This is a genomic window from Longicatena sp., from assembly GCF_982403165.1.
The window spans coordinates 1-57,671 of record NZ_CEVYEL010000001.1 but is presented as its reverse complement, the minus strand read 5'-3'; the positions used below and the strand labels follow the sequence as shown (position 1 = coordinate 57,671).

Genomic DNA, 57,671 nt, shown 5'->3' with positions numbered 1-57,671 from the left:
CTTATGTTATCCTACCACATGCCAGACCGGAACAAGGAGTAATAAGAAATGCTGTTTCGATTGTCTTGGCACAAAAACCATTTTATTTTGATGAACAAAAGGTGCCGGTAAAGCTACTGCTGATCTTAGCACCGACAGATTCTCGCTCACATTTACAAATGTTGCAAAAGTTAGCGTATATCGTGAGTGACAATCAGACTGTCAAGCAGGTGATGGAATGTACAACACCAGAAGCGTTGTATGACATTTTCCTGCAGTATGAAGCTAAGGTGTAGAAAGATGGGGTGAGAATATATGAAATTTCAATTTGTTCCAGAACTGGTTAAAACGGATTTGGAGGCTGTTAATCAAAAAGAAGCCATCACATCACTTGTGACACTATTGAGGAAAGAAGGTTGTGTGCAGGATGATTACGCCGGGCTGGTACTGGAAAGGGAACAGCAGTATCCAACAGGTCTACAGACAAAAGGTGCGGCGATTGCTATGCCCCATGCGTTTGATGAGCGTATCAAAGATTCACATGTGGCAATCGGCATTCTGAAAGATGCTGTCAGTTTTCACAACATGGAAGATATGGAAGAAAGTCTAAATGTCCATATTATCTTTCTGTTAGCTGTTGGGCAAGCGCATGAACAGTTGGAAATGCTGAAGATCTTAATGGGATTGTTTCAAGAAGAAACGATGTTGCAAAAGATGCTGGCAACACATTCTTCGCAGGCAATCTGTGATATGTTGAATGGGTATGTGCAGCAACAAGCTTAAGAAGCAGAAAAGAGGATATAGAGATGAAAAAAATCGTAATTGCTTGTGGTGCAGGCTTGGCAACCTCAAGCATGGTAAAAGATAAGGTGGAAGCAATCTTAAAACAAAAAGGCATTGCTTTTCAAACAATGCAATGTACGTTAACAGAAGTTGATAATTACGATGGCAGCGTGGATTTGATTATAACGACCATGCGTGTCAGAAAGAAATATCATTCACCTGTACTTTCCGGCAGTGCTTATTTATCAGGTGTAAATGAAGATGAAGTAACCGCAAAAATGCTGGAAATCTTGCAAGGATAGAAAGGAGTTACGTATGCAAGTTGTAATGGATGTCATCAGTTACATTGTAGATCTGGGAAGCTATATCTTTGTCCCTATGCTCATGTGTCTGATTGGTTTATTGTTTGGTTTGAAGTTTCCCAAAGCTCTGCGTGCCGGGGCAACGGTTGGTGTTGGCTTGGTCGGTGTCAGTATCGTATCTACGCTAACATCACAATCTTTAGGCCCAGTCATTAATGAGATGGTAAAGGTCTTAAATCTAAATTTGACGGCAATCGATGTCGGTGGTTCACCGGCAGCAGCCGTAGGCTTTGGTGGGTTGTTAGGAGCATCACTGATCGTTATTATCATATTCGTAAATATCGTAATGGTTGCCTTAAAGCTTACCAATACGGTAAATGTCGATGTATATAACTTCTGGTACTTTGCCATAACAGCAGGTTTTGTACAGATTTTAACAGGTAGCTTCTGGTTAGCTATTTTAGCCGGTGTCACTCATGCCATCTTAGGCTTAAAGGTTGCGGATATCATGGCGCATCGTACCCAGCAAATCATCGGTATTGAAGCAATTGCCATTCCACATGGCTTTGCGGCAGCTAGTGCGCCTTTGTTCCTGCTGTTAGATAAAGTTTATGATCATATTCCTTTCTTAGCACATCGCAAGATGGAAGAAGAGTATGAAGAAGAAACCAAAAAAGGAATTGGCCATTATATCGGAGCTATCTTTGGAGAACGTATTTATTTGGGATTGATCATGGGTATGTTCTTTGGTATCGTAGCCGGCTATGATTTTAAGGGAATTGCCGATGTAACGATTAAAACAGCAGCCTTGATGGAATTATTCCCAACGATGGTTAAAATGCTGGTAAATGGTTTAATACCGATTTCCAATCAAGCAAAGCAATTCTTCACCAAGCATTTTGCGGACCGTGAATTGTATATCGGCTTAGATTCTGCTGTTACCATCGGACATCCGGTGACAATATCTGTTGGTTTCTTAATGATTCCTGTCTTTATGATCGTAGCGGCGGTGTTACCGGGAAATACGACATTGCCACTAGGAGAAGTACCGTTTGCGGCTTTCTATGTTTGCTTTGCGACGATTGTACATCGCGCAAATCGCAGAAGAACGATTGTATCCAGCTTGATCTTTATTCCAATCGTGTTATGGATTTCCAGTTGGGCTGCCCCTATGTTTACAGAGCTGGCACACAATGCAAATCTGACACTGGTAGCACAAAATCAGCAGGCAACTACGATGGCTTTAGGAAATCTGTTTATTTTAATTCCAACCTTATTAGCGGAAATACCGGTGGTTGGCGCTATTGCCTTGATTGTCATTGATGTAGCAGTCATCTTCGGTGGTAAGGCCTTGGAAAAATATTATGCGAAAGAAGACGCAAAATTTGAAGAAACAATTGGGATAGAATCCTTATAAGGAGTGTTAAAAAAATGAAAAAATTAACGATTGGTGTAGTAGGTGCAGGTATTTATGGAAATTATCATATCCATACCTATTGCTGTGATAAAAATGTTGAACGTGTGGTATTTTGTGATTTGAATGAAGAACGCAGAATAGCCACGGCTGATAAATATCAGATAACCGGTTATAAAACCGTAAAAGAAATGATTGCGCAGGAGCAGTTAGATGCAATCAGTATCGCAACACCGGATCCATATCATTTTGAACCAGCCAAAGATGCCATGGAAGCCGGAATCAAGTATTTGTTTATTGAAAAACCACTGGCTACCAGTGTAAAAGAATGTGAAGAATTAATTGCCTTAGCTGAAAAACACGGAGTTAAGATTTCGGTAGATTTTCATAAGCGTTGGGATCCTGCCTATAATGCCATCCGTGATGAAATCAAAAAAGATGAGGATACCTTTATCCGTGGCTATATGGCGCTGGATGATATCATTGATGTGCCTAGAAAGTGGTTTACTTGGACAGATAAATCGTCTCCTGCCTGGTTTCTAGGGGTACATTGTTATGATTTAATTCGTTATATAACAGACAGTGAAGTAGAAAAAGTATATGCAGTCGGTAATAAGGAAGTATTGAAAAAGGAAGGTTATCAGACATATGATAACATACAGGCAATCTTGACGATGAAAGATGGCAGCAACTGGACGGTAGAAAACAACTGGATCCTGCCTGTGACTTTTCCTAAATCCAATGATGGACAGCTTGTTGTCGTAACTGAAAAGAAATATTTTAAGAATGAATCCTATCGCGGTGTTAAGAGCTTTACGGATAAGAAAGAGTCGATTCCTAATTATATCTTCATGAATTTTACCCAAGACAGTGCCAGTGGCTTTGGTTTAGAACCAATGCAGGAATTTGTGGCTGATATTTTATCAGACCGTCCATTTAGAACTTCTATTTATGATGGTTTACAGGCAACGCGCATTGCACAGGCGGTACATGATTCTTGTGAAAGCGGAAAGGTCGTGTATTTATAACCATGGTGTGCATCGCCTCTAAACAATTACGGGTAGAAATTGATGAACTGGGTGCACAAATGCGTTCCTTGTATAGCATCCCACAGCAAATGGAATATTTATGGCAAAGAGATGCGGCGATATGGGGCAGCAGTGCTCCTGTCGTCTTTCCTGTCATAGGAAAGCTACACAATTTATCCTATCAGCTGGATGGAAAAACCTATTCCATGCGTTCTAATGGCATCCTGCGGTATGAAACGTTGCCCATTCTTGCGCAGGGAGAATCGTATGTGGAGTTTTTGTTCACCAGTACACAAGAAACAATGAAACAATATCCGTATCAATGCCGCGTGCGTCTGCGTTATGAAGTGATCGATAATAAGCTCATTGTAACAGCAGCGATTTCTAATGATGATACACGTACTCTATATTATAATTATGCCGGACATCCGGGGTTCCGCATTCCTTTAGATGAGAATGAATCCTGTGATGATTATTATGTAGAATTTGAGAAACCGGAAACAATGAATATTTATGAGGTATGTGAAAGTGGGCAGCTGCTACAGAAACAACAACCCTTCTTTCATGAAGAACGACGTTTCTTCATACGCAAAAATCTGTTTCAAAAAGAGGCATTGGCATTTATCCATCCTGCATCAACGAAATTGCATATTCGCTCATTGACAAAGCAAACAAAAATAACTGTTGATTTTACCGGCTTTGATCATGTGGGAATCTGGTCACCATATCATAAGGAGAAAAAGCTTTCCTTCCTATGTGTGGAGCCATGGATCGGTCATACGGACTTTTATGGCTATGAAGGCGATTTTAGTAAACGAGATGGCATTGCTTCTTTAGCACCGAAAAAAACAAGCGTACATCAATATAGTATTACCATATCTTAAAGGCGGATTGTTAAAATCGTAAACCCTTCTTACATAACTTACAGATAACAACTTTCGCTTTGGATGTATCATGAGATGAGCATGGTACATCTTTTTACTATGGAAGATAAAGAGGAGTATCCCTAAGAAAGAAAATTGTGCACTTTTCATAGCCGTGTTATACTGATAATATGTATATGGGAGGTATGATCATGGGATTCTTTAAAAAACATAAAGCAAAGCAGGAACAGCTTGTTCCTTTGGAGGTATATGAAGAAAATGAAATCCAAGAGCTGGAAGCATATATTCAGAAAACCTTCGGCCCTTTTGAAAATGTTTTTCACGAAATCTTTTCGCCGGATATTCATGTGGATATTGCCATAATAGCTCCTAATGAAACAGATCCTTATTATAAACTTGTCACCATGGGTATGGGTGCGCATGATATGGAGGTACCATCGCAATTTGCTGCGTATGAATTACGCAATGCCGAATTGCTAATCTATCTTCCAGCAGATTGGAACATCGAAAGTAATGATGAAAATGATTATTGGCCACTTCGTTGGCTGAAAATAATCGCTCGGATGCCGATAGATTATCATACATGGGTCGGTTATGGTCATACCATTGCAGCTGGATCCGATCGTGCAACGCTATCTGATAATAATCAATTTGAGGGGATTGGGCTGATTGAAGCATTAGAAGCCGAAAAGAAACCGGCGTGTGTGCGCTTAAGCAGCGGAAAACTCATCCGTTTTTATCAATTGTTACCTTTATATGGGGAAGAAATGGAGTATAAGCTACACTGTCAGGATATGGAGGCATTGTTAGCTAAATTTGATGATGATTTCTCACTTGTCGTCGATATTCATCGTAAAAATTATGGAAAGCTTTGAGTTTATAAAAGTCGGTTAACAATGATAGGATCACTCCTTTCGTAAACAACGTTTTCTTTATTTACGTTGTATACATAGAAGTATTCATATCACAATAAGACTGACTTTTTTTGTTTAAAATGAGCATTTCATATTGACAAGATAAGTACCTGGTATTATATTTAGCTTGCTAACAATTAGCAAGCTAATGATTGGGGGTGAAGAAATGAAAACGCCATTTTATCTTATGGTATTTAAAACTTTTCATGCACAGCGCAACCAAATTCGCAAAGATATGGAAAGTTATGAGCTTTCTCCGGGACAACCGAAGGTTTTACGCTATGTTTTAGGAAATGAGAATTGCATGCTGAAAGATATTGCCGAAGCGTGTGATGTAGAATGTGCTACAGTTTCCCGTATTTTAACTTCGTTAGAAGAGAAAAAAATGTTGATACGTACAATTGATGCGAAAAATAAACGCGCATTGAAATTATGCATTACCGAAAAGGGCAAGCATGCTTTACAAGAATGGAATGCCCATTGTAAAGAAGTGGAAGCATTGTCATTGAAAGGTTTTAGTGAGGAAGAGCAGGAGCAATTTAAACAGTTTCTTAACCGTATGTATCACAATCTTAGCAATAAAACGTTAGATTAGGAGGTAAGATTATGCTGAAACGTATGTTTCCTTATATGCATAAGTATCGCAAATATCTATGGCTAAGCTGTTTCTGTGTGGTTGCGGAAACCGTATTTGAGTTGGTCATTCCTTTATTAATGGCGGATATCATAGATGTTGGGGTTGCCAATCAAGATAAGACATATATTTTGTTACAAGGCTCTAAGATGATTGCATGTGCATTGCTGGCACTGATTTTAGGGGTGCTGTATGCACGCTTTGCGGCAACGGCAGGGCAAGGATTTGGAGCAGAATTGCGAAAAGATGAGTTTAGGAAAGTTCAGGAATTTTCTTTTGCGAATACCGACCATTTTTCTACAAGTTCTTTGATAACCCGTTTAACTAGTGATGTTACCATTTTGCAGACAGCCATTTCCAATGGAATACGGCCCTTTGTTCGCTCACCGGTCATGTTGCTGACAGCTTTAATTTTAACCTTTACGATTAATAAAGATCTAGCCATCGTATTCTTGATAGCAATCCCGATATTGGGCCTTGGTTTATTTCTGATCATTCATAAGGTAGGTCCTTTATATCGTTTGATGCAGGCATCCATCGACAAGGTAAATACCATCGTTCAAGAGAATCTGATTGCCATACGTGTGGTGAAATCCTATGTGCGAGGCACGTATGAGAAGGCCAAATTCCAAAAGGTCAATGAGCAATTACGCTATGCAAGTGAAAAAGCATTCCGGACTTCTGTATGGAATCTGCCATTGTTTCAGGTGGTTATGTATACGACCATTTTATGTATTCTCTGGTTTGGGGGAAATATGATTTTCGTTGGTACGATGAAAGTCGGGGAATTGACCGGGTTTTTAAGTTATGTTTTACAGATACTGAATTCTTTGATGATGATTTCCAATGTCTTTTTGATGTTGACACGATCACTTGCCAGCTGTGAACGTATTATTGAAGTGCTGGATGAACCATTGGATATCCATGATGAAGCAGGAGCTGATGCTTATATTGAACATGGAACGATTGATTTTTCTCATGTGTATTTCAAATATAAGAAAGATGCTGAAGAATATGTGCTGCGTGATATCAATCTGCATATTCCAGCCGGTTCTACCATCGGTATTCTGGGAGGTACCGGTTCGGCAAAAACAACCTTGGTACAGTTGATACCACGTTTATATGATGTGGAAGATGGCATCGTATCCATTGATGGACGCAATGTGAAAGCATATCCTTTACAGCATTTACGTGATGCCATTGGTATGGTATTGCAAAAGAATACTTTATTTTCCGGAACGATTCGTGAAAATCTGTTATGGGGAAATGCGCAGGCGGATGATGAAGAGCTAGACTGGGCGTGTGAGGTTGCTTGTGTAAATGAGTTCTTACCTAATTTCCCTAAGGGATATGAAAGTGATTTAGGGCAAGGCGGTGTTAATGTATCTGGTGGACAAAAGCAGCGTCTTTGCATAGCAAGAGCATTGCTGAAACATCCTAAAGTCTTAATTTTTGATGATTCCACGTCAGCTGTGGATACCGCAACCGAAGCGCATATTCGAGAAGGCTTAGCAGCTTTAAAAGACACAACAAAAATTATCATTGCGCAACGGGTCACCAGTGTAATGCATGCGGATCAGATCATCATCTTAGAGGATGGAGGTATTCATGCCATCGGCACGCATGAAGAGTTGTTGGCAAAGGATGCCATTTATCAGGAAATTTATACTTCACAACAGGAAGGAGCTGGTTTCCATGGCTAAACAGATTACGGGAAAGAAACCCCAAAATATGCGGAAAACCTTAAAAACCTTTCTGCATTATTTAGGAAATCATAGCTTTGCTTTGTTGTTTGTTGGGGTATTGGTAATTGCCAGTGCAGGAGCGAATCTATATGGCACCTATATGTTACAACCCATCATAGATAATTATATTGTTCCTCATGATTACGATGGTTTAATCATGGCCATTCTGTTTATGGCTTTGATGTATGGCAGCGGTGCTGTATGTACGGCTATTTACAAACAGCTGATGACGCATACCTCACAAAAGATCGTTATGGAAATCCGTCAGGATTTATTTGCGAAAATGCAGAAATTACCATTACGCTTCTTTGATTCAAATACGCATGGGGATATTATGAGCCATTTTACAAACGATTTGGATACGGTACAGGATGCAATGAATAACTGCTTTGATAATCTTATCCAAAGCTTTACCATGATAATCGGTACATTGATTGCCATCTTTATTTTAAACTGGCAGCTTTCATGTATTGTTATGATTTTTATGATTATTATGTATTTGCTGATTCAGTATTACAGTAAAAAGTCTAAGTATTATTTTTCGCATCAGCAAGCAGCGATGGGAAAATTAAATGGGTTTATCGAGGAAATGGTTGATGGTGTTAAGGTCGTTAAAGTATTTAATCATGAAGAACCAAACTTTGAAGAATTTGAACGCCGTAATGAAGCATTGCGCAGTGCAGCTACCGAAGCACTGACTTATTCTGGAAGAACTATACCAACGGTTGTGTCATTGTCATATTTCAACTACGCAATTGTCGCATGTATTGGAGGTTTCTTCGCAATCGCTGGAAATCTTGGCCTTGGGGCATTATCCGCATATTTGGTATATGTACGTCAAACAGCTTTGCCAATCAACCAATTCACGCAACAGTTAAACTTTATGTTAGCCGCAATGGCAGGTGCTGAGCGTATTTTTGATATGATGGAAGAATGTGAAGAGGTAGATAATGGAGAAGTAACCCTTACACGGGTCCGTCTGTTAGCCGATGGCAGTATGCAGGAATGTCAGGAATATACAGGACATTGGGCATGGCGACATCCACATGATGGTGAAATTGAACTTGTATTGCTGCGTGGTGATGTCCGTTTCCATGATGTTGTTTTTGCCTATGAACCAGGGGTAACGATCTTAAAAGACATTAACCTATATGCCAAACCCGGACAGAAAATTGCCTTTGTGGGCAGTACCGGAGCCGGCAAGACAACCATCACCAATTTGATCAACCGCTTCTATGATATCGAAAGTGGCAGTATCACCTATGATGGGATAGATGTAAAGCTCATTGCCAAAGATGATTTACGTCGTTCGATGTCCATCGTATTACAGGATACGCATCTGTTTACGGGTACGATTGCGGATAATATTCGCTATGGAAATCTACATGCTACCATGGATCAGATTATTGAGGCAGCAAAACTGGCAAATGCTCATTCTTTTATTAAGCGTCTTCCTGATGGATATCATACGATGCTGAGTGGAGATGGAGCAAACTTATCACAAGGACAGCGTCAATTGCTTGCGATTGCCAGAGCAGCAATCGCTAATCCTCCAGTTCTGATCTTAGATGAAGCAACTAGCTCTATTGATACACGTACGGAAAAACTGATTGAACAAGGAATGGATAAATTAATGCAAAATCGTACCGTCTTTGTGATTGCCCACCGTTTATCTACGGTTCGCAATGCCGATGCCATCATGGTCTTAGATCATGGAGAAATTATCGAACGTGGAAGTCATGAAGAACTATTAAAACAAAAAGGACGTTATTATCAATTATATACCGGACAGTTTGAATTAGATTGATAAGATAGATTTCCATGTCTTTGTAACCTTTTTTAGAAGTATTAAGGGCAGCTACGTATAAATAACTGCTCTTTTTCATTAAGAATCAAAAAAATTACTGTCATGTGACATTATGGTATATAATAGATAGCATACAGTAGGGGTAATGGTCATGAAAAACAAAGATAAACTAAGGCATGTTTCGCATACCAATGAATGGTTAGAACATATTTATGAAACCATCATTCAGAAGGATGAAAAAGAATATGCTTTTGTGGAAATGAATATCAAACAATTTCGCTATATTAACATCGAATATGGTTGTGCCTTTGGTGATCATGTATTAGTCAGTATGCAACAGCTTTTAGAAACACAGTTAAAAGGACGTGGCTATGTCGCAAGACGATATGCAGATACCTTTGATTTCTTTGTTGAACATAATCATGAGACGCATGTCTTGGATTCTTTTCTGATGGATATCATAGATGCTGTATTTGAAAATGGAATAGAAGGATTACATAAAAATCTATATACCTCTTTTGGCATATATTTATTGCATGAGGAATGTCCACCTTTTGCGAAGTTACAGACATTGGCAGGCATTGCGCGAAAACAATTACATCACGACAGACGGACCTTCAGCTATGAATTGGCGCAGCAAGATGTCGTGCAAGAATATTTAAAGACCTATCGCTTATCGACAAAGCTTACTCAGGCGCGCTTTCTTAACCAGTTTCAGATTTATATTCAACCTAAGGTAGAACTGCAGACACACAAAATCTGTGGCGGTGAGCTGTTGATGCGGTGGATATTAGAGGATGGGACGATGGTTCCCTTAAATGAATTTATGTCTACCTTTACCAAAAATGGCGATTTATATATGATTGATTTACAGCACTTTGATAAGATGTGTGCTTTCCTTCAGCAGCGCATAAAGAAACATAAGGCAGTAGTGCCAATCAGTTTTAATGTGACCAATTTAACCGTTTTTGATGGTGATTTTCTACAAGATTATCTAGGGACGTTTCGCCAATATTCTTTACCGAAAGATCTGATTGAATTTGAATTTACCGAAGATATTCATTTTGAGAAAAAAGATCAGGTACAAGATATAATTGATATTTTCCGCAGTGAAGGATTCACTTGTACCTTAGATGATTTCGGTAATGGTTTTTCTTCCTTTGATTTGTTAATGAATGCTGCCATTGATATTATTAAGCTAGATCGTTTGTTTTTTCAGGGCATGTTGAGTGAACAGCGAAAACGGGTCATCCATAATATCATCGACATTGCGAAAATCAAGGGAATCAAGGTCTTGGCTGAAGGTGTGGAAACAAAAGAATATGCACGGTTTGTAGAAGCAGAAGGCTGTGACTATATACAAGGCTTTTATTATTATCGTCCAATGCCTTTGGGTGAATTTGAAAAGCTTTTAGACAGTGATAAGATCTTGCCCTATACGATGGATGATAAATAAAAGGATTGTGTTCAGCAGGTGGTTTTGACTATGTTATAAACATGGCGGATCCACCTTTTTTGGTAAATTTGTACCTTCATCATAAAACAGAAAAAGAAAACCGGTAATTTTATAAGGTTATTTTGCTTTTTCATAAGGTATGTAGTATATTAATATTGGAAAATTAAGGTTGTGCATATACAAAATGAAGGAAGGGTAAAGGAATGGTAAGAAAAATTGGAATCGACTTGGGGACAACCAATCTGTTGATTTGTTTAGACAATAAGGGTGTCATCGTAGATGAACCATCTGTCATAACGGTAGATGCCTCTAGCAAGAAATGTATTGCGGCAGGATTAGATGCCAGAGAGATGTTGGGACGTACACCTAAGAATATGCTTTGTATTCGCCCATTGAAGGATGGGGTGGTCGCTGATTTTGAAGCAACGGATATGATGTTAAATTATTTTCTTAAGAAATGTGAATTAAAAGGAATGTTTAAAAAGAACATTATTTTGATTTGTCATCCGACTAAGATAACATCCGTTGAAAAGAATGCGATTCGTGATTGTGCATATCGTGCAGGAGCAAAGAAAGTTTATTTAGAAGAGGAACCAAAGGTTGCGGCTGTGGGAGCTGGTTTAGATATTGGTAAAGCAAGTGGTAATATGGTACTAGATATTGGGGGAGGAACAAGTGATATCGCCGTATTGTCTTTGGGTGATATTGTATGTTCAACATCAATCAAAACAGCCGGAAATCGTATTACTCAGGATATCATTGAAAATGTTCGATCAAAACGTAAGATGTATATCGGTGAACAAACAGCAGAAGAAATCAAACAGAAGATCGGAAATGCGATGGTCGTAAAAGATGCGGAAACCATTTCCGTGAGTGGACGTGATGTGGAAACTGGACTTCCTCATGCTATAGAAATCAATAGCAATGAAGTAGAAAGCTATATTCGTGGTAGCCTTCAAGAAATTGTACATGCCACAAAGACCATTCTTGAGGTTACTCCTCCAGAATTGGCATCTGATATTGTTCAGCATGGATTGGTGCTGACAGGTGGAGGTGCCTTGTTGAGAAATCTGGATACCTTGATGCGCAATGAGTTGATGATTCCGGTATATGTTGCTGAAAATGCGCTGCACAGTGTTGTGGATGGCTGTAACATCATGCTGCAGAATTTATAATAAATGAATGTAAGTAAAGAATACCGATAAAGAATACCGAAAGAACCCCCTATGCTTTATGCATAGGGGGTATAGCATTATATAGGATATGGATGGATACCATTATACATCTTTGTCACAAGTATATCGCGGTAATCCAAGGCTATGTTTACCATATTCAATCGCTTCTTTAGGACAACGATTGATACATGCCATGCAATGCGTACAGTGCTTTCCCCATACCGGTTTTCCCTTTTTCAATTGAATATTGTTAAGTGGGCATACGTTAACACATTGACCACAAGATATGCAATGATCACTCGCATAAAATTTTTTTGCATGGACCATAACAGGATAAAACAGATAATTTACAATTCCACTCTTTATTCTATCCATGAAAGATATTGTTGTATGTGGCAACGGCATTCCTTTTTTAATAGTAAGAGCCGTATGATCGATGATACTTTCCGCCTGATCAATGATTTGCAAAGCTTTATCTTTTGTTGGGGTAGTAAATAATGCGATATAGTTTTCCGGCATGATGATCTTGATGCAGCCATAGTAATTCATGTTCTTTTCAGCACACAATCTTTTAAGATATTTCCCTGCGTTACCGATACTATCACCACAGGTCATTACAAAATAAATATTCTTATTTCCTGTGAACTTTGTTTCCCTGATCCACGTATGGACAATACGTGGTATTCTCCATGCATATGTTGGGACAACAATGACCCATGGGCGTTGTGAGGTTACTTTTGCATTGTCCTTTTCTTTACATTTATCAAAAAGATTCATTACCTCATCTTGAATCATTTTACTTATTCGTTTTGCTACATATTCACTATTTCCTGTACCTGAAAAATATAAAATCATAGGGCATTCTCCTTTGCGTTTGTTTTCGGCTTTATGCTGGCCGAAATTAAGTTCATTAACTTAGCAAGTTCTTTCCAATGCAATATCTCTTAACTTGTTCAATACATTCATTCATAAAATTTAGATGTCTTTTACGAATGCGTTCTCTTGTAACATTCTTTGACTATTGTATCTAACATACGCATGAAAATCAACTTTGGTAAAGCATGTCTTTCGCATAAGAGGGGTGTATGTTTTGCGTAATGAGCACAAGATGAAAGCCTTAGCGTAATAGCGAGAATGGATGTGAATGTTTCTATCACGTAATCAGGATGAACATTACCTAATGGGAATGCTAAAGAATATGAAAAATAGGCAATTGGAAAGATATTGATCATCCTCTGGATCCGAATCTTAAAACAATAAACTATTATAAGTTAATTCTTAGATAGTGGTATAATGAGTGTATCAAAAACAACGATAAGTTGTTAAAAAGAAAGGTGATTTTTATGTTGAAAGCTGCTTATATCGTGCCACATCCACCCATTCTGCTTCCCGAAATAGGAAAGAAAGAGGAAGAAAAAATCAGTCTCACAAGGCAAGGCTATGAAACGATTGCAAAAGATATCGCCCGTATTCGTCCACAAACAATCGTGATATGCTCACCGCATGCACCGGCCTATATGGATTATATTCATATTTCCGATGGAGAACAAGCGTATGGTGATATGCGTGCATTTGGCTGTGAACAGGTGCAATTTCATGAACATTATGATGTGGATTTCATCAATGTCCTTTGTTCCCTGGCCCAAAAGGCTCATTTGCCGGCTGGTACCCTGGGGAATCAGGAACCTGTATTAGATCATGGTACGATGGTACCACTTTACTTTATAGAACAAGCATATCGTGATTTTCAAATGGTCCGTATTGCTGTATCCGGTTTGGATAGAGATACGCATATACAATTTGGAGAATGCATATATAAAGCCGCAACATCCTGTGGGAAGGATGTAGTGCTCATAGCCAGTGGCGATCTGTCACATAAGCTCAAGAAAGATGGACCTTATGGCTATACCAAAGAAGGGCCTGCCTTTGATGAGGCCTTTGTAAAACTTTTAAAAGCAGATGCTTTGAACGATATTACCACTTTACCTAATGATATTTGTGAAAAAAGTGCTCAATGTGGTCTACCTGCTTTTCAGATGATGTTGGGGGCAGTTCAGCATCAATATGAGCATTGTCAATTTTTATCTTATGAAGGAGCATTTGGGGTAGGCTATGCAACGGCAATTATTCGGATGAAAATGCAAGATCCCTATGTAGCCCTGGCTCGTAAGGCACTGGAAACCTATGTCAAAGAAGGACGTATATTAAGAGACGATGAGGTAGAAGATAAAACGCTTTGCCAACAGCATGCGGCAGTATTTGTGAGCATACAAGAAAAAGGACAACTACGTGGATGCATCGGTACGCTGCAAGCAACAAAAGAACATATCGCACAGGAAATTATATCCAATGCGATTGCGGCCGGCAGTCGTGATCCGCGGTTTCCTCCTGTACAAAAAGAAGAACTTGCACACCTTGTGTATCATGTGGATGTGTTATGTGAGCCAGAGCAGATTACATCCTTTGCCCAATTGGATGTGAAACGTTATGGCATCATTGTAAGTGATGCCTATCATCAAGGCGTGTTGTTACCTGATCTGGAAGGTGTGGATACGATACAACAACAGGTAGCAATTGCTTTACATAAGGCAGGAATTGATGAAAACGCTTCTTACACCTTAGAGCGCTTTGAGGTGATACGTCATGAAGAATGTCGTTTGTGATCTTTGTTTTCATCATTGTGTACTGAAGGAAGGACAACGCGGATTCTGTCGAGCTCGTATCGTCAAACACGGTAAAATAATTTGTGAAAACTATGGAAAGATTACCTCATTGGCTTTAGATCCCATCGAAAAGAAACCGTTGCGAAGGTTTCATCCCGGCTCTAATATCTTATCCATAGGCAGCTATGGCTGTAATATGCGCTGCCCATTCTGTCAAAATCATGAAATCAGTATGAGCGAGACGATACCATATCATCCCATTTCACCTGCAACCCTTGTTGAATTGGCTTGTGCGAAACGAAAAGATGGAAACATTGGTATTGCCTTTACATATAATGAACCTTTGATTTCCTATGAATATGTTTTCGATTGCGCAGTTGCAGCAAAAGCTAAAGATCTAGCAGTTGTCATTGTCAGTAATGGCATGATCGAAACAACCAAATTATTAGCGCTATTGCCCTATGTTGACGCAATGAATATTGATCTGAAAGGATTTCAAGATAACATCTATGAGGAATTAGCCGGTAATTTGGAACAGGTGAAAGAAACGATTCGCTGTGCTGCAGCCCATACGCATGTGGAAATAACTTCGCTTATCGTTCCCCGGCGTAATGATGCAATCGCAGATATGCTGAAACAATGTGAATGGCTGGCCCAAATTGATACAAATATACCACTACATATCACACGCTATTTTCCACACTATCATCAATTGGATGCTACTACGGATATCCGGCTGCTAGAACGCTTACTTCAAGGAGCTAAGCAATATCTGACTTATGTCTATAAAGGCAATTGGTAGGTTTTTGTACACAGTCAAATACATGCAGAAGGAAGGGAAGTGCTGTTCGCAAAATAGCATTTCTTTTCTATTACATGAGAAGAAGTATAATAAAGCAAGCGGTCATAGCTATTAGAAAAACGTTAATTTTCGTAATAGTAACAGCAATATAAATGTTAAATCTTTGAAATAAGAATAAAAAAAGATTAAAAATCTGATCATCTGCATAAACACAGGGACTTTAAGCAATATGAATGAAAAGGCAAAAGAGATTTACCGTTAATTTACTACTATTGAAAGAATCTTGATATGACAAAGAAAATAGCATAAAGAAAAGTAAAATGGCATTTTATACAAGATATGAGATGTCTTTTCGTTGCTGTAACACAGCATAACTTGTCCTTTTTCTGCTTGATTGTCTATCATTTTTTAGAGCATGCATTGTCAAGAGCTTGTTGCGTAAGCAATGCTTGCACTCTTGAAAAAACATGGGATAAAAAAATATATATAACATATAGCAGAAAACGGATGACGGTCTATATTGCAAATGTTATAATATTGTCAATTACCTTATTTATACGGGAGAAGAATATTATGGATTTTGCTATATTTAGATTGTTTATACGGGTTTCATTATTTGTTATAGCTTTAATTGCTTGTATTATCTATCTTATCAAAAAGAGAAAGCTTGTTTATGCGATATTTTTTGATAAAGAAGCGATAAAAAAAGAATATACTGGAAAAAACGATATAATATTTCTTCGATTGGCGAATGCCGTCTTTATGATAATTGCCATTCTTTTAATCTTATATTTGAAAGATTTTGTTTTAGATATGCCTTATATCATAAACAAACAGTATAGCTATGCAGAAGGATATGTGACTGAACAAGCTCATGGTGGTGCGGATGTATCTTCTGAAAGAAGAAGTATTTTTCTATATGATGAAGTTACAAATGATGAAATCGAATTTACAGTATTTTCTGGGTATGTTGATAAACATACTTATTTAAAAATACAGTATCTTCCACATACGAAATATGGTGCTATTTTAGAAGATAAATAACATACAATTTTTTCTTTTTTGGTAATGTGATGCTATTAGTTGAACAGACGGAGTGAGCCTGCGGCGAGCGAAGATTAAGCCCCCGTTATCTAAAAAAGGGGGCAGAAAAAACAAAAGACAATGGACATTCACAAACGGAAAAAGCTGTATTTACAAGGTAAAACTGCATTTTATAAGGTGTGATATAAAAAGTATCTATTTCACACGGCAAATATATATAAACTTATTGAGGAGGATTATGTAAATGAATATTGCAATGATTTTAATAGGTGGTCTTATTTTTCTTTCTTTTCCAGTTATTGTTTTGCAAAAAATCAAAAAAATGAAACAAGAAAATACAGACGAGGCAAAGAAAAAATTAAATTTATTTCTTATTTGTATGATGCCCGTTCCAGTAATAGCTATTGTACTTATTTTACTTGGTCTTAAAGCATTTATATAGTAAACATCAAAGCTTTATAAGTGAAATGAGGGATTCTATGGATAAAAAGGAACTTATAAAACTTTATTTACAAAATGTGGATAAAATGTTCGGATATGCCAACATGGACGCATATATTGATGAGCGATTAAAGAAATATATGAAATACTTGTCAAAGTGAAGAACCACTATTGTTGTTGAATGATTTTGAAAAAATTGATTTACCGATTATGTATTTAACAGCAGGTAAAAAAAGAGTTTTGGATATTGAAAATTATAGGCAAGAAGTGGTAAAGAAAATACAAGCACTTCATTACGATCAGAGTAGTTGGTCTTAGGATAGACTGCTTTTTCTATACATCTTTTTATTGACAGGCAATTATCAAGATACGGTAGTTGCCTTTTTTGATTGGAGGAATTTTAGAATGAATGATAAAAACTTTATTGAAGAATTAAGGCAAAAACGTGCCACCCAAATAAATAAACGGTTTTATTACTTGTGGTGTTAACTGTCTAAGTAGAAAATGATACTACATCTGATAACATATGGATGTCAAAAGAGTAGGACTCACACGAAACGGTGAACTTGCTTTTTTCTATTCCTTTCGACAAATGATATGAGAACGGTTCCATTCTTTATGAATTCATACAAATGATGTGAATTGTCATGGAAATATAGCACGGACACTATAAAAATATGCAGAATTTTAGTATAATGAAAGATATTGCGCAGGAGGTAATCATATGGAACAAGAGCTGTTTGAGAAATATACGAAAACATATGGAAAACGCTTTACAAGAAAGCAAAAACATAAATTTGCAAAAGCTTTGCATGAAGACATGACGCAAGCCGGTTATGAAAAGACGATGATAAAAGGCAGCAAGCTCATCATTATGAAAGCTGAGGATTATTTTTATGGCAATCGCAAGCGTATGAAGACGGTCATCGTTGTGCCATATGATACACCGGAACGTAAATTCTGGCATAAGGTGTTTTACTTTCCTCTTGATGGAACGAAAACCATGAATAAAACCTTAATTGCTACTTATGTACCGATTATCTTATTATATGTATTTATTTTAGCGGGGCTGTATATTGGTGGAAATTTTCTAAGTGCGCCCACAATGGCAAATCTAATGTCCTTTCTGATGTTTGTACTGGTAATCTTTTTGATCTATCTGATGGTACATGGCATCGGTAACCGCCATAATGTGAATCGTAATTCCAGTGCAGTGGCGGCTGCGGTGGCATTAGCTAAAAGTTTGGATAAAGATGAACGTCAACGTATTGCGTTTCTATTTACGGATAAAAATAAAGGGAGCTTTTTAGGAGCGAGATGTGCCGATGAGGACTTTGTCAAGGATGGTAAGAATCCAAATGTGATTTGCTTAGACTGTATCGGTAAAGGGGATACAACAATGATCGGCTATAACCCTAGCAATCGTAAGCTGGCAATGGAAATTGCTAAGTGTTATCCAGAAAAAGGAAAACAAATAGAAACTATTAAGCTAGATGAATCTATGCGTGTACAAACTGCAATGTCTTATTTCCGTAAAGCCGTTGTGATTGCCAGTGGTACTCTTGATGAAGATCATCGTCTGTATGTGATGGGAACAGGGACCAGTAAAGATCGGGATGCTGATGCCACACAGATAACAAAAATTATCAACATGTTGCAGGCTTATATCAAAAGCCAAAAATAAGTAGAGAAGGAGGGAATGTATGTTAAGAAAAATCTTATCCCTTTTACATAACAAAATATTTATTGTCGCTGTCTTGATTCTGATACAGTTGGGAGTATTCTTTGGTATCGTTTTTCAGCTGAGCGAATACTTTGTCTGGATTTATTTTCTTTTAATTGCGTTAAGCTTTATCATCAGTGTGTATGTCATTAACCGCAATGATAATCCTACCTATAAGATGACGTGGGTCTTGTTGATTATGGCATTACCGGTGTTTGGTGGATTGATTTATTTATTGTTTGGCGGTCAAAAGGTGCCCAAAGAATTGCGTATTCGTGATAATCAGGCATTTAGTGAATATAAGGAAATCATATGGCAAAATGCTGAAATCATGGAAGAATTGCAAAATAGTGATACAGCAGCATTTAAACAAGCGAATTATTTATGGAAAAATGCCGGTTTTCCTATTTATAAACATACAGAAACAACCTTTTTTCCGATTGGCGAAGATAAATTCACTGTAATGGTAGAAGAATTGAAAAAAGCGGAGAAGTTCATTTTTTTAGAATACTTCATTATCGCTCCGGGTGTCATGTGGGATACGATTTTGGATATTCTGATTGAAAAGGTGAAACAAGGAGTAGAAGTACGTGTATTATATGATGATGCTGGGTGTATTACGACCTTAGCACCTGATTATTATAAGGTATTACAAGGCTTGGGGATGAAAGCGAAAGTATTCAATCCCATTAAACCAAGACTAGCCATTCAGATGAATAATCGCGATCATCGCAAAATCTTAGTTATTGACGGTAAGGTTGGGATGACCGGTGGTATTAATCTGGCTGATGAGTATATCAATGCGAAAGAACGTTTTGGACATTGGAAAGATTGCAGTGTCATGTTAAAAGGTGAGGCGGTCTGGAATCTGACATTAATGTTTTTGCAATTCTGGAATTATGATGAAAAGATCAAAGATAATGTATTTGATTTTAAACCGGATTTCAATGAGTTTATAGATATTGAAAATGATGGCTATGTGCAGCCATACAGTGATTCTCCGACGGACAATGAGAATGTAGGGGAATATACACATATCAATATGATCAATGGTGCCAATCGTTATGTTTATGCGACAACGCCTTATTTAGTGATTGACAATGAGATGAAAACAGCACTGACCTTAGCAGCCAAGAATGGTGTAGATGTACGTATTTTAGTACCTCACATTCCGGATAAATGGTATGTATTTGCGGTAACCAGAGCCAATTATCAGCCATTAATAGAAGCTGGTGTTAAAATCTATGAATATACGCCTGGTTTTGTCCATGGAAAGACTTTTGTCGTTGATGATGATATGGCCGTTGTGGGAACTGTTAATATGGATTATCGTTCTTATTATTTACATTATGAATGTGGTGTCTGGTTCTATCGCAGCAAGGTTGTTATGGATGTAAAACAGGATTATTTACATAGTTTGGCAAAATCACATGAAGTTACCTTGGAAGAATGTAAGAATGTGAAACTGCCAGTGCGTATCATGCGTTCCATCTTGAATTTATTTTCACCAATGATGTAACATCAGATGAGGCAAGTAGTCTCATCTTCTTTTCATTTGGTTAAAAAAGAAGTGAGAAAATGGGATGTTGATGATGTTTCTTTTACGTGAAAATCCCTAGAATACTTTACCTTTTATCAAGATAATAGTATAATATTTAACTATGAGGTGTATAGAATATGACGATAAAAACAGGTTTGATCTGCGAAGGCGGAGGCACAAAGGCTGCATATACTTGCGGTGTTCTACAATGTTTTTTAGATAATGATATTGACTTCCCTTATACGGTAGGCATCAGTGCAGGTGCAGAGGTATTATTACCTTTTGTATCAAAACAACGTGAGCGTTTGCGGATTTCAGGTGTAGATGCCGCAAGCGATCCTAAGGCGATTGGTGTATCACCATTGTTACATGAACGTGGTGTCTTTGGTATTGATCATGTATGTAAGTTTATTGAAGAGCATGCACCATTAGATTATGCGGCATTTATGAAAAACCCGACACAGTTGGATATTGGTGTGTATAATATGGATACTAACGAAGTTGAGTACTTTGGCAAAGAATACTTCGATCCGATCGAACAACGTTTGATGAAGGCATCTTGTTCTTTATTTCTATTAACGAGACCGGTGAAATTCCGCAATCATACGTATATGGATGCAGGATTGGTGGATATGATTCCAATTGAACAAAGTATTCGACAGGGCATGGATAAACACGTCTTTATTTCAACAAAAGAAGAAAATTATGTACGCAAACCAGCACCGGGGTGGCAGATACAGTTAGCTCGCTTGATGTATCCTGGAAATAAACAGATACGTGAATATTTGCGTATCCGTCATGAAAACTACAACCGCCAATGGGGTATTGTGAAAAAGCTGGAAGAAGAGGGAAAAGCAATCGTATTAAGACCAAGTGCCGATTATGGTGTCACGCGTTATACAAGTGATAAGGAATTATTGCAGCGTTGGTTTGACTTAGGTTATGAGGATACGGAAAAACGTTTGACCATGATACGTGAATTTATGGAATCGTAACAGATTCCTTTTTTTTATGTAAAGTGATAAAAACAATCGACGTTTTTATTGTTTATCGGTATTGAGGATCGTTTACTAGGGCACTCTTAGGAATATCAAATATGAAAGCCTTTTTGTGGCAGCTTTTGACAATCAAAATAATTGGTGTTTATGATTCTGCCATAGCTGTCATCCTTAAGGAACGTTTTTTGATAAGGATAAAAAAGATATTGCTAGTCAATCATTCTATCGTCGGAAACAAATTTGCTCTTTACAATTAATCCATAAGAAATGACAAGAGACAGATCTTGTGAAAAAGCAGGCATTCATCCTTCTGTGCTCTCTTTTATATTTCCGGCTTGTCACACAATGATTAGCTTTTTATAAGAAACTAAGAAAAGCTTGGATAGTTTCAACATCCTGTAGTATACTGAAACAAATGGAGGTATGTTATGAAACAGGTAACGTTTATGATGTTAAAACCAGATGCTTTTGCAAATCATCAGGAAGATGAGGTCGTGGCAATGTTGACTGCCCATGGATTGTGTATTGAGAAAAGCTGTCGTTTAGAAGTGACGATGGAAGTTATGAAAGTTCTTTTAGACCATTATCATGGTGTCATTGATGCCATGGATAAAGAATTTAATTTTCCCGGGAAATTATTTGCGTCTTTTTATTACAATGGTCCAAGATACATTCAGCCAATGCGTGTCAGTTATGATGGTGAAGAAGATATTATCACATTGACTAGACAGCTGGTTGGAAAGACAAATCCGGCAGAGGCAGGACCAGAAACGATACGCGGACGCTTTAGTGAAGATAATTATGAGAAAGCAAGTCGTGAAAAGCGATTGGTGAATAATGTGATTCATGCATCTGATGCTAAAGAAAGTGCCGAACGGGAATTACAAATTTGGCAAAATTATTTATAAGAAAATATGAAATGCTGATAAAGCTCTTGTGGATGAAAAAGCTATTGTTAAAACGAAGGTTCAAAATGGAAAGATGAGGAATTCATCTTTTCTTTTACGCTTCTTCATCTTTTAAACAAGCTATAGATTTTCTAATAGATATTACCAGAAAGTACCAATTGCATATGATGGATTCGCTTAATTTTTATTAGGAAATAAGAATTCTCTTTTTTTACATTGACAACGCTGAAAACCAATGCTAGAATGAAATTGTTAATTCAGACTGTTACTCTTTCGAGGCATCACTGAAAATTTTTCAGGGTGTTTTGGAAGAGTTTTTTATTTGTTGAGGTGAAGGATATGTTGAAAATATTTAAGAGAACAAAAGAAGACGAAGTGTATTCTCCGGTCGCAGGAACATGTATAAAAATTGAAGATGTAAAGGACCAAATGTTTGCCAATAAACTGTTGGGTGATGGAATTGCCATTCTTCCATCGAAGGAAACCATCTATGCGCCAATCGATGGCCAATTGATAATGTTGGCGAATACGAAACATGCCTTTGGTATTAAAAATAAACGGGGGTTAGAAATACTGGTGCATGTAGGCTTAGACAGTGTGAAACTAAAGGGGAAAGGTTTTACCGTATATAAAGAGCTACATGAACATGTTCGTAAAGGGGAAGCTATTTTAAGCTTTGATCAAGCATTATTTGAACAAGAGCAAATAGATATGACCGTTCTGATTATTATTACGAGCAAGTCTGTGATTACTCATAAAACTTATGGGCAGGTATCATCTGCACATAACATCATGAAGATTGCATCGTAATCATCCTATGTATGGAAAGAGGTGAAATGGTATGCGGGTCATTAAGAAATTAAATAATTGTGTTGCTTTATGCATCGATAAAGATCATAACGAATTAATTGCTGTAGGTACTGGCATCGGTTTTGGCAAGATTCCATATGAACTAAAAGACTTAAGCATCATACAAAGAACGTATTACAACGTTGATCAGAAATACTTCCAACTGTTGCAATGTATTGACTATGACGTTATCGATGTGGCTACGAAAATCGTGGATTATGCGAAACGACGTATCCCATACGAATTAAGTTCAAATGTTATCTTTTCATTAGCCGATCATATTCAATTTGCCTTACAAAGGCATCAACAAGGATATATGATGAATTTCATGCTTACGGATGATTTGAAACAATTGTATAAAAAGGAATGTGATATTGGTGCTTATGCATTAATCATTATCCAGAAACAATTAAAGGCTACCTTACCTGATGATGAAAAGTATGCCATTGCGTTACATTTTATAAATTATGAAACCACGAATACAAAAGGGCAGAAAGCTGATCATAAAATACTTGACGACATTACGCAAATCATCGAAAGCGAATTTCATATCGAAATTGATAAAGATGGTTTCAACTATGCACGTTTTATCACACATATCCGCTATTTAATGAAACGTATTGTGGAAAAAGAAACATTGAAAACGGAAAATTCCATTCTATATGAAGAAATGGTTGCTAATTTTCCTAAAACGAATGCTTGTGTCCAAAAGCTTTGTACATATTTAGAAAAGAAGATGAATTGTCAATTAGAAAGTGAAGAAATTTTATATTTGATGCTGCATGTAAATCGTTTATGCATGCGTGAGGGGAAAAGCGTATAACCGCTTGGGGAGAGTCTTTTGGTATTAAAACAATGTATCGGCCGTACCATTGTTTAATACATATAGAGGAGGAGCAAAATGTCTAAAAATAAATTTCAGAAATTATCTGAGAATATCGTAAATTACATAGGTTCAAAGGACAATGTTACGTATTTTGTACATTGTGTTACGAGATTGCGTTTTAATTTAAAAGATAAGAGTTTATCAAAGCCGGAAGAGATTGAAAAGCTTCCTGGGGTATTAGGATGTCAATGGCAGGGGGATGAGTTACAAATCATCATTGGACAAGATGTAGATGATGCTTATCGTTTGATATGTAAAGAGCATGGTTTTGTAATGGAAGATGCCATTGATGAAGATTTGGATGTATCAGTGAAAAAGGAAAAGAAAAAGTTAACGATGAAAGGAGCATTTTCCGCAATTGCGGATATTATTTCCGGTTCGCTGATACCTTTTATCCCGGTTTTGATCGGTGCCGGTATGATCAAGGTGCTATGTCTGTTACTATCGACCTTTGGTATACTTGATCCCGCTAGTTCTACATACAATATGTTATCCATTGTAGGAGATGCCGGTTTCTATTTCTTACCTGTTTTTATCGGTAAAGGTGCGGCAAAGAAATTCAATACGGATGAAGGTTTAGGAATGCTGATGGGTTTGATGCTAGTAGCACCATCATTTATAGCATTAGTTGATGAAGGAGCTTCTATCACGTTGTTTGGCTTACCTGTTTATGCAGGTACTTACAGCTATATGGTTTTCCCAGTCATTTTATGTGTTATGATCATGGCACCAGTAGAGCGTTTCTTTAAGAAGATATCGCCAAGCTTTTTAAGAGTGATTATGGAACCATTCGCTACTTTACTTGTGATGATTCCACTAGCCTTCTGTGTGCTGGCGCCCTTAGGTGCAATCTTAGGTACGTATATTACGGCATTTCTGATGTGGCTGTATGAGACAACGGGTTTTATCGGCATGGCAGTGCTAGGTGCACTATATCCATTCCTTGTTATTACCGGTATGCATAATGCGACAACACCGTACTGGTTGGAGTCTTTTACAAAATTTGGCTATGAACCCATCGTATCCCCGATAGACTGTCTGAATAATATTAATCAAGGATTAGCAGCAGCGGCAGTTGCTTGTAAAACAAAGAATAAAGAATTAAAATCAACAGGGTTATCATGTGGATTTACAGCAATTATTGCCGGCATTAGTGAACCATCCATGTTTGGTGTAAATTTAAAATATAAAACACCATTGATTTGTGTTTGTATCGGTAACTTCTTTGGCGCCGGATTATGTGGCTTGTTGCAAGTATATTGTTACAATGTTTATGGAACCGGGGGAATGTTTGCCATCCCTTGCTACATAGGACCGACCGCGACGAATATTATCTTTTATATTCTTGCGATGTTGTTAGGAGGAGCCATCACTTTTATCGCGACGTATATAACGTTTAAAGATTGTGCATAGAAAGGAGACAACTATGAGTCTACGAAATGATTTCTTTTGGGGTGGTTCTACTTCAGCGGATCAATGTGAAGGAGCATGGCAAGAAGGGGGAAAAGGGATAAATGCAGTTGATGTCATGACGGCAGGTGATGTAAATACCCCAAGAGCGATCACCCTGGATATTGATCCAAAGAAAAATTATCCTTCGCATAAGGCGATAGATCATTATCATCGCTATCAAGAAGATATTGCTTTATTTAAGGAGATGGGGTTTCGCATGTATCGCTTTTCCATTGATTGGTCCAGAATATATCCGAATGGTTATGATACAAAACCCAATGAGGAAGGGTTACAGCATTATGATGAAGTTATAGCATATTGCAGGAAGTGTGGGATAGAGCCGATGGTGACATTATGCCATTTTGAGACACCGATAGGAATGTTTAAAAAGTTTGGTTCTTGGCTTCATCGCGATGCCATTGATTGTTTTGTTCGCTATTGTGAAACAGTGTTCAAACGTTATAATGGAAAAGTTAAATATTGGCTGCCTATTAATGAAATCAATACGATGACCGATTGTCCATGGTGGGCAGGTGCTATAAGCGAAGATGCCAGCTATAAAGAGCGTATGATTGCCGCCTATCATCAATTGATAGCACATGCAAAGGTGGTGACCTTGGCTCATGAAATCAATAAGGAGAATCAAGTAGGCAGTATGTATGGGGGAATTTTCTCATACCCTGCTACATGCCATCCTGATGATATTATGGCAAATGAAACATTTATGAAGAACTATATGTTTTACGTAGATGTGCAAAATCGTGGATATTATCCATCTTATAAACGTAAAGAACTGGCAAGAAAGGGAATTGCTTTACCAGTACAAAAGGAAGATGATGACATTCTAAGAAAGGGAGTTGTAGATTTCATTTCCTATAGTTACTACAATACGGTAGTTGTTGGAAAAGATACGAAAGATTTTGATTTGATATCCTTTACGACAGGCTATACAAATCCCTATTTAGAAAAGACAAAATGGGGATGGGAAATTGATCCGGTTGGTCTTCGCTATTCTTTAAATTATATGTATGATCGTTATCAAAAACCTATCTTTATCGTTGAAAATGGAATCGCAGATTATGATATATTGGAAGATGGCAGCGTACAGGATACGTATCGAAAATATTATTTAAAAAATCATATAACGGAATTGAAGAAAGCGGTTGATTATGATGGAGTAGATGTCAGAGGATATTTATGGTGGGGACCGCTAGATATCGTAAGCTCAGGAACCGGTGAAATGAAAAAGCGGTATGGTTTCATTTATGTTGATGTAGACGATCAAGGGAATGGCAGTGGAACGCGTTATAAGAAGTGTTCGTTTGCTTATTATAAGAAAGTCATACAATCAAATGGAGAAGATCTGGAAATTACAGAGTAAAAAAGCAGAAAAGCAGAGTATAGGAAATGCACTTTCATAATTTATGTATCCCCCGTATGGGGTACACTTTATGATGATGTCATCAAGACTCTGCTTTTCATTCCTTGTGAAATGACTTAACATTTATTTGGAATTTGTGGATAAATTTACATTTGAATCTGTACATAGAAAAAAAATAATGCTATAATATCTGCGCACGATTTCATGTGCCGGCTTAGCTCAGTTGGTAGAGCAACGCACTCGTAACGCGTAGGTCGTAGGTTCAAGTCCTATAGCCGGCACCATATTTGTAATGAAGGCCACGATAAAAGTGGCGTTTTTTATGAAAGCAGAAAAGTATACACTGGTTCCTTACCTCCCAGTATAATAATAGGCAATTCATAACATAAAAATAAAAGCACATGTTTTTTTGTGTTTTATCTATTTTTACTTATGGCCTTGCTTATTATGTGAGGTCATTTTTTATTGGAGGATATGCAAATGAAAAGAAAAGTGATTATTGACTGTGATCCGGGAATTGACGATAGTTTAGCGTTGATGCTGGCATTATCATCTTTAGAGATTGAAGTGTTAGGCATTACCATTGTTTGTGGAAATGCTCCATTACAACTTGGCTTTGCGAATGCTAAGAAAGTATTGCGCCATATGAATCGCCTCGATGTTCCTATTTATCTGGGAGCAGATAAACCTTTACAAAAACCTTTCTGTGATGCTTTAGATACTCATGGCAGTGATGGCTTAGGTGAAAGTTATTTAGAAGAAGTAGCGGGCTATGAGCAAAACATAGATGCTGTTAGCTTTTTATGTGAAACATTAACAAAGGAAGCTTGTTCCATTATCGCGTTGGGGCCTTTGACAAATCTGGCGCATCTCATACAGCAGAATGCCGCAGCGTTTGCCAACATCGAACAACTTGTTTCCATGGGAGGCAGTTATAAAGCACATGGTAATTGTTCACCCGTTGCGGAATACAATTACTGGGAAGATCCTGAGGCAGCTGCGATTGTCTATCATGAAATGGAACGCCTACAAAAACAAATCCATATGGTTGGCTTAGATGTGACACGAAAGATCGTATTAACACCGAATTTGCTTTCTTATATCGAACGTCTTGATGCAAAACAAGGAAGTTTCATTCGCAAAATAACAAAATTTTATTATGACTTTCACTGGAAACAAGAACATTTGATTGGCTGTGTGATCAATGATCCACTCGCAGTGGCATATTTTCTAAATCCTGCTATTTGCAGCGGCTTCAGCTCAAATGTACAAGTTGCGTGTGATGGGCTATCCCGTGGACAAACAATTGTGGATGCTTATGACTTTTATCAGCGAAAAGCCAATGCACATATTCTCACACAAGTCGATGTGCATGCATTTTTCCGCTTATTTATCAGCCGTATCTTAGCAATCCCAACCGATGCCTTAGATATTTTGGATACCGTATGTTAAGGAAGGAAAGGGAAGACATGAAAACAAAATTTACCATTTATCATATTAGTATGATAGCACTGGCTGTGGTGCTCAATTTGATTGGTGGACAAATCGCACTTATGCTGAAACTGCCGATTTATTTAGATAGTATGGGTACTATGTTTATTGCGGCAGTCTATGGTCCTTTCTATGGGATGCTGCCAAGTTTGTTAAGTGGCGTAATTTTAGGAATAACCGTTGATATGTATTCTTTATACTATGCTCCTGTCGGTATCTTTCTGGGATTGCTTGCCGGCTTTGTTTGGCGTAAAAAGCAAGATAAGCGATGGTGGTTTTTCCTTGGTGCTTTGATGATCAGTGTGCCAACGTCCTTCTTGAGTGCATTGATTACAGCATATCTATTTGGTGGTATTACCTCGAGTGGCTCTACCTTTTTTGTGCAACTTTTAGCGAAAACACCTTTAGGATTGACAATGAGCTGCTTTGTGGTACAAGTGATCACCGATTATATTGATCGTATGATTACGCTGCTATTTGTCGCTGCCTTATTAAAAAAGCTGCCAACAAGCCTACTGCATAATCTAAAACGACATGCAGAACGTTAATTGGACAGCGAACATAAGTAAAATGGTATTAGGTTTTATAGATAAGCAAGAGCTTTAAGAAGCTGCTAGTATAAAAAGAATTAGAAATAAATGAATCACGCTTCATATGAGCTATGCGCATTCAGTAATTTTCCGAATGGCGTGGACAGGACAAAGCTCATAACAGAGTCCACAGTGAAGACAATGGGATTGTACGATATGGTAAGGCTTGCCTTGTTTGATGCACTGTTGTGGACAGCTGCTCAGACATTTATTACAACCAATGCAATTTGTTTGTATCTGATAGCCATCCTGAAGCAGTTGTACATCATCCTCCATGCGTAAACATTCGCGATTGATGGGTTCCTTACCTAAATCAAACCATTCCAACACACCCTTTGCTACTTTAAAGGCTTCTAGGATATAACGAGAATCTTTCGGATACACTTGCTTCATCTGTGGGTTCTCCATAAAGATTTTATCGATCCACATGACTTGCTTTGTTAAATGTTCAACTTCTCCCTGCAGGCGTATCATTTGCCAGGAGGCATTCATTCCGGTAATGGCAATGACTGGCTTCATCATTAACTCCTGATAAAAGGCTTTTCCTCTTGCTGTACAAAAGTAAATGGCATTTTCATCCGCTAGCATTACATCAATTATGCGATTCTTTGGATTTCCTTGGGCATCTACACTGGCCATGGCTACACTGCGGATGTTGCGCAATTCTTGTAAGAGATCTTGTTTTTTCATATGCATCCTTCTTTCTTGACAACTTAACTATAACCCAAGCATAACGGAAAAGAAAGTTTGCCGTTTGGAAAATACCATTAAGAAAGAAGAGGCTGTACATAGAGAATCTTTTCATCTTGTTGCTTATTATCTTTTATCATTCTTTATTAAAGACTTGTTGGCTTTTGACTTGTCTTTATTATCCAGAGGCAATGTTAAGTTCTTCTCATTGCATAAGCTTGATTGACATAGTGATCAGCATATAAAAGTTTGCTAGCTCATAACCATTAAAAGAGGCACTGGCCTCTTTTTTTGTTGGAATATTTAAAAGTTTGCTAGCTCATAATCATTGAAAGAGACACTGGCCTCTTTTTTTGTTGGAATGCTTATATCACTTGCATAATCCATTGGCTTGAAGTTGTGTATATAGCATTTCCTCTTCTTCCTTTGGCATATGACATTTCCCCATGGTGACACTTGGTTTTGTCTTGCCATGGAAATCACTGCCACAAGTAATCAATAAATTGTGTTGTAATGCGGCTTGTTTATAATAAGCAATTTGCTCTGGTGTATGATAACTGCTGTACACCTCAATGCCATTGAATGGCAGTTTCAGCAGAGCTTCTAATAAAGCCGCATCTTCCTTCACATTATTACCGGGATGGGCCAACACTGCCAGAGCATGTTGTGAATGATAGAGGGCAATAGCTTTTTCCATACTCATATAATGAATAGGCACATAAGCTACTTTTCCTTGCGAACAATAATCCCAATAGAAATTCACATAAGGGTTATCACTGCGTGCACCACCAAAATAATAAGGTTTCATATGGGGATTGTCTTTATTACGCGCATCCTCCATGGCGATTTCACAAATAGTTTCGGCCACATAAATACCGTGAAAGCTGCGTCGTTTTAATTCTTCTTCATCAATATAAATATGCAAATGTTCTCTTAATAAAGCCAATCGCTGAGCGCTTGCCTGTTGCTCCTGGGTTATAATATCTTTTTCAATTTCGGCATATTCTTTTGCCTCGGGATTTATTCCATAGCCTAATAAATGAAAGTCGTGGCCTTGAAACGTACAATCCAGTTCAATTGCCGGTATCAATTGTACTCCTTTGGTATCTGTAACATCGTGATAAGCTCTGGTCGAATTATGATCAGCGATTGCCATAACGCGCAAACCGTTATGGTTGGCTTGCTCACATAATTCTTTAACGCTAAATTCGCCATCAATGCTGTATTGGGAATGCATGTGTAAATCAATGGTATTCATAAAGTAGCTCCTTTCAAGTTTCAATAATATAAGGGATAGGCAGTCGTGCTTTTTCTTCTTTGCTTAGCTGTGTTGTGATAAAAACATCAAACTGAGAGAACTTGGCATATTGATAATGGGCATATCGCTCAAATTTAGAGGCATCGGATACCAAGATGGCTTTGTGTGAGCGTTCTAAGATCGCCTTGTTCATCATCAATTCATCTTCACGCATATTGGCAGGACCATCCAAATCTTTACAGCCATCCATGCCAAAGATACACACATCAAAGAAAAGTGATTGGATCAAAGGCATGCTAAAATCGCCCGATAAACGTTTACCTTCAGGTACATACGTGCCACCTGTCATAATAATCTTATGACCACTATCCTGCATGGAAGATACTAAGTCTAAAGAATTTGTCACGAAGGTCAGCTGCTTTTTCTGTTTCAAAAACATACCGAGATAAGCGGCTGTGCTGCAAGCGTCAATATAGATGATATCATCATCATGAAGAAAGGCCGGCACTTGTCTGGCAATGCGTCGTTTTTCCTGAATATATTCTTGTGAGCGAATATCGTAGGGAATATCAATGTTGCTGGAACGTTCTCGGGCTCCGCCATGAGTACGGTATAAGACACCTTTTTCTTCTAAAAAAGCCAAATCTTTGCGAATGGTTTCACACGATACCAGCAATTCTTTTGCTAGCGCTTGTACATGAACGATATGCCGTGTAGCTACGATCTGTTCAATTTGCTTGCGGCGCAGGGTTGTTGTTTTTGACATGTCATCCCTCCTTACTTTGATTTTATCAAAACAAAAGAAAATTACAAGAAAGAATGGAAAACAAAAGAATTTATGTTTACATTTCAGCAGATATATGTTTTATATTGTGGAAAACAAAAGAAAATACGATGGGTATCTAATGGTTTTATTCCTTTGCCTGCATGCTTGTTCCTGATTTCCAATGATTGCCAGTAGATAAAGGATCGATGGTATTGACATGATAAGTTATCCATGGTAAACTTCTATCGAAATTACAGTTAGATTAGACTAACTTATGGAGGACTTATGATTGATAAGAGGTTATTAAAAGAAATGCCACAAGCAAAAGTCATGGTATGGAAACAGGTATTCATGCAATGGCTAGGCATGTTGAGCAATATCGGAATGGTTTTTCTTTTCGCAAATATCTTTGTGGAAATGTTTCAGGATACCTTGACGCTACGCAATCTGATGCTATGTGCCATCGGTGTCATATTGATGATTATCGTTCGCATGCTTACCAGTATGCAGGCAAGCCGGTATTCCTATAGGGCAAGCTGTGATGTTAAAAATCATCTTCGTCAACGCATATATGAGAAGTTGCTGGAGCTAAAGAACAGTTATACGCAACATATTGCGACAAGTGAACTGGTACAGCTCAGCGTGGAAGGTGTTGATCAGCTAGAGACGTATTTTGGACGATATCTGCCACAGTTTTTCTATAGCATGTTAGCACCGTTGACTTTGTTTTTGATTCTTGTCTGGCTGGATTGGCGAAGCTCTTTGGTGTTGTTGGTATGTGTACCACTAATTCCACTCTCTATCATCGCCGTACAAAAGTTTGCGAAAAAGCTGTTATCAAAATATTGGACGAGCTATGCCAGTCTTGGAGATAGCTTCTTAGAAAATCTGCAAGGCTTAACTACCTTAAAAATCTATCAGGCCGATGGATATAAGCATGAAGAAATGAATAAAGAAGCAGAAACGTTTCGCCGTATTACGATGAAGGTGTTGACGATGCAGTTAAACAGTGTAAGTGTGATGGATCTGATAGCTTATGGTGGGGCAGCAATTGGCAGTATCGTAGCCATGATTGCATATCGAAATGGTTCTATTTCATTATTTGCTGTCATTAGTATCGTGTTGTTATCAAGTGAATTTTTCATTCCTTTACGTCTGTTGGGCTCATTTTTCCATATTGCGATGAATGGGATTGCCGCAAGTGCGAAAATCTTTCGTTTGTTAGATATACCACTTCAGGAAGAAGCCAAATGCACATTATCCGATGAACCGGTTGTCATGCAACTATCGCATGTTACCTTTGCTTATGATCAACAGCGTATTGTCTTACAGGATGTCAGTTTAAACGTTTTGGCAAACAGCTTTGTATCCATCGTAGGCGAAAGTGGCTCTGGTAAGAGCACGATTGCTAAGTTATGTTGTGGATTTGCATCGGATTATCAAGGGAGTATCACTGTACAGGGGATAGAGCGCTCTTCTTTAGCTGATGCATCCTTTTATAAAAAGGTGATGTATGTGACCCATAAGCCAACCATCATAAAAGGAAGTGTTCGTGAAAACTTACGAATGGGTAATCCTTTAGCAAGTGATGAGGCGTTATGGAAAGTTTTGCAAGATGTCTGTATCGCAGATTTCTTACAGGAACAAGATGGTCTTGATACGATGTTAGAGGAAGGCGGACAGAATTTATCTGGAGGGCAGCGGCAGCGTCTGGCAATGGCCAGAGCATTATTGGCGGATCGAGAAGTCTATATTTTCGATGAGGCAACTAGTAACATCGACATGGAAAGTGAAGATGCTATTTTACAGTTGATTCATCGTTTAAAGAAAGAAAAAACGGTATTATTAATTACCCATCGTTTAAGTAGTGTCGTAGATAGTGATTGTATTTATGTCATGGAAAAAGGAAGCTGTGTAGAACAGGGGACACATGAAGAATTAAGGAGACAAAACGGTGTATATGAACGTATGTTTAAACAACAACAGACACTGGAACAGTTTTATAAGGAGCAAACAGTATGAAACAAGAAAGTAATTTTAAACTGATGCTGCGCATGAGCAGCTTAGTAAAACCATTAACAGGTTATATGATATTAGCCATTACATTAGGGGTCACTGGCTTTCTTTGTGCCATCTTCATTCCCTATTTTGCCTCTTTATTGATTGCACATATCGCTATACAGGCACCGGATTTTCCCATCTCTGTATTCTTTATCATAATGGGAGTATGTGCTATCTTGCGAGGTATTTTGCATTATGGAGAACAAGCATGCAATCATTATATTGCTTTTAAATTGTTAGCTATTTTAAGAGATCGCGTATTTTCTACTTTACGTCGCTTATGTCCGGCAAAGTTAGAAGGGAAAGACAGTGGCAATCTGATTTTTTTGATCACCAGTGATATTGAGGCCTTGGAGGTTTTTTATGCCCATACGATTTCTCCTATCTTCATTGCCATCCTTACTTGTTTGATCTTATTAGGTATGTTTCTCAACCTGCATCCTGTTTTTGCCCTTATTGCCTTCTTTGCCTATTGCAGTATTGGCATCTTATTGCCATTGTATATTACCAAAAAAGGGAAAGCGGATGGAAAAGCATCACGTAAGGAATTTGGCGATTTAAGTGATTATACATTGGAGTCTTTGCGAGGAATGCAGGACATCTTGCAGTATGAAGCAGGCAAGGAACGCTTAGCGGGTATGCAAAAGCGCAGTACGATTGTAAATGAACGGCAAAAGAAATTGAAGCACTATGAAGGTGTGAGTATGGCGCTGGCCAATATGGCTATCATGGGTTTCTCTTGTATAATGGTGCTTTGTGCAGGTTGGCTCTATCTATTGAATGAAATCAGTTTTACCAGTGCGCTGATGGGAAGTGTTTTACTGCTTTCTAGCTTTGGACCAGTGATGGCACTCAGCAATTTATCAAATAATCTATTGATTACAATGGCCAGTGCAAGACGCGTATTGCATCTGTTGGATGAACAGGAGCAGGTAGAAGAAATCAATGGTAAGCAGAAGGTGGCCTTTGGTGACATGTGTTTGCAGGAGGTATCCTTTGCTTATGCTGATGAGATGATCTTACAGGACTTTCATGCGGTGTTTGAAAAGGGAAAGATTACAGGTATCTTAGGAAAAAGTGGTTCTGGTAAATCCACTTTATTAAAACTCTTAATGCGATTTTGGTCTGTTACACAAGGTCAGATTCATGTGAATGATACAGCAATAAAGGATATCAATACAAAAGACTTACGGCAGATGCAGGGGTATGTGACCCAGGATACGGTACTGTTTCATGATTCCATCTTGAATAATATTCGCATTGCCAAACTAAACGCATCGATAGATGAAGTAGAGGCGGCATGTAAAAAGGCTAATATCCATGATTTTATTATGTCGTTGCCAAAAGATTATGCTACACCGGTTGCAGAACTTGGAGAATCGTTATCGCAGGGAGAACGTCAGCGTATTGCTTTGGCAAGAGCTTTCTTACATGATGCACCTTGTCTTTTACTGGATGAGCCAACCAGCAATCTGGATGCGCTAAATGAGGCGGCCATTTTAAGTAAGCTAGCTGAACAGAGAGATAAAACTATCGTTTTGGTATCTCATCGTCCAAGTACATTGCGCTTTGTTGATCATTTGATTCAAATGAAGCATACGCGTAGCAGCTGATGGTTCGCATGAAATTCACATTTGCCGCCATGCGTATGCATCAAGAAACATGTAAAAAAGTTTCTAAGTCAATCGAGGAAAAAGGAGTAAATGAAAAGTGAGGAAACATATAACGAAGAAAAGAGACCAGGAAAAACAAACGATTCGTTTTATGATTGATCTATATTGCCATAAGCATCATAAGGAACATCCTTGTCAAGAATGTGAAGATCTATATGCCTATGCCAGTAAGCGTATCGAGCATTGCCCTTTCATGGAAACTAAGACATTTTGCAGCAGCTGTAAGGTGCATTGTTATCGAAAAGAGCAGCGTGATAAGATCAAAGAAGTGATGCGTTTCAGTGGCCCTTATATGCTGTTGTATCATCCACTCATGGCCCTTAGACATATGATAAACACAAGTAAGCAGCATTGGGAAAAAAGAAAAACAAAAGGAGTTTCGTGATATGAAATTAGCGTATTTATTGATTGGTATCATTGCCACGGGGTTAGGAGCAATCGGGGTTGTTTTACCCGTTCTACCTACAACGCCCTTTCTGTTGTTGGCGGCTTATTGTTTTGCGAAAAGTTCAAAACGTTTTCACACATGGCTGATGCAGACATCCATGTATCAAAATCATTTAGCCAGCTTTGTTGAACAGCGCAGCATGCGTTTGCGTACGAAGGTATCGTTGTTAAGCTTTGCCAGTGCCATGCTATTATTGGCTATGTATTTTATGGAGCATCTGTATTTGCGTCTGTTTCTGCTTTGTTTAATGGCATTTAAATATTATTACTTCCTATGTCGTATTGAAACCATACGCTCCTAAGCAAAAGTTCTGATTAATTATGATTCTATGTTTAACCTTTACAAGGGATGTTTGCCATGACAATAGCGACAAACTAGAAAAGAGGAAAACGTAACATGTTGAGCAAGCTTGCATAGGGAATTTCAAAAAAAGATAGTCTGCAAATATTATGAAAAAGCTGTATCAACCATGTTCTTTCTAATAAAGGTGGGAGAATACTTGCTGCTTTTTTAGAAGGATTGCGATGTTTGTTAGTATCCTTGGGAATGCCTTTCGTATTCCTTTCTATTCTGTTTATTTTATGATAAAATGCAAATAGAAAACATGAGGTGAAAAAATGAAAACAACATTAGTAGTTTTGGCAGCCGGTATGGGCAGTCGATATGGCGGATTAAAACAGATGGATCCATTAGGACCTAATGGGGAAGCAATTTTGGAATTCTCAGCATATGATGCAATTAAAGCAGGCTTTGATAAAATTGTCTTCATTATAAAAAAAGAAATGGAAAAGGATTTCAAAGAATTAATTGGGGATAAGATTGCACGAAAAGTAGAAGTGGAATATGTTTTCCAAGACATTGATTCTGTATTGCCAAGTGGATTCCACATTCCTGAAGGAAGAAGTAAACCTTGGGGTACGGGACATGCATTGTTATGCTGTAAAGATGTGTTGCATGAACCATTTGCCATCATTAATGCAGATGATTTTTATGGCAGAGAATCTTATAAGATTTTGCATGACTATTTGGCAGATCCAAACCATACAGACTATTGCTTGATTGGTTACATCTTGGAAAATACCTTAACAGATAATGGCAGTGTGACAAGAGGTATCTGTCAATCCGAAAACGGTCTGTTAACAGAAGTTAAAGAATGTGCCAAGATTGAAAAGCATGAAAACGGTGTGCAATATTTTGAGAACGATGAATGGATCGATGTGGACGCAACTTCATTGGTATCAATGAATATGTGGGGATTCTTCCCTGATTATGTGGAAAAGATTGAAACAAAGTTCCATGCATTTTTAAATGAAAAAGTACCGGAAAATACTATGAAATCAGAATTTTTAATTCCTGTGGTAACCGATGAATTGATCAAAGAAGGCAAGGCCACGGTGAAGTTATTGAGCAGCAATGAAAAATGGTTCGGTGTTACGTATCAGGAAGATAAGCCGGGAGTAAAAGCTGGTATTAAGGCATTGGTTGATAAAGGCTTATATCCAAGTGATCTTTGGAAATAAGTAAAAAACGGTTAAGAACGATAAAGCATAAAAAAAGGAAGTCGCTTTCATGCTATCTTGTCGCTGGCAAGCACAAGATGCATAGAGTTCTTCCTTTTTCGCTTTTATGAGACGATTGTTTTTGCTTGTTACTTCTATTGCTTAAAATTGCTTGAGAAATGTTTCATGGTCTTCTATACAGCGTCTTTTTCTTGTGTTTCATAACGCTGTTGCATGGCTTCATATAAGCGCATAAATTCATAATGATCTTTTGTATAAAGCTCCTCCAGCTGATAAGAGAAATTAAAATCATCGTCATATCCTGCGAAGATGTTTGGCAGATACTCATATAGCTGATTTGCTAAGGCTTCGACATGCTCAATATCAACACCGATTACTTCAAACACTTTTTTTACAGTGAAAACCAAAAAGCGTACGCGATAAGGACCACCCTTATATCCTACTTGTGCACATGTCCAATAGATTTTATCACGGGGAATGACGGTAATCTTGGTACTGCATAATAATAAATATGAAGATGTTAAGACAATTTTTTCACCATAAGGTTTTTTCCCTTCAGGAAACTCATATATGTATTCTTCAAATAACAGTCCATTTGCTGCATCCTGATTGATTTTCTCGGCAATTTCTTGCTTACTGCCGTCTTGATAAGGAAGAATGAGATTTTCCCCTTGGGCATCAGCTTTCCTCGTACGAATAGTCCCGATAACATCCGCGCATACAACGATGACGATTAAGACGATACCTATACTATAAATAGTGTTTTTAAAGGATGGATTCCTGGCAAATTCATCTTGTAAAAGAACATAAAGAAGTACCATGAAACAGACAAATAAAAGTGTACAGATGCGCAATCGCCTTCTTGTGGCTTTGTGAATACGTTTGGATTCTTTAACTAAAAACTTTTCAATCATAAAACATCACTCCTCTTCAACTTCTTTTATGCTATCCTTCTATAAGGGATAAGCCATTGAAAATGGTATTTACCTTCTTCATGGTGATGACTATATCATATTTTTCTATTAAAAGCTTGTAAGATATGACACAAATTTCCATTTTGTTTCTATCGTTTTAAGCTTATTAGAAAAAAAGGATGATTACATAGAAAGAGGCGTTTTTTCTTATTAGCTAAGATAGACAGAATGTACGTTTGCTGTATTTGACTTACTGGGAAAAGTTTTATACAATGGAAGCACTTGTGTAAAAATTAAGGAGCTTGAACTTTATGGACGCAAAACGAGAAAAATTATCCTCCCGCTTGGGATTTATCTTTTTATCCGCGGGATGTGCAATTGGATTAGGTAATATTTGGCGTTTTCCTTATATGGTAGGAAAATATGGCGGTGGAGCTTTTGTGTTGGTATACTTATTCTTCCTTATTATATTAGGACTTCCTATTATCGTCATGGAATATGCCGTAGGGAGAGGATCAGGAAAAAGTGTTGCCCGCAGTTTTCATATTTTAGAGAAACCGAAACAAAAATGGCATATCTTTTCTTATGTGGCAATGCTGGGGAATTATTTATTAGTAATGTTCTATACGACGATTGCTGGATGGATGCTGGCATATTTCGTCAAGATGGCGAGCGGTGAATTTCATGGCGCAACAACACAACAAGTAAAAGAAGCCTTTCAAACATTACAACAAGATCCTTTGGCTTCTGTCTTTTGGATGATTCTGGTGGTGCTGATTGGTTGTGGTATTTGTGCACTGGGATTACAAAAAGGGGTTGAAAAGATTACGAAGGTAATGATGGGGTTATTGTTGGGCGTTATGTTGCTATTGGTTGGTAAAGCCCTGAGTCTTACGAATGCTATGGAAGGTGTAACCTTTTATTTAGTCCCTGATTTTGATAAGCTGTTGCAAAACGGTTTGTTTGATGCAATTTATGCGGCGATGGGGCAAGCCTTTTTCACCTTAAGCATCGGTATGGGAGGCATGGCTATTTTTGGCAGCTATATTGATAAACAGCATTCTTTAACCGGCGAAGGAGTGCGAGTAATGGCATTGGATACCTTTGTGGCTATCATGGCAGGGCTTATTATCTTTCCGGCCTGTATGGCATTTGGTGTAGCTGCGGATAGTGGTCCCGGCTTGGTTTTTGTGACACTACCTAATATTTTTAATGTGATGGACAATGGACAGTTGTGGGGAACTTTATTTTTCATCTTTATGAACTTTGCGGCTTTATCGACCATCATCGCCGTATTTGAAAATATCGTTTCTTTCTCCATGGATTTGTTCGCCTGGACCAGAAAGAAAAGTGTCTTATTAAATATCTTAATTCTGATTGTGGGCAGTATTCCTTGTGCTATTGGCTTTAGTGTCTTATCCGGTTTTCAACCTTTTGGAGAAGGAAGTGCCGTTTTAGATCTGTTGGATTTCTTAGTATCAAATGTTATTATGCCACTTGGTTCTTTGGTATTTGTCTTCTTTTGTACGCGCAGCTTTGGCTGGGGATGGAAAAATTTCCTGCAAGAGGCAAATGCGGGGGAAGGATTGCCTTTTCCAAAGAACATGCGTTGGTATATCAGCTATCTTTTACCTGTCATTGTCGTGTTTATCTTTATATTGGGGCTTTGGGATAAATTAAAGCTGATGTAGCTATAATGAAACTTGCTTAATAATAATTACATAGGTTAAAAGATTTCTTTTATGTTGGATAGGTAGTCTTCCATAAGAAATCTTTTTTGCTGTTTGATACAGATGAAGATAAAGTTTTACTGTTTTAATTTGGAAGATGGATTTTTACTGGTCGGATGCAGAAGAAGGTGAAAGAGCGTTTTTTGATAATGGCAAAAAAGGGCGTATAGAATACCATCTTATGTTTAATTTATAGATCGTAGAAAAGAAGATAAAGCATAGTAAAAAAAAGACTTCTCACACGTGCAACTTGTCTAGAAGTCTTTTCATTACTATGTAATTAGGGTAAGATCATTTGGTCTTTTCAAAAAAGTTTTCTGTAGTAGTACTGATACAGGATCTACTTTTTGGAAATTTCCATTTAAATATTGGAAAGGTTAGCATCATCCATTGCGGGAACAGAAAGCGTATAGCTATTATTACGCAAATCAATCGTAACTTCACAACCATTCGCAAAGCGCGTTTTTTGACACTTATAATCGTGATCTAAAAATTCATGTGAGACCATCTCTTCCTTGGCGACAAGTGTATGAAAAGTACTTACGATGGCAGAGCGCTCTTGTTTCTCTTGCTTGGTTAAGCTTTTATATTCGTTATCAAATACACCATCTGTATTAGGATAAGCACCATCCTTTTCTAAATACGGCGCACCGCCGTTTAATAAGGCATACAGCATGAGATCTTCGCCATCCAGGTAAACATCCATTGGCCAAGGCAATAAGACACAGTCATGATAAACTAAGTTAAACAAAGGAACGCCGATTCCAATGCGCTCTTCTTTAGGAGAATGCATCATAAAATGATAGGGTCCATAATGAGCAAAAATTTGATAAGGCAAGGCCCATTCATTGACCTCTTCACTACTGGTCAAAATATGCTTAGACAACAACCAGGCAAAGCAAGCATTGCGATACGCTAAGCATTCTCGACGTGTCATACGATGCATAGGATGAGCACATTCATCTGGTTCATTACAGGTGAAGACATCTAAATACACCGCATCCGGATAAATGCCATGAGCAAATAACGCTTCATAATTGCGTTTTACATAGGAGCTTGCCAGACTAGCACATAAGTAATCCTGTTCACCTCCGGCCCAATAGGCATGCGAAGGGATACTGCCGTCTGGTAATTGCACACTATTTTGTGGATCATATTCCTTTCCCAGATGGTAATGATCACGATATTGATCATGCAATCCGAATACATAATGCAGCTGTTTCATCTGTTGGCATAAGGCTTGCAAGCCATCCCAACCACCGGCTTTTTCACAGGGAGGCAATATAGAAGGATGCGCATTGTCATAGCCTTCTACGCCCCAGCCATCCAGATGCAGATATAATTTATTTACGCCAAGCTGCTTCCATTCGATCATTTCTTGTCGGCGAGTTGCAAAGGTTGTTAAGGATTCATAGCGATCCGGCTTTTTCGCATCGTAAAAACGGGATTGTGGCTGGACATGTGTTTGTATGCCTTTATGCAGAAAACATGCGCCAATCAATTCATCAAGGGAAGGCTGTTGAATACTTTTTTCCTTTAATGTGACAAGTAAACCGCGAGCGATGGCATCCTTGCGATAGGCCTTTGCGATGGTGTTATGATCACAATGTTCATAGAACTGCATGCGTAAGCTGCGGCGATAGGATAACTTGCCAAGACTGCTCAGCCAGCGAATGGAAACATGCGTATAGGGACCATGTGCAGGATGCTGTATTTGATAAGCACTATCCCATGGTGTATCGTTGATAAGCAAATATCCCATGTTTTCTTTAATCTGGGAAAGCCAGGGCATATAAGCACTGCTGGAACAAAAGGCTCCATCAAAAGGTAACTGACATACTTCTTTCTTCCATGTATTTGGCAACAGTAAACCCTGTTGTAAAGGAAGCAGTGTATACCAATCCTTGCTTGCCTTATCAAATGTAAAAGGCATAGGCCAAAAAACTTCCGTTACTCCTTCATCTTTAATGGGAAGGAAGTGAAAGGTGATTTCGGATGATGAAGAAATAAGTATCAAGGTCTGAAAATGAAGATCTGTATTGAAAAAGCCCTGATAATCACTTAAAATACCTTTTGCTAAGCCTACTTGACAGTAAGAATGATGAATCTGTGTCGCTTGTGTAAAAGCAAGCTTTTTTTGATGATATAAGAGATAAGGGGCTTGTTGAATGCTTTGCCAATGTTGATGTGGTAAAGCAATCGATATTTGTAAGGTATCTTCTTGTAAGGTAAGGGTGATGGTATGTGCCTGTAAGTTCATGTGTCCTCCTGCTATTTTCTTTTTCTGTGTTATGATACTATGAAATAGGAAAGTTTGCAATTTTTCCTTGAACAAGGAGAATATAATAATGCTATACTATAAGCAGAATGTAGAATTTAATTGCTAAGAAAGAACAGGAGATCAAGATGAAAGTCTTATATGTGAGTGATTTGGATGGTACGTTGTTAAATGAAAACAGTTCGATCAGTGAACAGAGTTTATCTATTTTAAACACATTAATCAAAAAAGGGGTAGCATTTACGTTTGCCACGGCACGATCCTTACATTCAGCAGCCAAGGTCACAAAAGGCTTACAGCTGAAACTTCCACTAATTGTATATAATGGTGTATATGTATTGGATGCGAAGGATCACCATATCCTTGCACAGCAGGAATTTACAAAGCAACAGCTGGAACAAATTTTGCGAATTGGTGATGCCTACCGGCAGTATCCTTTTGTCTATGCGTATATCAATGGCGTAGAACGTGTATCCTATCTGCCGGACACTTTGCATCCCGGGGGTTGGCATTATCGAAACAGTCGTATGGATGATAAACGCTTTCGATCAATCGTATCCGCACAACAGCTGTTGGATGGGGATAGTTTCTATGTGACCTTCATCAATGACAAAGAAGCCTTACAACCTATTTACGAACAGCTATGTGCCTTAGATACATTTACGATTACTTTTCAAAGAGAACTAGGCAGAGAAGAATATTGGCTGGAAGTGATGCCGGCGACCGCTAGTAAAGCGAATGCTATTTTAAAATTAAAGGAACTTGGTGGCTTTGATCATGTGGTCTGCTTTGGTGATGCCGTAAATGATTTGCCGATGTTTCAGGTTGCAGATGAAGCTTATGCCGTTGACAATGCTATTGAGGAACTGAAACAACAAAGCGATGGTGTCATAGGCAGCAATGAGGAGGATGGCGTCGCAAGATGGATGCAAGAGCATGCCCTTTGTGTAGAGTCATAAGGATATGTGCTATAATAGGGAATAGAAAATGGGAGGAATGACGATGATCAAATTGATCGCATGTGATTTAGATGAAACGCTGTTAAACAGCGATAAGAAAATATCCGAGAAAAATCGGATAGCAATACAACGGGCAAAGGATGAATATGGTGTACTCTTTGTACCTGCTACCGGACGCGGTTATACTTGTATTGATGATGTGTTAGACACCTTAGCATTACGTGATCAAGAAGATGCCTATATCATCAGTAACAATGGTGGAATCCTATGCACTGCGAAAGATTATCAGAAGTTACAATTTCACGCATTGCCTTTTGCTTTGGCTTGTGAACTGTTTCAATTTGGTTATGAAGCTAATGTCTGTATTCAAGTGTTTACGGATAAAGATGTTTATGCCTTCCATTTAAATGAAGATGAAAAGAAGTGGCTGTTTATGTTTAAGCCAGATAGTATTATTTGTGAAGAGACATCGTTGGCGTTTTTAAAGGATACACCAATTGCGAAAATCTTATTTCAAAATACGGATATGGCATATTTACAACAAATAGCAAAACAGATGCAACCCATTACAAAGGATAAAGTCAGTGTATCTTATTCCAGTAATCGCTATTTAGAATTAAATGCCATTGGTGTTGATAAAGGATTGGGCTTGAGAGAATTAGCTGCACATCTGGGAATTGCTATCGAAGATACTATGGCAATCGGAGATAATCTGAATGATTATGCGATGTTGAAGGATGCTGGTGTGGCAGTTGCGGTGGCCAATGCCGTAGCAGAGATTCAAGCTATCAGTGATTATGTTACCAAGGCGAATTGTAATGAAGATGCTGTCGCAGAAGCAATTCAAAAATTTATCTTTGCATCATGAAAAGGAGGAAGATGTATGGAATCCAGTGAACGCAGAAAGCTTATTCTGACACATATTAAGCAAAGTGAAAAACCGGTTTCAGCTAGCGCGTTGGCAACACTTGCTCATGTATCGCGTCAGATCATCGTCGGTGATGTGGCTTTGCTTAGAGCAGCAGGGCATCATATCATAGCAACACCGCGTGGTTATGTATGTGATGTTAAAGAAGCCAGTGGCATTAGAAAGACGATTGCCGTAGATCATACGGCTGAACAGATGATGGATGAAATCTATACGATCATTGATTTAGGGGGAACACTAGTTGATGTAATTGTCGAACATCCGATTTATGGGCAATTATCCGGGCAGTTACATATTGCCTCTCGCTATGATGCTCAGCAGTTTTATAAAAATGTTTGTGAAAATAGGGCAAAACCATTATCAAATCTGACCAATGGTTTACATTTGCATACACTGCAATGTCCTAGTGAAGAAGTCTATACACGCATTATTCAGCGTTTGGATGAAAAAGGATTTTTATATAAACGATAGCTAATAAGACGCTTATGAGGAACAATTGCTTTTTATCAAAAAGGAAGAGAAAGGACAACGCGAATAAAAACTCGCGTTTTTTTGGCCTTTTTTACGCTTTTTATGATGTCGCGTCGTATATACATATGCAAGGGGAGTTTGTAAGAAAGAGGTGTAAGGTATGAAAGAAGGGATGCGTTTAGCTAATAAGTATGAAATTTTAAAAGAAATCGGTAAAGGCGGTATGTCAATAGTGTACTTGGCTATGGATCTGCACATTCATAAGATGTGGGCAATCAAGGTGATGAAGAGAGCTCATAGTTCTTCTTCCATCCTTATGCAGGCTTGGACAAAAGAAGCGGATCTATTAAAAGAACTTGATCATCCCGGTTTACCGCGCATTGTTGATATTGTTGAAACAAGTGAGGAAGTTTGCATCGTCATGGATTATATTGAAGGGGAAACGATGGAAACCATGATACGCGATTATGGACCACCGCCACAAGCTAGAATAATTGCATGGGGTGTGGCATTATGCGATATCTTAGCATATCTTCATCAACAGTCACCGCCCATTATTTATCGAGATCTAAAACCCGGTAATATTATGGTAAAACCAAAGGGAGAGCTGTGTCTGATTGATTTTGGAATTGCACGTCGTTATCAAATTAACAATGATCGAGATACAACCGTCTTAGGTACGCAAGGGTATGCTTCACCTGAACAGTTTTCTATTGACCAACAAAGTGATTGTCGCAGTGATATTTATTCTTTAGGGGCAACTTTATATCATATGGCCTGTGGACGTTCTCCTTTACATAAGGAGATGCAAGCTTTACCAGATACAATCTCCAGCGGATTACAAAACATCATGCAAAAATGCATGGAATTAGAACCAAAAAATCGATATGCTTCGATTTTACAGGTGCAATATGCGCTCTCTCATATACAGGAATATGATACGTACTATCGTCATAAACAAAAGCTACATTTGCGTTTAACGGGTATATGTCTTTTGTTTTGCATGCTGTGTTTTGGGGGTGGTGTTTGGGCAAATGCGTATGCTCATCTATTGCATGCGCAGGCATATGAAGGTTTGCTTGAAGCAGCTTTACAGGAAAAAAGGGAGGATAAACAAAAGCAGAAATTGTATCAGGCGGTGAAAGAGTTGCCACATCGTAAAGAAGCCTATATGCAGGTAGTAGCGATCTATGCACAGGATGGTTGTTTTTCTTTCTTGGAAGAGGTTGATTTCAAACGAAACATACAGCCTTATATTTCTCATGAAGATGTTTTCTATGAAGAATTGTGTTTTCAGATTGGCAAGTTGTATTGGTATTATTACGAAACAAAACAGGAGGCACAACCATCTATATCACGTATGAAGGCAGCCTACTTTTGGTTTTCAAAGGTACATACACATGTGAAAACGCAGGCATATGCATTGGCGCAAGCATATGCCAATATTGCAAAATTTCATCAGACGATTACGCTGCGTATGGAAGAGGTGGAAGATGCCGGTATGTATCAAAGGTGTTATCAAGATATGGAACACCTGTATCAGCAGCATCAAATGAAAGCACCGGCAGAAATCGTCGAGTTGGAAAGTGATCGTATGTTTGTCTGTTTATTAGTGAATTATGCTAGAGGATTACATCGTGATGGCATCAGCGAAGAGAGGATGCTATTCAGAATGAAAACAATCAAGGAAGAGGTGATGCAATTAAATACTACCACACCTAAGACAAAAGCGCTGAAAGTAGAAATCTTACGAATGTGTGAAGAAGGGACGTCACGAATACATGTGGCATGTCAAAAGGAGAAACAGGATGGAACGATGGGAAAGACTGCATGATGGCTGTATGATGTTAGGCATCATGGGATGTCTGTTGTTTGTTTGGCTATGTCATCATTGGGCTGTGTATACGGCACTATCACAACTTAGTGGCTGGAAGATGAAACGACAGCTGTCCCAACAAAGGAAAAGGAAAAAGGATCAAGTTTATTGGCGAATGCCTAATCAGCAGACTTGGAAAAAAACACAAGATGAACATTATCATCAAGCGTTTATGAAACAAACGGACACATCAGACAAAGAGCAAAGACGTATATGTTTGGAAACGACGATGCTGACAAAGGATGAGCAAAAGTGCAATGTGCTTGCGCAAACCTGTATTCTGCCAGTTGTACAAAAGGAAGATATAGAAGAAGGGAAAAGAGAAGAGCGTGAGGGTAAGGTATCCTTATGAAAAGAGTAAGTAAGAAAGGTGAAAATGTCATGAGAAAAAGGTATGGATGGTTGGTTATATTGGTAATGGGTATGGTAGTATGTGGTGCTACCTCATTTTTGAAGGCACATGAAGAAACTCCTTGTTTCACCATTCAGCTTTGGAAGAATTATGAAACAAAGGATCCAATCGTGAAGCAAAAGGTGACATTGCAATATGAAGAAGAGGAAACATTGCAGACCTTTACACAGCTAAGTGATGAGGATGGAAAGGTTGTTTTTCCTATCCATGATGCAGCAATGGAAAAAGGTATGGAAGTTTTGGTTTTTATCCATCATGATGAGCAAGAAGAAACAATGAACCGTTTTTCCATATGTTTACAAAAGGATAAGCTCGATTATGTATATCATAAGGAAAAGAATGTCTTACAGCTAAAAGATAAGCAAGCACCTATCATTACGAAGGCAGCCTTATCCACATACCAATTTAGTAAAGATCCCATTCTTATTAGCCTAACGGCGATTGATGATAGCAATACATCACAAGAACTAACCTATGGTGAAAAAGGAGGCCCCTTCCAAAAAGAAGCGGTTTTTACAATCGTAAACAATGGACGCTATGTCTTTTATGCCAAGGATGAGCAAGGAAATCTCAGTGCACCTTATGAGGTGAAGGTCCAAAACATAGATACAACAATACCTACACTTATCAGTGGGGAAAAGATAACCCTCTATGATCCTCATGGGGATGGCAGACGGCCCCACACGACTTTATTTCAAACATGTTTTGCGAAGGAGTTTGCAATACGCATTCCGATCATGGATGAGGGAAGTGGCATCGCAAAAGTGACATTGTTTAGTGATGGACTGCCAATTGAAAATGATTGTCTTAACTTTGCGCAGCATCCCCAGAAAGAAGATGCTGTATTTGTCGTGCGACTGCCAGAAGAAATGGTAAAAGCGCAGGGGACAATTTCTTTTAGCTTGGAAGATGCCGTGGGCAATTGCAGTGATGTTATCCCAATTACTAGAGAGAATTCTAATATAAAGGCTGCGCGCAATGATATCCTGTTAGAAAAGCAGGCAATGCAGTTGCATATAAGTGCTGATCTTACGACTGCTCATCAATATGCGAATAAAGATGTGATATGGCTAGATCAACATGTCCCGATTACCATACAAGGAACAGATACACTCTCAGGAATTTATGAGGTGCGCATTTATACCAAACAACATCATCTTTTGAAGAAACAACAATGGGATGATGAACGCAAAGAGGAATTTCATATGAAGGTTAGCACTTCGGATATTCCTTTACAATATCGTAAAGACGGTGCCTGTTTCTTTTATGTAGAAGGAAGCGATCATGCGGGAAATATAAGCAAAACAAGTTATACGTGTTATGTAGATGATCAGCGCCCTACCATTGCCTTTTTTCGTTTACAGGGACAAACGCATAAGCCGGTAGCAAAAACACAATTAGAACTTTTTTATGAGGAGCCTTTATCGGTTTATGTGCAAGCACTGGATGGGGAAGCCAGCAGTGGTATTGCCTTTATTCAATGGTATACCATAGATGCTATGGGCGTAAAAAGTGACATACATAAGGATGTAACAGATGATCATGGAGGATTGTCAATACCACTAGATGATGGTTTTAGCGGCTGGCTGTATGCGATGACGCAAGATTATTGTCATCATTCTTCCAAAGCAAGCAATCACCAGGCGTATGTGCATAGCCAAGGAATTGTCATACGTCATCAGCTTAACCCACATCTTTCTTATCAGTTGCCCCATACCCCTTATCAAGATATAGAAGGCTTGCCTTTATATACAAAATCCGCGCCGATTACCATTCATTTGCGAATGCAGGATAAAGACAGTGGTATTCAAAAAGTGTCGTGGCGTTTGCTTGGCGATGAAGAAAACACGCATCAGCTCCTATGTGATTTACAGCCAAAACAGGCATATCAGATAGATCAAAAGCTGAAACAGGATGAACAAAGTTTTCATATTACCGGTGTCAATCATAATCTTATTACCTCTTTAGAAACAGATATCGCTGTCACATCCAAAGGTAATCATTCAACGTTGGAAGTCGTGCTGATGGATTGGCACAATCGCACAGATACAGTACACATTTCGTTTTGTAAGGATACAATGGCTCCTAATGTAAACCTGTTGTTTGAAGATCAGAAAGAGGAAGGTGCAGATAACGGTTATTTTACAAAGCGGACGGCGATCCTACAAATACAGGAACAAAACTTTATCGAAAAAGGTGTAGATCTTAACATACAAAAGGATCATAAGCGAATTCAAATGGATCTGCATTGGCAAAAAGTATCTAAGGATATTTATGAAGCTAGACTTTCTTTTCAAAAGGATGGAACCTATGCGCTTGCTTTACAGGCATATGATGCAGGAAAACTGGCATCAAAAAAGCAACACACCATCTTCACGATTGACACCAAACCACCTCTAGTAACCATTGATCGTTTGGATAGTGGAAATACAAAAGGATTTTTTCATCAGCCTCAACGGATTACCATTCAGGTGGATGAGACACATTTTGATGCGGCACGCATGAAGATACACGGAGTCGCAAAACAGCAAGAAAGACTTCTGCAATTCCCTAAACCAACCCCATGGAAGAAAGGAAAAGATGGATATTTTACTCATTTGGATTTTGTCGTAGATGGCACTTATGAATTACAGGTGCAAGCAGAAGATAAAGCAGGGCAGAAAAGTGAAAGTATATCCATCTTGCCATTTACTATTGATACACAAAAACCTCAGATTGAAATCATGGGAGTTACCGCCAATACAGCTTACCAAGGTATGGTAAAGCCAGTAATTATCTGTCGCGATGCCGCTATTGACCGACATTTGGTATCTGTGTCATTGACTTGTGCCAATCAAACAAAGACTAAGCTGGCTTATCAGGTAAAAGAACAGGGAAAACAATTACGATATCAATTTTCCTCCATCCCTTTTCAGCGTACATTTGATGGTATTTATACAGTATCTGTAAAGGCAAAAGATCGTGCTGGAAATCAGAGTGAAAAAACACTGACATTCAGTGTGAATCGCTTTGGCTCTGTCTATGAGCTGCCAAAGGTTTCCAATGCTTATTATCGTCATCCATTTGCTATTGAAATAACAGAAAGCAATGTTACGCGTTTACTTGAACAACAGGTGTTTCTTAGTGTGAATGGCAGTGTGCAAAAGCTAAAGAAAGAAGAATATACGGTTGTGAAAAACAAAGGCAATTGGTATCAATATACGTATCATTTGCCTAAAAAGCTATTTCAAAAGAATGGCCGTTATCAAGTATATTTATTATCAAAGGATGCTGCGGGCAATGCAAATGATAATACGGCTTATACAAAACATGCCATCGTAAAGTTTATGATGGATCAAAATGCACCGCAAATTGATTTTATGAATCTTAATGCACATACACGCTATGATGCAAACAAGCGTAAGGTTCAAGTATTCATACGCGATAATATGCAGCTGAAGAAAGTGACAATTCTTGTTAATGGAAAAGCACTTGCGTATGAAAAGAAGGAAGATATGTATACGTTTATGCTCTATCAAAGTTCTTTGCCTCAGCAGGTGAATGTGTACGCAGAAGATGCTGCGGGAAATATACAAACTATTTCCTGTGAGGATATCACCATACTGCCCCATCCTTCTTATACGCTTCAAACACCAAATGGCCAACCTTATGGATATGTGTTCGTCGGTATCATTTTAGTAGGAAGTGTCGCATATATCTATAAGAGAAGAAAGCATGCACGATAAGACAAGTTCTTAAATTTATGCTATACTTGAACGGTAAGAAGGGATATTTTGAAAAAGCAATCTTTGCTCACAAAGGAAGAGCGTAAACAACAGCTCTACGAAAAAAATAAACCACCCAAGCTTAGTATCTTGGAAGAGGTAGGAAATGCCATCACGCATGGGGCAGGCGCTTTATTTGCTCTTATCGCTATGGTGATGTTACTGATAAAGGCGGATACGATGAATAAATGCGTGGCTGCTTTGATTTATGGCATTAGTATGTTTCTTATGATGTTGATGAGCTGCCTATACCATTCTTTTAAGAGTGAATCAAAAGTGAAACATCTGTGGCGACGTTTTGATTACACCTCCATTTATTTATTGATCGGAGGAACCTTTGCGCCGATCTTACTTGTGTATCGCGGCGATGCGTTAGGAATTAGCTTTTTTATCATACAGTGGCTGCTCATCCTGTTTGGTATCATTATGATCCTTATTTTCGGACCCGGTAAGTGGCCGGCGTTACATTTTACGTTATATTTTGTGATTGGTTGGAGTGGTTTGGTGTTTCTGCCCGGTTTGTGGAAAGACAATCAAAACCTGCTTTGGATGATCTTAGGCGGTGGCATTGTGTATACCATTGGGATGATTCCTTTTGCGAAACATGGGAAAGGAAGTCATTTTATTTGGCATCTATTCGTGTTAGGCGGTGCCATCCTACACTGGTTGGGCATTTATTTGTTTCTATATTTATGAATCAGGCGATACGCAGTGTATCGTCTTTTTTCTTATAGTTGATGGAGAAAAGTATCTTTTGGTGAAAAGAAGCAGGGATTGTCCTACATGTGCTATTGTATACTCTATGATTCCTCTTTATTGATAGCAAGTCGTATGGGTTAGGTATCGGCGTATGGAAATATGAGAGAGGTTTTCCTTTAGGATGTAAGAAAAAGCGAAAAAGACTTTGACAAATTGAACATCAGGAGTATAATAGTCATAACATGTGTCTTGACACATGTAAACAAGATTTGGGAGGAAATGAAAATGAGTCAAAGTAATAAAATTCATACAATGGTGTTATCGGCACTATTGATTGCCGTAGGTATTTTGATACCAATCATCTCACCAATTAAAGTCATTTTAGAGCCAATGTCTTTTACCCTGGCAAGCCATGTGGCAATCATGATTGCAATGTTTGTTTCACCATTTGTCGCTGTTGCTACCGCTTGTGGAACAACGTTAGGCTTTTTGCTGTATGGCTTTCCTATGCCGGTTGTTTTACGTGCTTTCAGTCATGTGGTATGGGCTTTCGCTGGTGCCTATTATTTAAAGAAGCATCCAGAAACCTTAAATAATGTTTGGAAGAGCCTGTTGTATATGTTGGGAGTAGCACTTCTTCACGGTATCTTTGAGGTTGCTATTGTATTGCCTATTTATGTTGGTGATCCTACGGTTGACTTTATGTATATGGTCATGGGATTAGTAGGGGTAGGAACCATTGTTCATAGTTGTGTGGATATGGTATTAAGCATTGCGGTTTGGAAGGTACTTATTAAAAACAGAAGCATTGCAGCTGTAGCAAATGTAAAGGAAGCAGATTTAAAATTTGGTAAAGAAAAAGCATTACAGACAACATCCAAAACATAAACGTAAAATAAGATTTGTAAGCATATGTGCTAGCAAATCTTTTTCTTTATATGATTCATCCATGCATTCGATAACAAAACATTTTTGTAATTTGCATCGGAAAAGAAACGACATTCTTATGAAAGACTTTTGGCTTAAAATTCACACTTTAAAATCCATCTGCTTTCCTGTATAATAATGCCTAAAGAATAAGGGGAGTGAGGATATGGAAGTTGTTGAAAATCATTTTTCACAGGGATTAAAAGATGGCATTCCGATTGGCTTAGGATATTTATCTGTATCCTTTACGTTTGGTATGATGGCGGTTTCCAATGGAGTTCCTGTAGAGGTAGCTGTAATGATATCGCTCACCAATCTTACCAGTGCCGGACAATTCAGTGCCTTATCTTTGATGTTGGAGAGTGCTTCTTTACTAGAATTGGCGCTATCGCAATTTATCATTAATCTACGCTATGCCTTAATGTCCTTATCTTTAACACAGAAGGTAGACAAGCATATGAAAACATATGAGCGAGCTTTGATTGCTTATGGTGTTACCGATGAAATATTTGCTTTAGCAAGCTCTACCTATGAAAGAGTAGGAAAATGGTATATGTCTGGTCTTATCCTATTTCCTGTTTTCTGCTGGACAATGGGAACTTTGTTAGGCGGAGCATTTACCACTTTAATGCCGGAAAGTCTGCGAAGTGCTTTAGGTATTGCGATTTATGGTATGTTTTTAGCCATTATCATTCCTCCCGCCAAAAAGTTAAAGAGTGTTCGCAAAGTTTTGATCTTAGCGATAGCGCTGAGCTGCCTCTTTTCAGCATGTGCTTCCTTTTTACCGATCTCTTCCGGTTTTGTTATTATTATCTGCACCGTTTGTGCTGCCGGCTTTGGCGCTTGGCTGTTCCCGGTGGAGGAGGTGTCTCATGAATAACTATCTTCCTTATATGGTTGTTATGGCACTGGTAACCTATCTGATTCGTATGGTGCCCTTGACTTTTTTTCAGAAGGAAATCAAAAGTCCTTTTATAAAATCATTTCTTTTCTATGTACCTTATGCGGTGTTAGGCGCAATGACCTTTCCAGCCATTTTTACCAGCGGAGGCAGTGTTCTGGCATCTACTGCCGGTTGTTTGATAGCCTTATATTTGGCATACAAAGGTAAGGGATTGTTAAGTGTGGCAGTGGCTGCTTGTATTATGGTATATCTAGTTGATTTGGTTTTCCCATTGCTATCATAAAGAAAGGCTGTGCATAGTTGTCACAGCCTATTTTAAACGTTTGTTTACATGATGGAAATAGCGTAATAATGCTAAAATTAATTCACGCTGATAATCGTCCAGTTTGTGAATTGCTGCGGATAAATAGGCATCAATGGCTTTTGCATCTTCATTATCGGTAGTAAAAATTTTACCTGGATCTAAGTGCAGTATTTCCGCAATCATGAAAAAGTCATCTAAGCGTATGGATGTCCTTCCCTGCAGCAGGCTGTTGATTGTCTGCGGGGATAAATGGAGCTTTTTTGCTAGTTGTTTTTGCGTCATATTATTGATCGCTAAGGCTTCTTTTATAATTTCCCCGTAGTTTCCCACCATAAGATCTCCTCCTCCCTTTATTTACCTATTATAACGGATAGAAAAGGTAAAATTAGAAAGATGAAACAAAAGCAATATTTTTCCATAAAATATTATAATTTTTCTTTAATCTGCCTATACGTAAGCATAAAAAGCGGCATACATAAGCATAGAGGTGGTTTTGATGAAACCAGAACAAAAGGATATAATCATGGCCTATGCTGTTTTAATATTAGCTTTACTTTCCGGCATTCTGCTAGTTTTATTGTTCGCTTTTTTCATCCGTTAGCTTCCTTATCCATAGCAAATAAAGATCAATTTTGGCTTTTGTTTTCAAACAGCTTATCAAGTAACTGAAAGAACGATGCGTTTGCTAGTTGTCATCGTAAACTTGATAAAGTTTATCATTGCTGTTTTCATGATGCGCACTGTATACATTGCGATCTGAACATTCAACTTGTTAGATGTGTCGTATAAAAAAGGATTACCGTATGATAATCCTCTATTCTTCATAACTATTTTTCATCAGTGCGTTATATGGAATAACCGCCATCCACCGGAATGCAGACTCCTGTGATATAATTAGAAGCATCACTTGCCAACAGAGTAACAAGGCCATCGCTATCTTGATCCATTCCCCATCTGCCAATAGGGATTGCTGTTAATAAAGAAGTATCCCATTCTTCTTTTTCGCCCTGCAACGTACTGCCACAGCTCATGAAACCATATTGAATGGCGTTTACCTGTATCTGATCTTTGCCAAATTCCATTGCCAGATAACGCGTCATGGCCTCAATGGCACCATTACTGATGGCATAAGCACAATACGCTGAGGTATGTCTTGGCAAAATGCCGGTGGCGTTAATAATTTTTCCGCCATGTCCTTGCTTTTGGAATTGTCGTATGACTTCTAAGGAGAGAAAGAAGGCTGCACTTACATTAATATCATAAGCACTGTTCCATTCCAGTTTGGTTAGTTCTAAAGTTTCTTCTTTTTTTAAAATTGCCGCATAGTTTAATAATATATCAATATGCCCATAGGCTGCTAAAGCCTCTTTCATTACCTGATGGATAGCTCCTGGTGTTGTTAAGGATATAGTAAAAGAATGATAGTTACGACCGGTTGCCTCGATTGCTTTTTTCAGAGAACTGTCATCGCCGATACTGACGCCAAAGATATCTGCTCCTTGTTTCGCTAAGGCAAGTGCCGCATGATAGCCTAAGCCTTGGGAACAGCCACTCACCAATGCTACTTTTCCATAAAGATTCATATCCATGATCAAACCTCCTTGCATGTGTTAGTATGGGCAAGTTTTTTTTTCTCATACCTGTTGACAGACGATATACACAGTGTTATATTGTATATAGTCAATATATACAATATTGACACCCGGGAGGTAGTTTATGAATATCATCATCAGCAATTCCAGTGGGAAACCGATTTATGAACAAATCGTCGCACAGATCAAGCAGCTGATCATGACAGATGTCTTGAAAGAAGGGGACGCTCTTCCATCAATGCGAACGCTGGCAAAGGAACTTCGTATTTCGGTAATCACAACAAAGCGTGCTTATGAGGAATTAGAAAAAGAAGGGTTCATTGAAACCATCACTGGCAAAGGCAGCTTTGTGGCAGGAAAAGATAAAGAATTGATTCGTGAAGAACGTTATCGGCAGATCGAAGCACTTTTAGAAAAAGCGTGTGAAACAGCCAGAATGAATGGCATGACACTGGAAGAACTGCTGGATATTATGACACTTCTATACAAGGAGGAATAACGTATGGAACACATACTATCAATGCAGCATGTAACAAAGAATTATGGACGTTTTTGTCTGCAAGATATAACATTAGCTTTACCAAAGGGCTGTATTATGGGACTGATTGGCGAGAATGGTGCAGGAAAAACCACATTGTTAAAGGCCATTTTAGGTATGATTCATGTGGATGAAGGGCAAGTGGAAATATTTCATTCATCCTTAAGTGAAGATGAGCGAAACATTAAAGAAAAGATTGGTACGGTGTTCAGTGAAGCCAGCTTTCCCGAAAACATGACGCCCCAACAGATGGATAAGGTGCTGTCATCCATTTATCAACAATGGGATACAACAGCATTTCACAACTATCTAAAGGAATTTCGTTTACCGCTTGATAAAAGCAATAAACAGTTTTCGCGCGGCATGAAGATGAAGCTGCAAATAGCGATTGCCTTGTCTCATCAAGCACAGCTGTTATTACTGGATGAGGCGACAAGTGGTCTTGATCCGGTTGCCAGAGAAGAAATTTTAGATATCTTATTAGATTTTATTCAAGATGAAGAGCATGCCGTTTTAATTTCCAGTCATATTACATCCGATATTGAAAAATGCTGTGACTATGTTACCTTTCTACATGAAGGAAAAATGTTATTGAGTACGGAAAAGGATGCCTTATTAGATACTTATGGCATCTGGCATTGTACGAAGGAAGAGCTGATGAAATTGGATCATCACGATTATCTTGCCTATCGCGTGAATGCGTTTGCTGTTGATGTGTTGGTAAAAGATCGTCAGCGTGTGATGCTTCAGCATCCGAATGCCGTTATGGATCCAGCAAGTTTAGAAGATATTTTGGTGTTTATGGTGAAAGGAGAAAAATAGCATGAAAGGATTAATTTTAAAGGATATTTATAATTTAGCAACGCTTTTCCGTATTTATACGATTTTACCGATCTTAGCGATTGTTATATCCTATAGCCAACATTCTTTAGGAATGCTACAATTTCTGCCGGCTTTTATCGGTATGTTTGCGACAATCAGCGCCTTTGCTTATGATGAACAAAGTAATTTTGACAGCTTTGCGATGACCCTCCCCATCAATCGTAAAGATATGGTGATTTCTAAATATGTGTTAGCACTGGTCTGCATCTTTGCCAGTATGCTGTTGTCGATGGTTTTAGGCGCACTGATCTTAATGTTTTCACAAGAACATTTTCAAACGGTTGAATTGTCTGGATTTCTTGCTGAATGCTGTGGAGTTGCCATAGCAATGCTGTTTTTAAATGCCATCATGCTGCCTATGATCATCAAATACGGCTCTATGAAAGCACGCGTATTGATTATAATCTGTTTCATGCTGTTAGGCTTTTTGGGTAGTTTTGTCATTTCGCATATTGGCGGTATATTGCCCCAAAATTTCTTTATCTTCCTGCATGATTTCAAAGACTGGCTATTGCCTGTAAGCTTTCTTGGCGCTTTGTTTATTCTGTTGATCAGTGCCCTATCTTCCATGCATCTTATGAAACAAAAAGAGTTTTAAAAGGATGGATGTATTGGTGTTATAATGAAAGGGAAAGAAGGCGATCGTATGAAGGTGATCTTCCTTGATATCGATGGTGTATTATATCCCTGTCGTAAACGTATTTCACCATATACAACATTTCGTTTTGACCGCGAACAGCTAGTGAAGCATTATCAATGTGCAGCGATACGTGATTTATCGGATTATGATTTAGCCTGTGCGCAGAATGGGTTTGCTCATAGTGCAATACAGCTGCTAAAAACGCTTATTCAGAAAAGCAATGCTGTTATTGTTATCAGCTCATCCTGGAAATTCTCGCATACCCTGCCCCAGTTAAAAGCCTTGTTTGCCTTTTATGCATTGCAGGATGCCATTGTTGATAGCACAAGCAATGACTATGGCTTTTTAAAAACTCCGGCCATTCGAGCATACCTAAAAGATCATCCCAATATTACACAGTATATCGTTGTCGATGATTTAAATATGGAAAATGAATTTCATGAGCATGCCATCACCTGTCCGGATCTTTTTGATGAAGCCTGCTATCAGAAAGCACTCAATGTTTTATCACATTAAGTTCATATACATGAGATAAAATGCTTACTCTC

55 protein-coding genes and 1 tRNA gene (1 of these 56 running past the window's edge) are annotated in these 57,671 nt (G+C 38.3%); 48 read left to right on the top strand and 8 right to left on the bottom strand.

Going from position 1 to position 57,671, the window contains the following annotated elements; all coding sequences use genetic code 11:
- The 12 genes from AC1VS3_RS00280 to mreB all read left to right on the top strand — a co-directional run.
- Window positions 1-275 carry the 3' portion of a PTS sugar transporter subunit IIA gene (locus AC1VS3_RS00280; RefSeq protein WP_008689913.1) on the top strand. 178 nt of this gene lie to the left of the window's left edge, so 275 of the gene's 453 nt are visible here — the last part of the coding sequence; the start codon falls outside the window, past its left edge; its stop codon occupies window positions 273-275.
- Window positions 276-294: 19 nt separating this feature from the next.
- A complete protein-coding gene (locus AC1VS3_RS00275; RefSeq protein ID WP_008689912.1) occupies window positions 295-762 on the top strand; it encodes a PTS sugar transporter subunit IIA in 468 nt (155 codons plus the stop codon).
- A 23-nt stretch (window positions 763-785) separates the two neighbouring features.
- Complete coding sequence (locus tag AC1VS3_RS00270; RefSeq protein WP_008689911.1) at window positions 786-1,064, top strand: PTS sugar transporter subunit IIB; 279 nt, start codon at window positions 786-788, stop codon at window positions 1,062-1,064.
- Window positions 1,065-1,077: 13 nt separating this feature from the next.
- Window positions 1,078-2,481: a PTS transporter subunit IIC gene (locus AC1VS3_RS00265; protein ID WP_008689910.1), complete on the top strand. Its 1,404-nt coding sequence runs from the start codon at window positions 1,078-1,080 to the stop codon at window positions 2,479-2,481.
- Between the two features lie 14 nt (window positions 2,482-2,495).
- Window positions 2,496-3,506, top strand: coding sequence for a Gfo/Idh/MocA family protein (locus AC1VS3_RS00260; protein WP_008689908.1), 1,011 nt, complete (start codon window positions 2,496-2,498; stop codon window positions 3,504-3,506).
- Window positions 3,507-3,508: 2 nt separating this feature from the next.
- Window positions 3,509-4,390 (top strand): aldose 1-epimerase family protein, encoded by an 882-nt coding sequence (locus AC1VS3_RS00255; protein WP_008689907.1) that lies wholly within the window; start codon window positions 3,509-3,511, stop codon window positions 4,388-4,390.
- Between the two features lie 191 nt (window positions 4,391-4,581).
- Window positions 4,582-5,265, top strand: a complete 684-nt coding sequence (locus tag AC1VS3_RS00250; protein ID WP_132225035.1) for a suppressor of fused domain protein — start codon at window positions 4,582-4,584, stop codon at window positions 5,263-5,265.
- Between the two features lie 205 nt (window positions 5,266-5,470).
- Window positions 5,471-5,899, top strand: a complete 429-nt coding sequence (locus AC1VS3_RS00245) for a MarR family winged helix-turn-helix transcriptional regulator (RefSeq protein ID WP_008689905.1) — start codon at window positions 5,471-5,473, stop codon at window positions 5,897-5,899.
- A gap of 11 nt (window positions 5,900-5,910) precedes the next feature.
- Window positions 5,911-7,641, top strand: coding sequence for an ABC transporter ATP-binding protein (locus AC1VS3_RS00240; RefSeq protein WP_008689904.1), 1,731 nt, complete (start codon window positions 5,911-5,913; stop codon window positions 7,639-7,641).
- The gene (locus AC1VS3_RS00235) at window positions 7,634-9,490 is read left to right on the top strand and encodes an ABC transporter ATP-binding protein (RefSeq protein WP_008689903.1); all 1,857 of its coding nucleotides are present in this window, start codon (window positions 7,634-7,636) and stop codon (window positions 9,488-9,490) included. Before AC1VS3_RS00240 ends, AC1VS3_RS00235 begins: the two co-directional genes overlap by 8 nt.
- Before the next feature lie 151 nt (window positions 9,491-9,641).
- Window positions 9,642-10,946, top strand: a complete 1,305-nt coding sequence (locus tag AC1VS3_RS00230) for an EAL domain-containing protein (RefSeq protein WP_008689902.1) — start codon at window positions 9,642-9,644, stop codon at window positions 10,944-10,946.
- A gap of 203 nt (window positions 10,947-11,149) precedes the next feature.
- Window positions 11,150-12,121, top strand: a complete 972-nt coding sequence (mreB, locus tag AC1VS3_RS00225; RefSeq protein WP_008689901.1) for a rod shape-determining protein — start codon at window positions 11,150-11,152, stop codon at window positions 12,119-12,121.
- Window positions 12,122-12,223: 102 nt separating this feature from the next.
- Here the strand turns inward: mreB and AC1VS3_RS00220 are convergent, their stop codons facing one another.
- Complete coding sequence (locus tag AC1VS3_RS00220) at window positions 12,224-12,976, bottom strand: EFR1 family ferrodoxin (protein ID WP_008689900.1); 753 nt, start codon at window positions 12,974-12,976, stop codon at window positions 12,224-12,226.
- A 488-nt stretch (window positions 12,977-13,464) separates the two neighbouring features.
- Between AC1VS3_RS00220 and amrA the strand changes: the two genes are divergently transcribed.
- The 16 genes from amrA to AC1VS3_RS00140 all read left to right on the top strand — a co-directional run bounded on the left by amrA (window position 13,465) and on the right by AC1VS3_RS00140 (window position 28,847).
- Complete coding sequence (amrA, locus tag AC1VS3_RS00215; protein WP_008689899.1) at window positions 13,465-14,784, top strand: AmmeMemoRadiSam system protein A; 1,320 nt, start codon at window positions 13,465-13,467, stop codon at window positions 14,782-14,784.
- The gene (gene amrS, locus AC1VS3_RS00210) at window positions 14,765-15,586 is read left to right on the top strand and encodes an AmmeMemoRadiSam system radical SAM enzyme (protein WP_008689898.1); all 822 of its coding nucleotides are present in this window, start codon (window positions 14,765-14,767) and stop codon (window positions 15,584-15,586) included. The genes amrA and amrS overlap by 20 nt, the downstream gene beginning before the upstream one ends.
- Window positions 15,587-16,159: 573 nt before the next feature.
- Complete coding sequence (locus AC1VS3_RS00205) at window positions 16,160-16,630, top strand: hypothetical protein (protein ID WP_008686903.1); 471 nt, start codon at window positions 16,160-16,162, stop codon at window positions 16,628-16,630.
- Between the two features lie 244 nt (window positions 16,631-16,874).
- Window positions 16,875-17,072 carry a hypothetical protein gene (locus tag AC1VS3_RS00200; protein ID WP_008686904.1) on the top strand — a complete coding sequence of 66 codons (198 nt, stop codon included), beginning with the start codon at window positions 16,875-16,877 and terminating at the stop codon, window positions 17,070-17,072.
- A 37-nt stretch (window positions 17,073-17,109) separates the two neighbouring features.
- The gene (locus tag AC1VS3_RS00195; protein ID WP_008686905.1) at window positions 17,110-17,232 is read left to right on the top strand and encodes a hypothetical protein; all 123 of its coding nucleotides are present in this window, start codon (window positions 17,110-17,112) and stop codon (window positions 17,230-17,232) included.
- Between the two features lie 563 nt (window positions 17,233-17,795).
- Window positions 17,796-18,755 carry a hypothetical protein gene (locus AC1VS3_RS00190; RefSeq protein WP_117548067.1) on the top strand — a complete coding sequence of 320 codons (960 nt, stop codon included), beginning with the start codon at window positions 17,796-17,798 and terminating at the stop codon, window positions 18,753-18,755.
- 19 nt (window positions 18,756-18,774) lie between these two features.
- Entirely contained in the window at window positions 18,775-20,313 is a 1,539-nt protein-coding gene (gene cls, locus AC1VS3_RS00185) for a cardiolipin synthase (protein WP_008686907.1), read from the top strand.
- A gap of 158 nt (window positions 20,314-20,471) precedes the next feature.
- Window positions 20,472-21,329, top strand: coding sequence for a patatin-like phospholipase family protein (locus AC1VS3_RS00180; RefSeq protein WP_008686909.1), 858 nt, complete (start codon window positions 20,472-20,474; stop codon window positions 21,327-21,329).
- A gap of 431 nt (window positions 21,330-21,760) precedes the next feature.
- Window positions 21,761-22,240, top strand: coding sequence for a nucleoside-diphosphate kinase (locus AC1VS3_RS00175; RefSeq protein ID WP_008686910.1), 480 nt, complete (start codon window positions 21,761-21,763; stop codon window positions 22,238-22,240).
- Between the two features lie 339 nt (window positions 22,241-22,579).
- Window positions 22,580-23,050 (top strand): PTS sugar transporter subunit IIA, encoded by a 471-nt coding sequence (locus AC1VS3_RS00170; protein ID WP_117548069.1) that lies wholly within the window; start codon window positions 22,580-22,582, stop codon window positions 23,048-23,050.
- Window positions 23,051-23,081: 31 nt separating this feature from the next.
- Window positions 23,082-23,912, top strand: coding sequence for a PRD domain-containing protein (locus tag AC1VS3_RS00165; RefSeq protein ID WP_117565122.1), 831 nt, complete (start codon window positions 23,082-23,084; stop codon window positions 23,910-23,912).
- A gap of 78 nt (window positions 23,913-23,990) precedes the next feature.
- Window positions 23,991-25,388, top strand: a complete 1,398-nt coding sequence (locus AC1VS3_RS00160; RefSeq protein ID WP_008686916.1) for a PTS transporter subunit EIIC — start codon at window positions 23,991-23,993, stop codon at window positions 25,386-25,388.
- 13 nt (window positions 25,389-25,401) lie between these two features.
- Window positions 25,402-26,808, top strand: coding sequence for a glycoside hydrolase family 1 protein (locus AC1VS3_RS00155; RefSeq protein WP_481275470.1), 1,407 nt, complete (start codon window positions 25,402-25,404; stop codon window positions 26,806-26,808).
- A 208-nt stretch (window positions 26,809-27,016) separates the two neighbouring features.
- Window positions 27,017-27,092: transfer RNA gene (locus AC1VS3_RS00150), tRNA-Thr, on the top strand.
- Window positions 27,093-27,288: 196 nt separating this feature from the next.
- Complete coding sequence (locus AC1VS3_RS00145; protein ID WP_020990855.1) at window positions 27,289-28,260, top strand: nucleoside hydrolase; 972 nt, start codon at window positions 27,289-27,291, stop codon at window positions 28,258-28,260.
- Between the two features lie 17 nt (window positions 28,261-28,277).
- Window positions 28,278-28,847 carry an ECF transporter S component gene (locus tag AC1VS3_RS00140; RefSeq protein ID WP_117548071.1) on the top strand — a complete coding sequence of 190 codons (570 nt, stop codon included), beginning with the start codon at window positions 28,278-28,280 and terminating at the stop codon, window positions 28,845-28,847.
- 111 nt (window positions 28,848-28,958) lie between these two features.
- Here AC1VS3_RS00140 and AC1VS3_RS00135 read toward each other — a convergent pair whose 3' ends face one another.
- From AC1VS3_RS00135 to AC1VS3_RS00125, 3 genes are all read right to left on the bottom strand, one after another.
- Window positions 28,959-29,579 (bottom strand): 4Fe-4S binding protein, encoded by a 621-nt coding sequence (locus AC1VS3_RS00135; protein ID WP_008686922.1) that lies wholly within the window; start codon window positions 29,577-29,579, stop codon window positions 28,959-28,961.
- 370 nt (window positions 29,580-29,949) lie between these two features.
- Window positions 29,950-30,837, bottom strand: a complete 888-nt coding sequence (locus AC1VS3_RS00130; RefSeq protein ID WP_117548072.1) for a PHP domain-containing protein — start codon at window positions 30,835-30,837, stop codon at window positions 29,950-29,952.
- 13 nt (window positions 30,838-30,850) lie between these two features.
- Window positions 30,851-31,603, bottom strand: coding sequence for a DeoR/GlpR family DNA-binding transcription regulator (locus tag AC1VS3_RS00125; protein WP_008686926.1), 753 nt, complete (start codon window positions 31,601-31,603; stop codon window positions 30,851-30,853).
- A 285-nt stretch (window positions 31,604-31,888) separates the two neighbouring features.
- Between AC1VS3_RS00125 and AC1VS3_RS00120 the strand changes: the two genes are divergently transcribed.
- From AC1VS3_RS00120 to AC1VS3_RS00100, 5 genes are all read left to right on the top strand, one after another.
- Window positions 31,889-33,625, top strand: coding sequence for an ABC transporter ATP-binding protein/permease (locus AC1VS3_RS00120; protein WP_117548073.1), 1,737 nt, complete (start codon window positions 31,889-31,891; stop codon window positions 33,623-33,625).
- Complete coding sequence (locus AC1VS3_RS00115) at window positions 33,622-35,277, top strand: amino acid ABC transporter ATP-binding/permease protein (protein ID WP_117548074.1); 1,656 nt, start codon at window positions 33,622-33,624, stop codon at window positions 35,275-35,277. The genes AC1VS3_RS00120 and AC1VS3_RS00115 overlap by 4 nt, the downstream gene beginning before the upstream one ends.
- Before the next feature lie 97 nt (window positions 35,278-35,374).
- Window positions 35,375-35,722 carry a nitrous oxide-stimulated promoter family protein gene (locus AC1VS3_RS00110; RefSeq protein ID WP_008686930.1) on the top strand — a complete coding sequence of 116 codons (348 nt, stop codon included), beginning with the start codon at window positions 35,375-35,377 and terminating at the stop codon, window positions 35,720-35,722.
- A gap of 1 nt (window position 35,723) precedes the next feature.
- Window positions 35,724-36,086, top strand: a complete 363-nt coding sequence (locus tag AC1VS3_RS00105; RefSeq protein WP_008686931.1) for a YbaN family protein — start codon at window positions 35,724-35,726, stop codon at window positions 36,084-36,086.
- A 316-nt stretch (window positions 36,087-36,402) separates the two neighbouring features.
- Window positions 36,403-37,305 (top strand): sugar phosphate nucleotidyltransferase, encoded by a 903-nt coding sequence (locus AC1VS3_RS00100; protein WP_008686932.1) that lies wholly within the window; start codon window positions 36,403-36,405, stop codon window positions 37,303-37,305.
- Window positions 37,306-37,478: 173 nt separating this feature from the next.
- On the opposite strand, the gene AC1VS3_RS00095 is transcribed toward AC1VS3_RS00100, so the two are convergent.
- Window positions 37,479-38,219: a hypothetical protein gene (locus AC1VS3_RS00095; RefSeq protein ID WP_008686934.1), complete on the bottom strand. Its 741-nt coding sequence runs from the start codon at window positions 38,217-38,219 to the stop codon at window positions 37,479-37,481.
- Window positions 38,220-38,530: 311 nt separating this feature from the next.
- On the opposite strand from AC1VS3_RS00095, the gene AC1VS3_RS00090 reads away from it, so the two are divergent.
- Window positions 38,531-39,910: a sodium-dependent transporter gene (locus tag AC1VS3_RS00090; protein WP_008686936.1), complete on the top strand. Its 1,380-nt coding sequence runs from the start codon at window positions 38,531-38,533 to the stop codon at window positions 39,908-39,910.
- A gap of 400 nt (window positions 39,911-40,310) precedes the next feature.
- Here AC1VS3_RS00090 and AC1VS3_RS00085 read toward each other — a convergent pair whose 3' ends face one another.
- Window positions 40,311-42,209, bottom strand: coding sequence for a DUF5696 domain-containing protein (locus AC1VS3_RS00085; protein ID WP_117548075.1), 1,899 nt, complete (start codon window positions 42,207-42,209; stop codon window positions 40,311-40,313).
- Window positions 42,210-42,355: 146 nt separating this feature from the next.
- Here AC1VS3_RS00085 and AC1VS3_RS00080 point away from each other — a divergent pair, with 146 nt between their 5' ends.
- The 10 genes from AC1VS3_RS00080 to AC1VS3_RS00035 all read left to right on the top strand — a co-directional run bounded on the left by AC1VS3_RS00080 (window position 42,356) and on the right by AC1VS3_RS00035 (window position 53,450).
- Complete coding sequence (locus tag AC1VS3_RS00080; RefSeq protein WP_117548076.1) at window positions 42,356-43,186, top strand: HAD family hydrolase; 831 nt, start codon at window positions 42,356-42,358, stop codon at window positions 43,184-43,186.
- 43 nt (window positions 43,187-43,229) lie between these two features.
- Window positions 43,230-44,054: an HAD family hydrolase gene (locus AC1VS3_RS00075; RefSeq protein ID WP_117548077.1), complete on the top strand. Its 825-nt coding sequence runs from the start codon at window positions 43,230-43,232 to the stop codon at window positions 44,052-44,054.
- Window positions 44,055-44,069: 15 nt separating this feature from the next.
- On the top strand, window positions 44,070-44,585 hold the full coding sequence (locus AC1VS3_RS00070) for a transcription repressor NadR (protein ID WP_008686944.1): 516 nt from the start codon (window positions 44,070-44,072) through the stop codon (window positions 44,583-44,585).
- A 160-nt stretch (window positions 44,586-44,745) separates the two neighbouring features.
- Window positions 44,746-46,419, top strand: a complete 1,674-nt coding sequence (locus AC1VS3_RS00065) for a serine/threonine protein kinase (protein ID WP_117548078.1) — start codon at window positions 44,746-44,748, stop codon at window positions 46,417-46,419.
- Window positions 46,394-46,813, top strand: coding sequence for a hypothetical protein (locus AC1VS3_RS00060; RefSeq protein WP_117548079.1), 420 nt, complete (start codon window positions 46,394-46,396; stop codon window positions 46,811-46,813). The genes AC1VS3_RS00065 and AC1VS3_RS00060 overlap by 26 nt, the downstream gene beginning before the upstream one ends.
- Before the next feature lie 29 nt (window positions 46,814-46,842).
- Window positions 46,843-50,598 carry an Ig-like domain-containing protein gene (locus AC1VS3_RS00055; RefSeq protein ID WP_270355317.1) on the top strand — a complete coding sequence of 1,252 codons (3,756 nt, stop codon included), beginning with the start codon at window positions 46,843-46,845 and terminating at the stop codon, window positions 50,596-50,598.
- Window positions 50,599-50,646: 48 nt separating this feature from the next.
- Window positions 50,647-51,333, top strand: coding sequence for a PAQR family membrane homeostasis protein TrhA (trhA, locus tag AC1VS3_RS00050; RefSeq protein WP_008686952.1), 687 nt, complete (start codon window positions 50,647-50,649; stop codon window positions 51,331-51,333).
- A gap of 288 nt (window positions 51,334-51,621) precedes the next feature.
- A complete protein-coding gene (locus AC1VS3_RS00045) occupies window positions 51,622-52,224 on the top strand; it encodes a hypothetical protein (RefSeq protein WP_481275469.1) in 603 nt (200 codons plus the stop codon).
- A 205-nt stretch (window positions 52,225-52,429) separates the two neighbouring features.
- Window positions 52,430-53,143, top strand: a complete 714-nt coding sequence (locus AC1VS3_RS00040; RefSeq protein WP_008686957.1) for an AzlC family ABC transporter permease — start codon at window positions 52,430-52,432, stop codon at window positions 53,141-53,143.
- Window positions 53,136-53,450 carry an AzlD domain-containing protein gene (locus AC1VS3_RS00035; RefSeq protein WP_008686958.1) on the top strand — a complete coding sequence of 105 codons (315 nt, stop codon included), beginning with the start codon at window positions 53,136-53,138 and terminating at the stop codon, window positions 53,448-53,450. The genes AC1VS3_RS00040 and AC1VS3_RS00035 overlap by 8 nt, the downstream gene beginning before the upstream one ends.
- Before the next feature lie 27 nt (window positions 53,451-53,477).
- Here AC1VS3_RS00035 and AC1VS3_RS00030 read toward each other — a convergent pair whose 3' ends face one another.
- Both AC1VS3_RS00030 and AC1VS3_RS00025 read right to left on the bottom strand, forming a co-directional pair.
- Window positions 53,478-53,804, bottom strand: coding sequence for a helix-turn-helix transcriptional regulator (locus AC1VS3_RS00030; RefSeq protein WP_008686960.1), 327 nt, complete (start codon window positions 53,802-53,804; stop codon window positions 53,478-53,480).
- Between the two features lie 512 nt (window positions 53,805-54,316).
- A complete protein-coding gene (locus tag AC1VS3_RS00025; RefSeq protein ID WP_008686963.1) occupies window positions 54,317-55,060 on the bottom strand; it encodes an SDR family oxidoreductase in 744 nt (247 codons plus the stop codon).
- Window positions 55,061-55,187: 127 nt separating this feature from the next.
- Here AC1VS3_RS00025 and AC1VS3_RS00020 point away from each other — a divergent pair, with 127 nt between their 5' ends.
- From AC1VS3_RS00020 to AC1VS3_RS00005, 4 genes are read left to right on the top strand one after another with little or no spacing between them, the layout of a single operon-like run.
- On the top strand, window positions 55,188-55,562 hold the full coding sequence (locus AC1VS3_RS00020) for a GntR family transcriptional regulator (protein ID WP_008686965.1): 375 nt from the start codon (window positions 55,188-55,190) through the stop codon (window positions 55,560-55,562).
- Between the two features lie 3 nt (window positions 55,563-55,565).
- Window positions 55,566-56,423 carry an ABC transporter ATP-binding protein gene (locus AC1VS3_RS00015; RefSeq protein WP_132225827.1) on the top strand — a complete coding sequence of 286 codons (858 nt, stop codon included), beginning with the start codon at window positions 55,566-55,568 and terminating at the stop codon, window positions 56,421-56,423.
- 1 nt (window position 56,424) lies between these two features.
- Complete coding sequence (locus tag AC1VS3_RS00010; RefSeq protein WP_008686968.1) at window positions 56,425-57,081, top strand: ABC-2 transporter permease; 657 nt, start codon at window positions 56,425-56,427, stop codon at window positions 57,079-57,081.
- A 48-nt stretch (window positions 57,082-57,129) separates the two neighbouring features.
- Window positions 57,130-57,639, top strand: coding sequence for an HAD domain-containing protein (locus AC1VS3_RS00005; protein ID WP_008686969.1), 510 nt, complete (start codon window positions 57,130-57,132; stop codon window positions 57,637-57,639).
- Window positions 57,640-57,671: the final 32 nt, after the last annotated feature.

What these genes read in the sequence shown, in the direction of transcription:
- AC1VS3_RS00275 (WP_008689912.1), top strand. Translation starts at nt 295, where the DNA reads ATGAAATTTCAATTTGTTCCAGAACTGGTTAAAACGGATTTGGAGGCT.
- AC1VS3_RS00270 (WP_008689911.1), top strand. Translation starts at nt 786, where the DNA reads ATGAAAAAAATCGTAATTGCTTGTGGTGCAGGCTTGGCAACCTCAAGC.
- AC1VS3_RS00265 (WP_008689910.1), top strand. Translation starts at nt 1,078, where the DNA reads ATGCAAGTTGTAATGGATGTCATCAGTTACATTGTAGATCTGGGAAGC.
- AC1VS3_RS00260 (WP_008689908.1), top strand. Translation starts at nt 2,496, where the DNA reads ATGAAAAAATTAACGATTGGTGTAGTAGGTGCAGGTATTTATGGAAAT.
- AC1VS3_RS00255 (WP_008689907.1), top strand. Translation starts at nt 3,509, where the DNA reads ATGGTGTGCATCGCCTCTAAACAATTACGGGTAGAAATTGATGAACTG.
- AC1VS3_RS00250 (WP_132225035.1), top strand. Translation starts at nt 4,582, where the DNA reads ATGGGATTCTTTAAAAAACATAAAGCAAAGCAGGAACAGCTTGTTCCT.
- AC1VS3_RS00245 (WP_008689905.1), top strand. Translation starts at nt 5,471, where the DNA reads ATGAAAACGCCATTTTATCTTATGGTATTTAAAACTTTTCATGCACAG.
- AC1VS3_RS00240 (WP_008689904.1), top strand. Translation starts at nt 5,911, where the DNA reads ATGCTGAAACGTATGTTTCCTTATATGCATAAGTATCGCAAATATCTA.
- AC1VS3_RS00235 (WP_008689903.1), top strand. Translation starts at nt 7,634, where the DNA reads ATGGCTAAACAGATTACGGGAAAGAAACCCCAAAATATGCGGAAAACC.
- AC1VS3_RS00230 (WP_008689902.1), top strand. Translation starts at nt 9,642, where the DNA reads ATGAAAAACAAAGATAAACTAAGGCATGTTTCGCATACCAATGAATGG.
- mreB (WP_008689901.1), top strand. Translation starts at nt 11,150, where the DNA reads ATGGTAAGAAAAATTGGAATCGACTTGGGGACAACCAATCTGTTGATT.
- AC1VS3_RS00220 (WP_008689900.1), bottom strand. Translation starts at nt 12,976, where the DNA reads ATGATTTTATATTTTTCAGGTACAGGAAATAGTGAATATGTAGCAAAA.
- amrA (WP_008689899.1), top strand. Translation starts at nt 13,465, where the DNA reads ATGTTGAAAGCTGCTTATATCGTGCCACATCCACCCATTCTGCTTCCC.
- amrS (WP_008689898.1), top strand. Translation starts at nt 14,765, where the DNA reads ATGAAGAATGTCGTTTGTGATCTTTGTTTTCATCATTGTGTACTGAAG.
- AC1VS3_RS00205 (WP_008686903.1), top strand. Translation starts at nt 16,160, where the DNA reads ATGGATTTTGCTATATTTAGATTGTTTATACGGGTTTCATTATTTGTT.
- AC1VS3_RS00200 (WP_008686904.1), top strand. Translation starts at nt 16,875, where the DNA reads ATGAATATTGCAATGATTTTAATAGGTGGTCTTATTTTTCTTTCTTTT.
- AC1VS3_RS00195 (WP_008686905.1), top strand. Translation starts at nt 17,110, where the DNA reads ATGGATAAAAAGGAACTTATAAAACTTTATTTACAAAATGTGGATAAA.
- AC1VS3_RS00190 (WP_117548067.1), top strand. Translation starts at nt 17,796, where the DNA reads ATGGAACAAGAGCTGTTTGAGAAATATACGAAAACATATGGAAAACGC.
- cls (WP_008686907.1), top strand. Translation starts at nt 18,775, where the DNA reads ATGTTAAGAAAAATCTTATCCCTTTTACATAACAAAATATTTATTGTC.
- AC1VS3_RS00180 (WP_008686909.1), top strand. Translation starts at nt 20,472, where the DNA reads ATGACGATAAAAACAGGTTTGATCTGCGAAGGCGGAGGCACAAAGGCT.
- AC1VS3_RS00175 (WP_008686910.1), top strand. Translation starts at nt 21,761, where the DNA reads ATGAAACAGGTAACGTTTATGATGTTAAAACCAGATGCTTTTGCAAAT.
- AC1VS3_RS00170 (WP_117548069.1), top strand. Translation starts at nt 22,580, where the DNA reads ATGTTGAAAATATTTAAGAGAACAAAAGAAGACGAAGTGTATTCTCCG.
- AC1VS3_RS00165 (WP_117565122.1), top strand. Translation starts at nt 23,082, where the DNA reads ATGCGGGTCATTAAGAAATTAAATAATTGTGTTGCTTTATGCATCGAT.
- AC1VS3_RS00160 (WP_008686916.1), top strand. Translation starts at nt 23,991, where the DNA reads ATGTCTAAAAATAAATTTCAGAAATTATCTGAGAATATCGTAAATTAC.
- AC1VS3_RS00155 (WP_481275470.1), top strand. Translation starts at nt 25,402, where the DNA reads ATGAGTCTACGAAATGATTTCTTTTGGGGTGGTTCTACTTCAGCGGAT.
- AC1VS3_RS00145 (WP_020990855.1), top strand. Translation starts at nt 27,289, where the DNA reads ATGAAAAGAAAAGTGATTATTGACTGTGATCCGGGAATTGACGATAGT.
- AC1VS3_RS00140 (WP_117548071.1), top strand. Translation starts at nt 28,278, where the DNA reads ATGAAAACAAAATTTACCATTTATCATATTAGTATGATAGCACTGGCT.
- AC1VS3_RS00135 (WP_008686922.1), bottom strand. Translation starts at nt 29,579, where the DNA reads ATGAAAAAACAAGATCTCTTACAAGAATTGCGCAACATCCGCAGTGTA.
- AC1VS3_RS00130 (WP_117548072.1), bottom strand. Translation starts at nt 30,837, where the DNA reads ATGAATACCATTGATTTACACATGCATTCCCAATACAGCATTGATGGC.
- AC1VS3_RS00125 (WP_008686926.1), bottom strand. Translation starts at nt 31,603, where the DNA reads ATGTCAAAAACAACAACCCTGCGCCGCAAGCAAATTGAACAGATCGTA.
- AC1VS3_RS00120 (WP_117548073.1), top strand. Translation starts at nt 31,889, where the DNA reads ATGATTGATAAGAGGTTATTAAAAGAAATGCCACAAGCAAAAGTCATG.
- AC1VS3_RS00115 (WP_117548074.1), top strand. Translation starts at nt 33,622, where the DNA reads ATGAAACAAGAAAGTAATTTTAAACTGATGCTGCGCATGAGCAGCTTA.
- AC1VS3_RS00105 (WP_008686931.1), top strand. Translation starts at nt 35,724, where the DNA reads ATGAAATTAGCGTATTTATTGATTGGTATCATTGCCACGGGGTTAGGA.
- AC1VS3_RS00100 (WP_008686932.1), top strand. Translation starts at nt 36,403, where the DNA reads ATGAAAACAACATTAGTAGTTTTGGCAGCCGGTATGGGCAGTCGATAT.
- AC1VS3_RS00095 (WP_008686934.1), bottom strand. Translation starts at nt 38,219, where the DNA reads ATGATTGAAAAGTTTTTAGTTAAAGAATCCAAACGTATTCACAAAGCC.
- AC1VS3_RS00090 (WP_008686936.1), top strand. Translation starts at nt 38,531, where the DNA reads ATGGACGCAAAACGAGAAAAATTATCCTCCCGCTTGGGATTTATCTTT.
- AC1VS3_RS00085 (WP_117548075.1), bottom strand. Translation starts at nt 42,209, where the DNA reads ATGAACTTACAGGCACATACCATCACCCTTACCTTACAAGAAGATACC.
- AC1VS3_RS00080 (WP_117548076.1), top strand. Translation starts at nt 42,356, where the DNA reads ATGAAAGTCTTATATGTGAGTGATTTGGATGGTACGTTGTTAAATGAA.
- AC1VS3_RS00075 (WP_117548077.1), top strand. Translation starts at nt 43,230, where the DNA reads ATGATCAAATTGATCGCATGTGATTTAGATGAAACGCTGTTAAACAGC.
- AC1VS3_RS00070 (WP_008686944.1), top strand. Translation starts at nt 44,070, where the DNA reads ATGGAATCCAGTGAACGCAGAAAGCTTATTCTGACACATATTAAGCAA.
- AC1VS3_RS00065 (WP_117548078.1), top strand. Translation starts at nt 44,746, where the DNA reads ATGAAAGAAGGGATGCGTTTAGCTAATAAGTATGAAATTTTAAAAGAA.
- AC1VS3_RS00060 (WP_117548079.1), top strand. Translation starts at nt 46,394, where the DNA reads ATGGAACGATGGGAAAGACTGCATGATGGCTGTATGATGTTAGGCATC.
- AC1VS3_RS00055 (WP_270355317.1), top strand. Translation starts at nt 46,843, where the DNA reads ATGAGAAAAAGGTATGGATGGTTGGTTATATTGGTAATGGGTATGGTA.
- AC1VS3_RS00045 (WP_481275469.1), top strand. Translation starts at nt 51,622, where the DNA reads ATGAGTCAAAGTAATAAAATTCATACAATGGTGTTATCGGCACTATTG.
- AC1VS3_RS00040 (WP_008686957.1), top strand. Translation starts at nt 52,430, where the DNA reads ATGGAAGTTGTTGAAAATCATTTTTCACAGGGATTAAAAGATGGCATT.
- AC1VS3_RS00035 (WP_008686958.1), top strand. Translation starts at nt 53,136, where the DNA reads ATGAATAACTATCTTCCTTATATGGTTGTTATGGCACTGGTAACCTAT.
- AC1VS3_RS00030 (WP_008686960.1), bottom strand. Translation starts at nt 53,804, where the DNA reads ATGGTGGGAAACTACGGGGAAATTATAAAAGAAGCCTTAGCGATCAAT.
- AC1VS3_RS00025 (WP_008686963.1), bottom strand. Translation starts at nt 55,060, where the DNA reads ATGGATATGAATCTTTATGGAAAAGTAGCATTGGTGAGTGGCTGTTCC.
- AC1VS3_RS00020 (WP_008686965.1), top strand. Translation starts at nt 55,188, where the DNA reads ATGAATATCATCATCAGCAATTCCAGTGGGAAACCGATTTATGAACAA.
- AC1VS3_RS00015 (WP_132225827.1), top strand. Translation starts at nt 55,566, where the DNA reads ATGGAACACATACTATCAATGCAGCATGTAACAAAGAATTATGGACGT.
- AC1VS3_RS00010 (WP_008686968.1), top strand. Translation starts at nt 56,425, where the DNA reads ATGAAAGGATTAATTTTAAAGGATATTTATAATTTAGCAACGCTTTTC.
- AC1VS3_RS00005 (WP_008686969.1), top strand. Translation starts at nt 57,130, where the DNA reads ATGAAGGTGATCTTCCTTGATATCGATGGTGTATTATATCCCTGTCGT.